This is a genomic window from Parashewanella sp. 2304DJ23-3 (assembly GCF_056591695.1).
Genome location: NZ_JBWQOH010000001.1, coordinates 1 through 57,671 on the forward strand (window position 1 = coordinate 1; position 57,671 = coordinate 57,671).

The 57,671-nt window shown below is 38.6% G+C and carries 55 protein-coding genes (1 of these 55 running past the window's edge); 29 read left to right on the forward strand and 26 right to left on the reverse strand.

Annotated features, from left to right (window positions below; translation table 11 throughout):
• Positions 1-83 precede the first annotated feature (83 nt).
• The 5 genes from AC1EU2_RS00005 to AC1EU2_RS00025 all read right to left on the reverse strand — a co-directional run bounded on the left by AC1EU2_RS00005 (position 84) and on the right by AC1EU2_RS00025 (position 4,551).
• Positions 84-704: a hypothetical protein gene (locus AC1EU2_RS00005; RefSeq protein ID WP_480295944.1), complete on the reverse strand. Its 621-nt coding sequence runs from the start codon at positions 702-704 to the stop codon at positions 84-86.
• A 269-nt stretch (positions 705-973) separates the two neighbouring features.
• Positions 974-1,369 carry a GFA family protein gene (locus AC1EU2_RS00010; RefSeq protein WP_480295945.1) on the reverse strand — a complete coding sequence of 132 codons (396 nt, stop codon included), beginning with the start codon at positions 1,367-1,369 and terminating at the stop codon, positions 974-976.
• A gap of 16 nt (positions 1,370-1,385) precedes the next feature.
• Positions 1,386-2,633, reverse strand: a complete 1,248-nt coding sequence (lolE, locus tag AC1EU2_RS00015; RefSeq protein ID WP_480295946.1) for a lipoprotein-releasing ABC transporter permease subunit LolE — start codon at positions 2,631-2,633, stop codon at positions 1,386-1,388.
• The gene (lolD, locus tag AC1EU2_RS00020) at positions 2,630-3,325 is read right to left on the reverse strand and encodes a lipoprotein-releasing ABC transporter ATP-binding protein LolD (RefSeq protein WP_480295947.1); all 696 of its coding nucleotides are present in this window, start codon (positions 3,323-3,325) and stop codon (positions 2,630-2,632) included. The genes lolE and lolD overlap by 4 nt, the downstream gene beginning before the upstream one ends.
• The gene (locus AC1EU2_RS00025; RefSeq protein WP_480295948.1) at positions 3,325-4,551 is read right to left on the reverse strand and encodes a lipoprotein-releasing ABC transporter permease subunit; all 1,227 of its coding nucleotides are present in this window, start codon (positions 4,549-4,551) and stop codon (positions 3,325-3,327) included. The genes lolD and AC1EU2_RS00025 overlap by 1 nt, the downstream gene beginning before the upstream one ends.
• A 131-nt stretch (positions 4,552-4,682) precedes the next feature.
• On the opposite strand from AC1EU2_RS00025, the gene AC1EU2_RS00030 reads away from it, so the two are divergent.
• A complete protein-coding gene (locus AC1EU2_RS00030; RefSeq protein ID WP_480295949.1) occupies positions 4,683-5,249 on the forward strand; it encodes a hypothetical protein in 567 nt (188 codons plus the stop codon).
• On the opposite strand, the gene AC1EU2_RS00035 is transcribed toward AC1EU2_RS00030, so the two are convergent.
• The gene (locus AC1EU2_RS00035; RefSeq protein WP_480295950.1) at positions 5,246-6,661 is read right to left on the reverse strand and encodes an aminotransferase-like domain-containing protein; all 1,416 of its coding nucleotides are present in this window, start codon (positions 6,659-6,661) and stop codon (positions 5,246-5,248) included. The two genes, AC1EU2_RS00030 and AC1EU2_RS00035, sit on opposite strands and share 4 nt — an antisense overlap.
• 96 nt (positions 6,662-6,757) lie before the next feature.
• Here AC1EU2_RS00035 and AC1EU2_RS00040 point away from each other — a divergent pair, with 96 nt between their 5' ends.
• From AC1EU2_RS00040 to AC1EU2_RS00070, 7 genes are all read left to right on the forward strand, one after another.
• On the forward strand, positions 6,758-7,291 hold the full coding sequence (locus AC1EU2_RS00040) for a GNAT family N-acetyltransferase (RefSeq protein WP_480295951.1): 534 nt from the start codon (positions 6,758-6,760) through the stop codon (positions 7,289-7,291).
• Between the two features lies 1 nt (position 7,292).
• Entirely contained in the window at positions 7,293-7,889 is a 597-nt protein-coding gene (locus AC1EU2_RS00045; RefSeq protein ID WP_480295952.1) for a GNAT family N-acetyltransferase, read from the forward strand.
• Positions 7,871-8,260, forward strand: coding sequence for a VOC family protein (locus AC1EU2_RS00050; protein WP_480295953.1), 390 nt, complete (start codon positions 7,871-7,873; stop codon positions 8,258-8,260). The genes AC1EU2_RS00045 and AC1EU2_RS00050 overlap by 19 nt, the downstream gene beginning before the upstream one ends.
• Before the next feature lie 116 nt (positions 8,261-8,376).
• Positions 8,377-8,670 carry an amino acid permease gene (locus AC1EU2_RS00055; protein ID WP_480295954.1) on the forward strand — a complete coding sequence of 98 codons (294 nt, stop codon included), beginning with the start codon at positions 8,377-8,379 and terminating at the stop codon, positions 8,668-8,670.
• Positions 8,580-9,059 (forward strand): amino acid permease, encoded by a 480-nt coding sequence (locus AC1EU2_RS00060; protein ID WP_480295955.1) that lies wholly within the window; start codon positions 8,580-8,582, stop codon positions 9,057-9,059. Before AC1EU2_RS00055 ends, AC1EU2_RS00060 begins: the two co-directional genes overlap by 91 nt.
• Positions 9,060-9,156: 97 nt before the next feature.
• Positions 9,157-10,167, forward strand: a complete 1,011-nt coding sequence (locus AC1EU2_RS00065; protein WP_480295956.1) for a fatty acid desaturase — start codon at positions 9,157-9,159, stop codon at positions 10,165-10,167.
• A gap of 290 nt (positions 10,168-10,457) precedes the next feature.
• A complete protein-coding gene (locus AC1EU2_RS00070; RefSeq protein WP_480295957.1) occupies positions 10,458-11,633 on the forward strand; it encodes a hypothetical protein in 1,176 nt (391 codons plus the stop codon).
• A gap of 66 nt (positions 11,634-11,699) precedes the next feature.
• Here AC1EU2_RS00070 and AC1EU2_RS00075 read toward each other — a convergent pair whose 3' ends face one another.
• The 4 genes from AC1EU2_RS00075 to astE form a co-directional block, all read right to left on the reverse strand.
• Positions 11,700-13,235, reverse strand: a complete 1,536-nt coding sequence (locus AC1EU2_RS00075) for a dihydrolipoyllysine-residue acetyltransferase (RefSeq protein ID WP_480295958.1) — start codon at positions 13,233-13,235, stop codon at positions 11,700-11,702.
• Between the two features lie 9 nt (positions 13,236-13,244).
• On the reverse strand, positions 13,245-14,222 hold the full coding sequence (locus AC1EU2_RS00080) for an alpha-ketoacid dehydrogenase subunit beta (protein WP_480295959.1): 978 nt from the start codon (positions 14,220-14,222) through the stop codon (positions 13,245-13,247).
• A complete protein-coding gene (locus AC1EU2_RS00085; protein WP_480295960.1) occupies positions 14,222-15,403 on the reverse strand; it encodes a thiamine pyrophosphate-dependent dehydrogenase E1 component subunit alpha in 1,182 nt (393 codons plus the stop codon). Before AC1EU2_RS00085 ends, AC1EU2_RS00080 begins: the two co-directional genes overlap by 1 nt.
• A 171-nt stretch (positions 15,404-15,574) precedes the next feature.
• On the reverse strand, positions 15,575-16,609 hold the full coding sequence (gene astE, locus AC1EU2_RS00090) for a succinylglutamate desuccinylase (protein ID WP_480295961.1): 1,035 nt from the start codon (positions 16,607-16,609) through the stop codon (positions 15,575-15,577).
• Positions 16,610-16,839: 230 nt separating this feature from the next.
• Here astE and msrA point away from each other — a divergent pair, with 230 nt between their 5' ends.
• Positions 16,840-17,319 (forward strand): peptide-methionine (S)-S-oxide reductase MsrA, encoded by a 480-nt coding sequence (msrA, locus tag AC1EU2_RS00095; protein ID WP_480295962.1) that lies wholly within the window; start codon positions 16,840-16,842, stop codon positions 17,317-17,319.
• 31 nt (positions 17,320-17,350) lie between these two features.
• Here msrA and AC1EU2_RS00100 read toward each other — a convergent pair whose 3' ends face one another.
• The 3 genes from AC1EU2_RS00100 to seqA form a co-directional block, all read right to left on the reverse strand.
• Complete coding sequence (locus AC1EU2_RS00100) at positions 17,351-19,003, reverse strand: hypothetical protein (RefSeq protein ID WP_480295963.1); 1,653 nt, start codon at positions 19,001-19,003, stop codon at positions 17,351-17,353.
• A 579-nt stretch (positions 19,004-19,582) separates the two neighbouring features.
• Positions 19,583-21,220: a phosphoglucomutase (alpha-D-glucose-1,6-bisphosphate-dependent) gene (pgm, locus tag AC1EU2_RS00105; protein WP_480295964.1), complete on the reverse strand. Its 1,638-nt coding sequence runs from the start codon at positions 21,218-21,220 to the stop codon at positions 19,583-19,585.
• 15 nt (positions 21,221-21,235) lie between these two features.
• Complete coding sequence (gene seqA, locus AC1EU2_RS00110) at positions 21,236-21,790, reverse strand: replication initiation negative regulator SeqA (RefSeq protein ID WP_480295965.1); 555 nt, start codon at positions 21,788-21,790, stop codon at positions 21,236-21,238.
• A 232-nt stretch (positions 21,791-22,022) separates the two neighbouring features.
• Between seqA and AC1EU2_RS00115 the strand changes: the two genes are divergently transcribed.
• From AC1EU2_RS00115 to efp, 6 genes are all read left to right on the forward strand, one after another.
• A complete protein-coding gene (locus AC1EU2_RS00115; RefSeq protein ID WP_480295966.1) occupies positions 22,023-22,796 on the forward strand; it encodes an alpha/beta fold hydrolase in 774 nt (257 codons plus the stop codon).
• A 151-nt stretch (positions 22,797-22,947) separates the two neighbouring features.
• Positions 22,948-23,169: a DUF2788 domain-containing protein gene (locus AC1EU2_RS00120; protein ID WP_480295967.1), complete on the forward strand. Its 222-nt coding sequence runs from the start codon at positions 22,948-22,950 to the stop codon at positions 23,167-23,169.
• 2 nt (positions 23,170-23,171) lie between these two features.
• Positions 23,172-23,444, forward strand: coding sequence for a LexA regulated protein (gene ybfE / locus AC1EU2_RS00125; protein WP_480295968.1), 273 nt, complete (start codon positions 23,172-23,174; stop codon positions 23,442-23,444).
• A gap of 66 nt (positions 23,445-23,510) precedes the next feature.
• On the forward strand, positions 23,511-24,035 hold the full coding sequence (gene fldA, locus AC1EU2_RS00130; RefSeq protein ID WP_129946938.1) for a flavodoxin FldA: 525 nt from the start codon (positions 23,511-23,513) through the stop codon (positions 24,033-24,035).
• 219 nt (positions 24,036-24,254) lie between these two features.
• Positions 24,255-25,424: an elongation factor P maturation arginine rhamnosyltransferase EarP gene (gene earP, locus AC1EU2_RS00135; protein WP_480295969.1), complete on the forward strand. Its 1,170-nt coding sequence runs from the start codon at positions 24,255-24,257 to the stop codon at positions 25,422-25,424.
• Between the two features lie 265 nt (positions 25,425-25,689).
• Complete coding sequence (efp, locus tag AC1EU2_RS00140; protein ID WP_129946940.1) at positions 25,690-26,250, forward strand: elongation factor P; 561 nt, start codon at positions 25,690-25,692, stop codon at positions 26,248-26,250.
• Between the two features lie 70 nt (positions 26,251-26,320).
• Here the strand turns inward: efp and cysB are convergent, their stop codons facing one another.
• Positions 26,321-27,295 (reverse strand): HTH-type transcriptional regulator CysB, encoded by a 975-nt coding sequence (gene cysB / locus AC1EU2_RS00145; RefSeq protein WP_480295970.1) that lies wholly within the window; start codon positions 27,293-27,295, stop codon positions 26,321-26,323.
• 373 nt (positions 27,296-27,668) lie between these two features.
• Here cysB and AC1EU2_RS00150 point away from each other — a divergent pair, with 373 nt between their 5' ends.
• On the forward strand, positions 27,669-28,448 hold the full coding sequence (locus AC1EU2_RS00150) for a hypothetical protein (protein ID WP_480295971.1): 780 nt from the start codon (positions 27,669-27,671) through the stop codon (positions 28,446-28,448).
• 139 nt (positions 28,449-28,587) lie between these two features.
• The gene (locus AC1EU2_RS00155) at positions 28,588-30,066 is read left to right on the forward strand and encodes a PhoPQ-activated protein PqaA family protein (protein WP_480295972.1); all 1,479 of its coding nucleotides are present in this window, start codon (positions 28,588-28,590) and stop codon (positions 30,064-30,066) included.
• Between the two features lie 56 nt (positions 30,067-30,122).
• On the opposite strand, the gene yejK is transcribed toward AC1EU2_RS00155, so the two are convergent.
• Entirely contained in the window at positions 30,123-31,151 is a 1,029-nt protein-coding gene (gene yejK / locus AC1EU2_RS00160; RefSeq protein ID WP_480295973.1) for a nucleoid-associated protein YejK, read from the reverse strand.
• Positions 31,152-31,225: 74 nt separating this feature from the next.
• On the opposite strand from yejK, the gene AC1EU2_RS00165 reads away from it, so the two are divergent.
• The 8 genes from AC1EU2_RS00165 (at position 31,226) to AC1EU2_RS00200 (ending at position 41,009) form a co-directional block, all read left to right on the forward strand.
• The gene (locus tag AC1EU2_RS00165) at positions 31,226-31,447 is read left to right on the forward strand and encodes a YejL family protein (RefSeq protein WP_480295974.1); all 222 of its coding nucleotides are present in this window, start codon (positions 31,226-31,228) and stop codon (positions 31,445-31,447) included.
• A gap of 111 nt (positions 31,448-31,558) precedes the next feature.
• Positions 31,559-33,343 (forward strand): DUF3413 domain-containing protein, encoded by a 1,785-nt coding sequence (locus AC1EU2_RS00170; RefSeq protein ID WP_480297048.1) that lies wholly within the window; start codon positions 31,559-31,561, stop codon positions 33,341-33,343.
• Positions 33,344-33,362: 19 nt separating this feature from the next.
• The gene (locus AC1EU2_RS00175) at positions 33,363-33,782 is read left to right on the forward strand and encodes a secondary thiamine-phosphate synthase enzyme YjbQ (RefSeq protein ID WP_480295975.1); all 420 of its coding nucleotides are present in this window, start codon (positions 33,363-33,365) and stop codon (positions 33,780-33,782) included.
• Positions 33,783-33,869: 87 nt separating this feature from the next.
• Entirely contained in the window at positions 33,870-34,037 is a 168-nt protein-coding gene (locus tag AC1EU2_RS00180; protein WP_480295976.1) for a hypothetical protein, read from the forward strand.
• A gap of 48 nt (positions 34,038-34,085) precedes the next feature.
• Positions 34,086-34,712, forward strand: coding sequence for a hypothetical protein (locus tag AC1EU2_RS00185; RefSeq protein ID WP_480295977.1), 627 nt, complete (start codon positions 34,086-34,088; stop codon positions 34,710-34,712).
• A gap of 158 nt (positions 34,713-34,870) precedes the next feature.
• On the forward strand, positions 34,871-35,752 hold the full coding sequence (locus AC1EU2_RS00190; protein WP_480295978.1) for an ABC transporter ATP-binding protein: 882 nt from the start codon (positions 34,871-34,873) through the stop codon (positions 35,750-35,752).
• A gap of 11 nt (positions 35,753-35,763) precedes the next feature.
• A complete protein-coding gene (locus AC1EU2_RS00195; RefSeq protein WP_480295979.1) occupies positions 35,764-39,327 on the forward strand; it encodes an ABC transporter permease/M1 family aminopeptidase in 3,564 nt (1,187 codons plus the stop codon).
• A gap of 122 nt (positions 39,328-39,449) precedes the next feature.
• Positions 39,450-41,009 carry a SulP family inorganic anion transporter gene (locus AC1EU2_RS00200; RefSeq protein ID WP_480295980.1) on the forward strand — a complete coding sequence of 520 codons (1,560 nt, stop codon included), beginning with the start codon at positions 39,450-39,452 and terminating at the stop codon, positions 41,007-41,009.
• 109 nt (positions 41,010-41,118) lie between these two features.
• Here the strand turns inward: AC1EU2_RS00200 and AC1EU2_RS00205 are convergent, their stop codons facing one another.
• Positions 41,119-41,589 carry a DTW domain-containing protein gene (locus AC1EU2_RS00205; protein ID WP_480295981.1) on the reverse strand — a complete coding sequence of 157 codons (471 nt, stop codon included), beginning with the start codon at positions 41,587-41,589 and terminating at the stop codon, positions 41,119-41,121.
• Positions 41,590-41,814: 225 nt separating this feature from the next.
• Positions 41,815-42,714, reverse strand: coding sequence for a bifunctional methionine sulfoxide reductase B/A protein (locus tag AC1EU2_RS00210; protein WP_480295982.1), 900 nt, complete (start codon positions 42,712-42,714; stop codon positions 41,815-41,817).
• Positions 42,715-43,181: 467 nt separating this feature from the next.
• Between AC1EU2_RS00210 and AC1EU2_RS00215 the strand changes: the two genes are divergently transcribed.
• Positions 43,182-44,021, forward strand: a complete 840-nt coding sequence (locus tag AC1EU2_RS00215) for an isopenicillin N synthase family dioxygenase (RefSeq protein ID WP_480295983.1) — start codon at positions 43,182-43,184, stop codon at positions 44,019-44,021.
• Positions 44,022-44,643: 622 nt separating this feature from the next.
• Positions 44,644-44,817 (forward strand): hypothetical protein, encoded by a 174-nt coding sequence (locus AC1EU2_RS00220; RefSeq protein ID WP_480295984.1) that lies wholly within the window; start codon positions 44,644-44,646, stop codon positions 44,815-44,817.
• A gap of 5 nt (positions 44,818-44,822) precedes the next feature.
• On the opposite strand, the gene AC1EU2_RS00225 is transcribed toward AC1EU2_RS00220, so the two are convergent.
• Positions 44,823-45,737, reverse strand: coding sequence for a 1-aminocyclopropane-1-carboxylate deaminase/D-cysteine desulfhydrase (locus AC1EU2_RS00225; RefSeq protein WP_480295985.1), 915 nt, complete (start codon positions 45,735-45,737; stop codon positions 44,823-44,825).
• A gap of 176 nt (positions 45,738-45,913) precedes the next feature.
• Between AC1EU2_RS00225 and AC1EU2_RS00230 the strand changes: the two genes are divergently transcribed.
• Positions 45,914-46,324, forward strand: coding sequence for a YccF domain-containing protein (locus tag AC1EU2_RS00230; RefSeq protein WP_480295986.1), 411 nt, complete (start codon positions 45,914-45,916; stop codon positions 46,322-46,324).
• A 19-nt stretch (positions 46,325-46,343) separates the two neighbouring features.
• Here the strand turns inward: AC1EU2_RS00230 and AC1EU2_RS00235 are convergent, their stop codons facing one another.
• Both AC1EU2_RS00235 and AC1EU2_RS00240 read right to left on the reverse strand, forming a co-directional pair.
• Positions 46,344-47,174, reverse strand: a complete 831-nt coding sequence (locus tag AC1EU2_RS00235; protein WP_480295987.1) for a M23 family metallopeptidase — start codon at positions 47,172-47,174, stop codon at positions 46,344-46,346.
• A 79-nt stretch (positions 47,175-47,253) separates the two neighbouring features.
• Entirely contained in the window at positions 47,254-48,123 is an 870-nt protein-coding gene (locus tag AC1EU2_RS00240; RefSeq protein WP_480295988.1) for a 6-carboxytetrahydropterin synthase, read from the reverse strand.
• A gap of 258 nt (positions 48,124-48,381) precedes the next feature.
• On the opposite strand from AC1EU2_RS00240, the gene AC1EU2_RS00245 reads away from it, so the two are divergent.
• The gene (locus AC1EU2_RS00245; protein WP_480295989.1) at positions 48,382-49,728 is read left to right on the forward strand and encodes a dihydroorotase; all 1,347 of its coding nucleotides are present in this window, start codon (positions 48,382-48,384) and stop codon (positions 49,726-49,728) included.
• Between the two features lie 39 nt (positions 49,729-49,767).
• On the opposite strand, the gene AC1EU2_RS00250 is transcribed toward AC1EU2_RS00245, so the two are convergent.
• The 6 genes from AC1EU2_RS00250 to tesB form a co-directional block, all read right to left on the reverse strand.
• The gene (locus AC1EU2_RS00250; RefSeq protein WP_480295990.1) at positions 49,768-51,327 is read right to left on the reverse strand and encodes a hypothetical protein; all 1,560 of its coding nucleotides are present in this window, start codon (positions 51,325-51,327) and stop codon (positions 49,768-49,770) included.
• A gap of 233 nt (positions 51,328-51,560) precedes the next feature.
• Positions 51,561-52,217, reverse strand: a complete 657-nt coding sequence (gene ompW / locus AC1EU2_RS00255; RefSeq protein WP_480295991.1) for an outer membrane protein OmpW — start codon at positions 52,215-52,217, stop codon at positions 51,561-51,563.
• Positions 52,218-52,443: 226 nt separating this feature from the next.
• Entirely contained in the window at positions 52,444-52,941 is a 498-nt protein-coding gene (locus AC1EU2_RS00260; RefSeq protein WP_480295992.1) for a nucleotidyltransferase family protein, read from the reverse strand.
• 53 nt (positions 52,942-52,994) lie between these two features.
• Positions 52,995-56,474 (reverse strand): EAL domain-containing protein, encoded by a 3,480-nt coding sequence (locus AC1EU2_RS00265; RefSeq protein ID WP_480295993.1) that lies wholly within the window; start codon positions 56,472-56,474, stop codon positions 52,995-52,997.
• 310 nt (positions 56,475-56,784) lie between these two features.
• Positions 56,785-57,165, reverse strand: a complete 381-nt coding sequence (locus AC1EU2_RS00270; protein WP_480295994.1) for a YbaY family lipoprotein — start codon at positions 57,163-57,165, stop codon at positions 56,785-56,787.
• Between the two features lie 4 nt (positions 57,166-57,169).
• Positions 57,170-57,671 carry the 3' portion of an acyl-CoA thioesterase II gene (gene tesB, locus AC1EU2_RS00275; RefSeq protein WP_480295995.1) on the reverse strand. Its footprint extends 365 nt past the window's final position, so the window shows 502 of its 867 coding nt (coding positions 366-867); its start codon lies off the right edge, out of view; it ends in the stop codon at positions 57,170-57,172.

Here is a 57,671-nt window from a genome sequence, read left to right on the forward strand (position 1 = left end):
CAATTAACAGGCTGCAAATGTTTGGCTATAATTTGCGACGCAGGAGCAAAGCCAAACAGTTTGCAGTCCTGTTGAATTGCTTGTTAAGCTGCTTCCTCTTTAATAGATACAAGCAGCTTATTTTGTTTCTTTTCTATGTTTTCAATTAAACTTTTGACTAGAACAATAACATTCTGAGTTAATTTTGAATCGCTAAAAGTTGCCTTTCTTTGTACTGGAAGAGTGAAAGGTTCAAACCTACTTTTACCTTCAAGATCATTTACTAGTAGTAGATAACCACTTTCAAAAGGATCATCTCCACTGTGAGCAGCAAAATTATGCCTAACTTTCCTTAACATATCATGAATAGGTCTATGCTCACTAGAAACTAGCTTTCTATTTAATTGAACACCATTTCGTCCTTTAGTGTCAGCGAAGCATTTCCAATAAGTCGTTACAATAGAAATAAAGAGGCTGCTTAAAATAAGTTCTTTTTCATTATCATTTCGCTCATTGTCTATTTTAGTTAAAAGCACCGCCCAATCATTAATTTTTTTCAGATCAGCTTTAATTAGTTCGTAACCCATATAATTTCTCGCAAGCTTACAATCCAAAACTTTTGTTGGAAGTTGCTTGCGACGAAAAGTGATCTTATTTACAAGTTCATTTCTGTCTTGATCAAAAAAAGCTTTAATTTCTAGACCATTAATCTTCTTATAAAACAAAAATGATTCCCCATACTTCGGCTGCAGCTTAACAGCTTATTAGAAGGAAAAAGTCTCGCTTTTACACATCAGACCTTTCCATAATGTTAAAGTAACTATAAAACAGTCTTTCGTACTATTTCAATATGTTATAACAATATTTTTACAATAAAAAATGCTGAAATCGTGAAAAAATCCTGCTTTACGTCTGAAACCGGGAATATTTCTATAACTGTAAATTTATACAGCGGAAAAAAATCCAATATAAAAATATTTTTTATTGTCAGAGACTAATTCTGATTTTGTGGCAGCCCGTCTGTGATGTCGTAATATTCGCCTTTTTCAGACACGAAAATATGATGTGAAAGCTTTACTTCATTTGGGCTGTCAAATAATCCCATGCAGATGCCTGTCCAACTGTGTTTATTTTTATCTAATGGATCAAAAAACAATGCACTGCCACAGTTTTCACAAAACCCTCGCCTTGCTCTTTCAGATGACTCGAACCATTTTACGTGCTCTTCGCCATCTATAATTACCTCATTCCGCTCAGCTTCGGTACTTACTAAAAAGTGACCAGACCATTTACGACATTGATCGCAATGGCAGGCGTCTGCATCTGATATCGCTCCATTTACAATGATACCTACTTTGCCACACAAACAACTTCCTTTATGCTGTTCCATATTTAAACCTCTTAGTTTATGCCCCTGACAAAGCTCTTGATGGCTCGACTTTTGTAGCTTGCCAAGCAGGATAAATTGTTGAAATAAAACTGAGTACCAATGCTATCACTAAGGATAAATACACATCGTTCCACTGTAATTTTGACGGTAAAAAATCAATAAAATACACATCACCTGACAAAATTTTAAAGTGAAAAAGTTGTTCAAAAAACTGTGCGATATCACTGAGGTTAAGTGCAACTGCTACGCCAATCGCCACGCCAAGAAAGCAGCCAACAACACCATTTAACATTCCTTGAAATATAAATGTTTGCATCATTGCTTTTCGTTTAATGCCCATTGTCATTAATATTGCAATCTCCGACTGTTTATCTCTGACAGACATCACGAGCGTTGAGACCACATTAAAGCATGCAACGGCTATAACGAGCGCTAAAGCTAAATACATTACCATTCTTACAAGTTGAATATCTTGATAAATGTGACCTTGGGTTCTTGTCCAATCAGTCATATAAACAATTTGATTCAGTGTATAGCCGAACTCTCGCACTAGATAGCGAGCAGCAAACACATCATTCATTTTCAAACGTACACCCGTAACGCCATCACCGGTATTTAGCAATTTTTGGGCATAACTGAGTGGAATGTATGCAGTCGTCGCTTCGAGTTCACCCCCTAATTTATAAGTTCCGCTGATGATAAATCGCTGGCTCTTGGCTTTATTTAAGCTTGCAGACTGCTTCGAGTCATTCAGCATGTACATTGAAATAGTATCGCCAATTTTCAAATCGAGCTTTTTGAGAAGGTTGTGACCTACAATAATATGGTTCCCCTCTCCTTTGGCGATGGTTTGCCAATCGTGTTGGCTAACAAATTGAGGCAACTTAGAAACTTTAGGCTCTAATTTAGTATCAATGCCTACGATATTGATCCCTTGAAAGCCTTTGTTCTTTTGTATTAAGCCTTCAAACTTCATAAATGGAGCGGCAGCTTCAATACCATTGATTTTTTGTGCTGAATCAGCAATTGTTTTCCAGTTTTCAATTGGAGCTTCTGCACCGATGACTTCGGCATGTGGGATCACACCTAACAATCGATTTTCAAGCTCATATTGAAAACCGTTCATGGCTGACAGCAAGATAATTAAAACCGCAACACCTAGTGCTATGCCTGCGGTTGATGCAAAAGAGATAAAACCAATAAAGCCATTGGATTGTCGAGCTCGATAAAATCGCCACCCCAGTTTGAGTGCTAAACGACTCATGCCGTTTCACCATTCATAGCTTCAAGGTTTCCAGCTTTCATTACCAACTGTCTGTCCATCTTAGCCGCCAATTCATTGTCATGTGTAACTACAACAAAAGCTGTACCAATTTGTTGCGATAACTCTTTTAGAAGTGCATAAACTGATTCACCACTTGCTGCATCCAAATTACCTGTAGGTTCATCCGCCAATACAACTTTAGGCTTGTTTATTAATGCGCGAGCAATCGCAACTCGCTGACGTTCACCACCCGATAATTCAGCAGGCGTATGTGTTAAACGATGCCCTAAACCTACCCTGTTCAATAACTCTTCAGCTCTGCTAAGTGCTTGTTTTTTATTTACGCCTTGAATAAAAGCAGGCATTGCGACATTTTCAACTGCTGAAAACTCGGGCAACAAATGATGAAACTGATAAATAAAGCCTAAATCTTGATTACGTATTTCGCTTTGTCTTGTTGATGAAGCGCTATAAACATCCTCGTCACCAAGGAACACATCGCCTTGTGAAGGTTTGTCTAAAGTTCCCATTACGTGTAATAACGTACTTTTCCCAGAGCCGGAACTTCCCACAATCGCTAATTGCTCACCTTCAAACACCGATAAATCAACGTCTTTTAACACTTCTGTCGTGTTATTACCGTCGGTGTAACTCTTAGATACGCCTTTTACTTTTAAAATTGTTTTTTTCATCATTCATACCTAAGTGCGTGTGCGGGTTCTACTTTCGAAGCTTTTAATGCTGGATAAATGGTCGCAAGTAAGCTCACAACGACAGTACCGATTGCAATATACAAGATTCTTTGCCATTCAAGTTCAACAGGCAGACTCATGCCAGGCCCTAGAATTGAGACGCCTAATATTTTGAGAATTGGGTTAAGGTTGAATGTTAAAGCCACGCCAACGATCATACCGCCAATCATACCGATAATGGTATTTAGCAAACCTTGAAATACAAATATGCCCATGATGCTTTGAGTGGTCATGCCTTGAGTTTTTAACATCGCCACATCCGCAGTTTTATCGACGACCATCATCACTAAAGCTGACACGATATTGAATGCTGCAACCAAAACAATAAGACTGAGCATAAGCGACATCATCTTATTTTCCATTTGAACAGCACCAAAAAATGTTCCATAAATTTTACGCCAATCTTTTAGCTCAATTTGTTGCTCAGTAAAGAGTGACTTAATTTTTGTCTCAACACTTGAGAACTCAAAAGCATCAGCTAGAAATACACGTAAATCGCTCACTTGGCTTGGCGATTTTCTGACTAAACGTCTTGCGTCTTTGTAATGGGTGTAAGCTATGGTTGCATCGACTTGTGACCCAGTTTCAAACACACCAACAACAGTAAACTTTCTTTGGCTTGGCACTGGCCCAATAGGCGAATAAATTACGCCATCGCCACTATAGATCCTGATTTTTTGCCCTACTGTAACGCCTAAGCGGCGAGCCAGTTCATTACCGAGAATAACTTGATATTTACTTGGCTTTAAATCATCAAACGAACCTGGATAAATATGACCATCAATGGATGAAACTAAATGACCATCTTTTGGGTTAATACCATAAAGTTCCATGGCAGCAATGCCATTACTGGATTGCACCATAGCTTGAGTGCTAACACTTGGCGTAACACCAATGACACCTTTTATATCCGAAATCTGCTTTGCTCGTTGTTGCCAGTCAGCAAGTGGTTGCTCACTTTGCACGGTCAATTGAGAGACAGCCCCTAACAGCTTTCCTTTTAATTGTCCTTCCAATCCATTCATGACCGAAGTGACAATAATCAACGCCGCCACACCCAAGAAAATGCCAGAAACTGCAAAAAAGGTAATAAATGACGAGAAGCTATTGGCTTTTTTTGTCTTCCAATATCGAAAACCAATCAGAAGTGAAACGTTTAAATTCATAAAATGAGGTATTTACCTACTCAATTGCAGTCAAGCCTTAAATTAAGTGCCTATTTAAGTCTTGTACTTGCTAAATCATAAAGATAGGCACGATAATAGAGACATTAAAAGTATAAATAAAGAGGCAAACTATGATTGATGAGTCTTCTTCTTATTTTAGTGTGCCTCATAAATTTAAAGCATATCTAAAACCTTGGCCAACAAGCACTGAGTTACCAAGTTTAAATGAACTGCAGAACTTACAGTCTGTTGGCTTACAACTGCTTAGTGAAGTTAAAGCTGTTGAGTCTAGCTCGTTGATACAGCTTAGAGCTTTAGAAAACGACGCTAAAACCGTTGTTGATTATTTAAAGCTACAATCTAAAAAAATCGACCTTATTCTGCAATATGTGCTTGAAGCTGAGCATCAAGAAGGTACAAGTTCTCTTGGTACAAAATTTGGCGGTGGTGGTATCGAGATCATTACTGACGTTCAGCCTAACATTGACCAACATTTTGAAGTGACAATATTTATCCGGGATGAATTAGTCGCCGTGTTAGCCATTGCCACCGTGACGTCAGTAACACAAACTGAAGATGAGCACTGGAAAGCAGAACTAAGTTTTAGTCGAATTCTAGAAACAGATGTCGAAATACTGGTAAAAGCAAGCTTAGGTGTTCAACAAAAAATGCTGAAAGCTCGTACCCAAAATCGTTAATACTCAGCTAGCAGTTCTGACAGGCTCAGTAACCCCTCTTCCATTTCTTGATTAAATGGAAGAGCAAAAGTTATCCGCAAAAATTCATCGTAACCATTTTCAAACGTAAATATTTTTCCCGGTGCGATTGCTATTTTTCTATCCATCGCCTTGTGCCATAAAGTCTCGCTTGATTCTCCTTTGGGAAGTTTTAACCATAAACAAGGCCCCCCTGAAACTTGAGATACTGACAGTTTTGATGCATTCGAAATATTCAATATATCAATGCATTTTTGATAATTAAGCCTCATCTCTTTTCTAATTTGATTCAAGTGCTTAATGTATTTACCACTTTCTAACAGTGAGATCAGCATACGTTGAAATAAAATATCAGCTGGCTCAGAGGTAACTTGCTTTGCCAGTGATATGGGTTCACTGCAACCAATACAAACCATATATCCTAAGCTAAAAGTCATGGATATAGTGTCAAAGTAATCGCCAATACTCACAATTTTAATATCACTAAAATGCTTAATTGTCGCCAATTCACAAAGACTCAGCGGTTTATTACCAAAAAAGTGCAGCGGACTTCTGTCGTACTCAATGAGGATCACATTTCGCTTTTTTGCCCATGTTAGAAGCGCTAGCTTGTCTTTTTCAGAAAGTATTCTCCCTGTCGGGTCATTAAAACTTGGGTTAACAAGAAAACATTTAAAGGGTGTTTGAAGATATGTATTGTCTAATAACTCAAGTTCCTTTTGATAATCCTGCTGCTGAGGAACCTCAATAACATCTAAATTTAAAGGAGCGAGTCCTGAACGAAAGTAAAAACTCACTGGAGACTCAATAGCAATTCTCTCTCCTCTTAAACCTAACCCTGTAATCGCAGTTTGTAGCGCTTGAATTCGACCAGATACAATCACAAGCTGCTCTGGTGTAATTTTACCAAAACGACCAAACCAGTATTTACACAGTACGACTTTTAATTCAGGTAGCCCTGTCACTGGGTCTTCTTTATCCAGCTTAAAAACGTCAGCCGTTAAGCACTTCCTGGCTAATCGGGTTAATTGTTGGCTTGAATCAACGACGCTGCTTGGTGCTGTTGAAGATAAAGGCAACAACGAGGGATCATTCAGTGAATACTGGACTTCTTGATAAATATCTTTACCTAATGAAACTGAAACAGAATGAGAACCATAATTATACGTTTGTGAAGGATGAATTTGTGGTTGTTGAATAAAATAACCACGCTTAGGTTCAGCAACAACTTTCCCTTGTGTCTCCAATTCAGCATAGGCCTGCAACACAGTAGAAATACTTACGTCATTTTCTATGGCAAATTGCCTTACTGAAGGCAACTTTTCCACAAGCACACCAGCGTCAATTTGCTTATTGAGCAATTCAAATAATTGTTTGTACTTATAATCACTCATAATCTGTACCGCTAAAAATAGACATAAACTGTATCTGTACCGTTAAAATAAATTCTGTAAGATGAGCGCTAACAAGTCAATAACAAGGAAATAATAATGACGAAACTTATTACGGAAACCCCTCGATTTATCATCAGAGAATTTAATCTAGATGATGCGGCTGATGTTCTTGCCTTTAATAGGAATAAACAAGTAATCCGATACACTGGCGACCCAGATACTGTTAAAACCATTGATGATGCTAACCAAATAATCACCGATTATTGGCTCAAAGGTTATCAAGAAAACGGTTATGCGCGTTGGGCGGTTGAAGATAAAACTACAGGTAAAGTTATAGGCTTTTGTGGTTTTAAATATGAAGTTCATGAAGCGGTTCAAGCTGATGATGTCGGTTATCGCTTTTTACCTGAATACTGGGGACAAGGTGTTGCGACTGAAACTCTGAGAGCTTGCTTAAGTTATGCGAAACATAATTTAGACTTCGAAGAAATCATTGGTGATGTAATGGTAGAAAATCCTGCGTCCAGTCGAGTGCTAGAAAAAGCAGGGTTTGAATTTAAAAAACAAGTAAATTACGATGGTGAAACGCTAAACCGTTATGTTTTAGATCTCTCATCTTGGACTGAATAATATGGATATTAATAAGTTTGGTGCCTTCCCTACCCTCAACTCAGAAAGACTGACTTTTGCTGAGCAGACGCTTGATTTTAAACAGCAGGTTTATCACCTTCTTTCTGATGTAGACGTTACTGAGTTCTACGATTTACATCTTAAAAGTGAAATGGAAGCTGCTGAACTTATTGATAGCGATAAACAAAAGTTTTTAGAAGATAAATCCATTCGCTGGGTGGTTGTCTCAAAAGTTGATAGTCAGTTTATTGGTAGTTGTGGTATCAATCGTTACGATGAGCATAGCCGCTCAGCCGTTATTAGTTATGAACTATGTAAAAACAGTTGGGGATTGGGTTACGCTACGGAAATCGTTGGTACAATCACTGACTTTATTTTTTCTGAACAGCTCCCTTTACCTGTAAATAAAATTGAAGCCTATGTAATGCAAGGTAACTTAGCCTCAGAAAAAGTGCTCAACAAAGTTGGCTTTCATAAAGATGGAACTTTACGAGAACACGGCTTTTGGAAGGGGCAGTTCCATGATCTCAGCCTTTTTTCGCTTTTGAGGTCAGAGCATCAGAAGAATAAGGATAGCTTATGCACAAAAGTCGCTTAGCCGCATTTGTTTTGGATTCACAAGTTAATGATATTGAGCAAGCGAACAAGTTCTGGGAGCAAGCACTTGGGATGTCTTGTGTTCGCTCTGGTGAAGATTGGAAAGACAAATATTCCAGCCTTGAAACACCAGAACCTCAACCGAATCTGTTAATTCAAAAAGTAGAACACCAAAGTCATATTCATCTGGATATCGAAACAGACAACATTGAAGCGGAAGTAAAACGCTTACAAAAACTCGGAGCGATGATTCATAAATCAATGGAACGTTGGGTAGTCATGGAAGCGCCTACTGGCCATCGTTTTTGTGTCGTTCAACCACAACGCAGTGACTTCGAATCCGCTATTGATGTAAATGAGTGGGATGACTAGCTGATAATAAACTGACAAACACGATTAAATACGTCTCACTCATTTTAGTCATTAACTAAGCTACTTTATACTGAATTCAATCAGTTTTTTGCGGTAACAAACGACCGGATAAAAGTATGCCAACAAAAAAGCTCACTGTATTCCCACTCATTTTTATCACAGCAGCTTTATTCATGACGCTCAGAAATATGCCCGCAATGGCAGAAACTGGGATGCAAATGTTTTTCTTCAATATTGTTACGGTGTTTGTATTTTTAATTCCCATCGCGCTTGTATCAGCGGAACTCGCAACGGGGTGGCCTGAAAATGGTGTTTTTCATTGGGTAGAAGCGGCCTATGGAAAAAAACTTGGATTTATCGCAGTCTGTGGGCAGCCGGTAAAAGCGGAATACTTCCGAAACAACTACTAAAGATGAATAAACACCAAGTCCCGACTCAATTGTTAATTACTCAAGCATGCTTAATCACCATTATTGGGTTAACTTTTTTGTTTTTTGATAACGTCAATAATGTTTTTTTACTGCTTACATCAATTGCGGTTATTTTGTATAGCATTATGTATCTAATCATGTTCATTGCCGCAATAAAACTCAGATACACTCATCCTTCAACGCCTAGAGCTTATAAAGTCCCTAGCGGCAATCTAGGAATGTGGATAATCAGCGGAATGGGCTCAGTCTGTGCATTCTCTTGTATTTTATTGGTTTTATTCCTCCTCAACACCTCCCATTTTCAGACTTACATTACCAAGCTATCTTGTTCACGCTTTGTTTGTTCTCAATTTCTATTGCACTACTGATTTTTAAGCGGCATACAAAACCGCTTTAAAGCTTGTAAAATTACAGTTCACTGCTATATCTAATGAATAAGATATTGGATAGCCGATGGTCAGCAGTATGAACCGAGAAGATGTAAAGGCACTGAATATTACTCGCAGTAAAATTAAGAATGCCGAGGATGAGTTAAAACAAAAGCACCCATTTCTTGCTTATCAGTCAGCGATTTCTATATTAATTGCAGCAGGATCAATCTTCTTAGTTATTCTCACTAGTGCCTTGTATTTCTTTGATCAAATTCCTGCTATTGCAGCTGTTCTGTTCATCGCTTTTTTTACTTCTTTTTTGCATGAACTAGAGCATGACATTTTTCATCAACAATATTTTGTTAATTCGAAGCCAGCTCAAAACGTATTACTGGCGATATTATGGCTGTTTAAACCAAATACAATTAATCCATGGATCAGAAAACGTATCCATTTGCACCATCATAAATACTCAGGAAAGAAAGAAGACATTGAAGAACGAATGATAGGTAATGGCTTACCTTACGGAGTGTTACGTTTTTTAATTATGGCAGAGCCTATGTTCGCTCTTAGCCAATTTAGAAAAGTAAATCGGGAATCAAAAGCATTTAGACCAATAATAATGATGAGCTCTTTGTTTCCAATTCACACCATTTATACCGCAATATGGGTATCTTGGTTAGCATTCCATCTTGTTATGTTTGTCGATAGCACTTTCGGATTAGATTACATGGTTGCAGATGTCATTGCTAACCACATTCAAGCCATCAACTTTTTGATGGTAGTCTACGTTGCACCAGCTATATGGAGAGTGTTCTGCCTACAGTTTATCTCTTCTACCCTGCACTATTACGGTGGTGTGGATTCCGTGCTCAAGCAGACTCAAATATTCGATCATTGGGCCACCTTCCCTTTACAACTGTTCTGCTGTTTCTTTGGTAAAACTCATGCTGTCCATCATGTGTATGTCAATCAGCCGTTTTATTTAAGACATATACTCGGAAGTAAATGTAAACAAATACTCGTTGAAGCTGGTACTTTAAATAATGATTTAGGGACGTTTGAACGAAAAAATCATTATCCTGTAGAGCGCAATCTTAAGTAATTAATTAATTTTTACAGGTTAATTAACCCCCAAATTAATAAGGTGTTAATTATAATTAACACCTTATTAAATCCAATAGTTTCTCAATTATCTTTCTGAATATGAGTATTACAAAAAAGTATATTAACAAACTGATTTACTTTAAATAAATAATTCCTCGATAAAGTAATCGTCAAAAACGCTGAGTAGTCGACGTTTTAGTTAAAACAAAATTAAGGTACCGTTTAACCACTTCTTCTTCTCAATAATATAAAGTGATAACTAAACCTAATCCCAGAGTGAGAATGACTATGGGCGCAAAATTAATACCTACAGCAATTGCATTACAGACTCTTGATTACAAGGTTAATATCAGTAAAGAACTTGAAGGCAATACACCCAAACTTAAAAGCAATTACTCTGGGCGATTAGGATGGATAAAGAAAATTATCGATATCTATTTTCTTGGGATAGATAAAGATAAAACATGTGCAGCTTTCGATAGATTAACAGATCCTGAACAGCTAGAGTGTGAAAATATCACTGACATTACAGATCGATTAAATGACTTTCATCACATTAAAAGTCAAATTCAGCCAAGATATAAAAATGATCTAGAACTTCAAATTACAAATTCAACAGACGAAAGCAAAGTTATTGTAAAGATGATAATAAATCGAGATTCTAATTTACATAAACATATATTAGATAGCCTTGAAGGAGATCCACTACCTCAAGAAACAGTCCTTGCTGAGCATAGGGTGAGAGAAGTAAGAACTAATAAGGTAAAGCGAGAAGGGGGACAAGTTAAAGCTGAGCTTAGTGCGGTTACTGAGCGGTTAAGAAATATGGAGACACGGCTACAAGAACTTAACTTACTTTCTCGGAATACGAATACTATGCAAGAAAATGAAGAAGATCACACTGGGGCAACAAAAGAGCAAAAAAAAGAACAAAAGAGGAACGAAGATGCGAAAGTGTGGCTGGAAAAACATATCCCACTACAAAAGAAATATAAAACATCATTAGAAAGTATGTCTGAAGACTTAGACAATGCTTACATTAGTCAAAGAAGAGGCTCTGATGGGATGTTTTTAGCAACAGGTGAATACTCTGAGTTCCCTGCACCCGCTTTGAATAAATTAAAATGTACATTGAAAGTAAAAAATGAAACTGAAATAACAGACAGTAATCATCTAAACTATTACATAAAAAAAGCTGCTGATCTAAAAAGTCTGAAATTTTCTAGTCCATCTCATTCAACGGGTGAACCCACTCCTGCCGAAAAGGAGGTAGATGATTTCATTGATGAGTTATTTATACAACTTATGACAAGAGCAATAACTAAGGACCGTGAAACTTACAAAAATAAAACACTTTTCAGTTCTCGTTCTCAGGAACAAAACAAGACTATATTCAGAAATTTAGTTACTAAAGAATTAGATAGGCGAGCAAGAGTTCAAAGAGGTATTCCTTTAAGATTTTAATAACTATATAAATAAAAAATCCCAAGCTTTTGGCTCAGGATTTTCAACACAATTAATACTTTTCTGCTAACGCATTGCCAACAACATATCTTGTGGCTGCTCTAAATATTGTTTCCATAAATTACAGAAACGAGCAATGGTGCCACCATCAATCACACGGTGATCACCAGACCAGCTCACTTGCATAATATTACGCGCTTCAACCTCACCTTTCGAATTAAAACGTGGCAGTTTTTGCACTCGGCCTAAAGCCACAATCGCCACTTCTGGTTTATTGATGATAGGCGTAGCAACCGTTCCACCTAACGCACCAATATTTGAAATCGAAATTGTACCTTGTTTCAAATCGCTTGGAGAAACACGACCATCGCGCGCCGCTTTCGTTAGGCGAGTAATATCAGCCGCCACTTCAAGAATACTCTTGTTCTGAACACCTTTCACATTAGGCACCAATAGACCCACTTTTGAATCTACCGCCATACCAATGTTGTGATTAGCTAGGTAAGTCAATTCGGTGCAATCGCCACTCACACGACTGTTTACAATTGGGTATTCGTTGATGGCCAATGACAGTGCTTTCATAAAGAACGGCATCATCGTCAGTTTTAGCTCATCGCTCGAATACTTTTCTTTCATATCCTTACGCATCGCCATCAAATCAGTAACGTCGATTTCTTCACAGTAAGTAAAGTGAGGAATCGTCGACACCGACTCTTGCATCATCTTCGCCATTACCGCTTTTACACCACGAATTGGCTCAACACGATCGCCTGCTTCAACCGCAGTATTCTCGACCACAACAGGCATGGATGGTTCAGGCGTGGTCGTCACTAACGACTTAGAGCTGCTGCCTTGCATGTAGGCATCAATGTCGTGTTTGTACACACGGCCATTTTTACCACTGCCAGGTACTTTGCTGATATCAATATCATGTATTCTCGCCATACGACGAACGGCAGGGCTTGCAATCGCCTTACCTTGGCGGACAGGCTCATTGTTTTGCTCAACGACTGGCTCAGCATCAATCACAACCGCTTGTGTTGGCGCACTGCCCGCTTCGCTTTCTACTTCAATCGCAAACAAAGGCTTATGAACAATCGCTATCTCGCCTTTAGCGTAATAAAGCTTGGCAATTTTACCGTGCTTCATTGCAGGAATTTGTACTAACGCTTTATCCGTCATGACATCAGCGATAGGTTGATCTTCAACGACCTCATCGCCTTCGGCAACTAACCAATCAACCAGTTCACACTCAACGATACCTTCGCCGATGTCCGGTAATAGAAAGTCTTCAATTTGTGTGCCTGAAGCAGCTGTTTGACTTTCTACTACTACTTTTTCAGTAACAGCAGGCTCACCTTCACCCTCGACTTCAACGGCGTAAAGCGGTTGATGCACGATAGCAATTTCGCCTTTTGCGTAATACAGTTTGGTAATTTTTCCCGCATTAGGTGCTGGAATTTGCACTAACGCTTTGTCTGTCATTACGTCTGCAATTGGTTGATCTTCTGCAACGATGTCACCTTCAGCAACCAACCACTCGACTAATTCACATTCAACTACGCCTTCACCAATGTCCGGCAAAATAAAATCTTTAATCATTGCGGACTCCTAGAAGTTCATTGAAGCTTTAATTGCTTCGTAGTTTTTAAGTGCATCAGGCATGTATTCTTTTTCATGGATCAACGGATAAGGCGTATCCAAACCACACACACGAGCGATTGGCGATTCTAGATACAAGAAGCACTCTTGTTGAATTGTCGCAGCAATTTCACCCGCAAAGCCGCCTGTTAACGGCGCTTCATGACTGATCAACAAACGGCCGGTTTTCTTAACTGACTCTGCAACCGTATCTGCATCCCAAGGGGATAAAGTACGTAAATCAATGATCTCGCAAGAAATACCGTCTTTCTCGGCCATTTCAGCGGCTTGCTCGATGATTTCCATCTGAGCGCCCCAAGCAAGAAGCGTAATGTCAGAACCTTGTTTTACCACCTCAGCTTTACCTAACTCGTGCTCAAAGTCACCTTCAGGCACGTCACCCACTGAAGCACGGTACAAGCGCTTAGGTTCAAAGAAGATTACTGGGTTTTTGTCACGAATTGACGCTAATAACAAACCTTTCGCTTGCTCTGGGTTTCTAGGTACAACTACCTTCAGACCCGGAGTTTGTGTGAAATACGCTTCAGGAGACTGCGAGTGGTAATGCCCACCAGCAATACCGCCACCATAAGGTGTGCGATAGGTTAAGCCACCCACGTTAAATTCATTACCACTACGATAACGGAATTTCGCTGACTCATTCACGATTTGGTCGAATGCTGGGAAGATATAATCCGCAAATTGAATTTCAGCTACTGGCGTGTGGCCATTTGCAGCAAGACCATTGGCAAAACCTGCGATACCTTGTTCAACAAGTGGCGTGTTAAAACAACGATCTGGGCCAAATTTCTCTTTTAAGCCAGAAGTCGCACGGAAAACACCACCAAAATGGCCAACGTCTTCACCGAAAACCAACATCTTATCGTCCGTTTCCATCGCAATAGACAGAGCATCATTGATGGCTTGTAGCATATTCATCGTTGCCATTATTTGATTCTCCCTGCTGTTTTCGGATACGACTCTGGATACTTCTTGATGTGTGCTTTAAGGTCAGCCATTTGCTTTTTAAGAATTGGCGTTGGCTCGTCATAAACGTCGTTAAACAGTTCTTCAAGTGCAGGAGCTGCCACTTTTTCAGACACTTTTACTTGTGCTAAAACTTCTTCACGATATTTAGTGTAAAGCGCTTGGTCTTCTTCTTCAGTTAACCAACCTTGAGCGAGCATCCACGTTTTGAAACGCGCTACAGGATCTTGTTCACGCCATTCATTTTCTTCTTCTTTTGAACGATAGCCTGAAGGATCATCTGATGAAGAATGCGCACCAACACGGTAAGTCATTGCTTCAAGTAATACTGGAACACTGTTTTCAATCGCAAATTCACGTGCTGCTTGAGTAGCCAAAAGCACTGCAAGCATGTCATTGCCGTCAAAACGAATGGTGTGCATACCATAACCAACACCACGACTTGCAATACCATTACCTTTAAACTGCTCTTCTGCAGGTGTAGAAATCGCATAACCATTGTTTCGACAGAAGAAAAGTGTTGGAGACTTCAAGGTCGCAGCCATGTTAAGGCCAGCATGGAAATCACCTTCTGAAGCAGCACCTTCACCGAAATAACAAATCGCCACGTTTTTCTGGCCATTCATCTTCATGCTATAGCCAACACCAGTTGCTTGAGGAATTTGCGTCCCAAGTGGTGAAGAAACCGTGTGATAGTTCAACTCAGAGCTACCATAGTGGATTGGCATTTGACGACCTTTACCTAGGTCATTTTCATTACTGAACATTTGGTCCATAAACTGTTCAGTGGTAAAACCACGAAAACGTAAGGCCGCATGCTCACGGTATTGAGCAAGGATGACATCTTCGTCATCCAAAGCTGCTGCGCTTCCGATAATTGCAGCTTCTTCGCCAATACAAGTCATATAAAAACTAATACGGCCTTGACGTTGGGCGCCTAACATACGCTCATCAAGGACTTGAGTGAATACGCATGTATCATACATACGCTTAGCCAAAGTTTCGTCAATCTTCGGTAAGGTTGCACCTTCAATCACAGTGCCGTCAGCATTGGTAACTCTCAGTTTAGGGATTGTTAATGAATCTCTATCTAGAAAGCTTACGCTGTGCACAATCTGTTCATTTTGTGTTGCGTTGCTCATAGTGTGCTCTTGTTATGTAGAGAACTTGACGAGAAACCCATCAAGTTCAAAATGTTCTAATACGCAGAATGAAATTTACGTTAACGTAAAAATACAGGCAACTTTTCAGCCCCTTCACCCGCTAAGTAATGGTTTAAGCTGATGTATTGTTTGGTTTACAAACCCATTTTATTACTTAACGTTAAGGCTTTCTGGTTTAATCAACATAAGTACGGCTCGGTTACCGACTGGGATATTTGTAATTGGGAAAACAATGGCTTCTTCATCATGTTCAATCTTAATTTCGTCACCGTTTTCTTTTGCTAGCACATAGCCTTTAGGGAAAGAGCGAAAGTTTTCCACATCATTTGCAAAGGTAAACTCGAAGTCTTCATAGTTCTTATTAATCACACGGCAAACTTGATATAAATTCAATTTATCTTCATTAAAGTTATCAAGCTCAAGTTCACGACCAGTAATTAAACGTGAAAGCATTTCATGGGTTGCAATGAAACGAGTCATATCGTTTTGACCAAACGGTCTCACTTTACCTAGCTCAACGGTAAATGCATCCGCTTCATAATTGCTTGATGAAAAGTAACTGAACGTCGTAGTCGGTTCATGGTGGAATAGCATAGTATCGACACCACATGCCGCTAAGAACATGATTTGCTCGGCGCTGTAAGCTTTATCGCCTCGATAAGGATAAATGGCAAACTTTTCATGCTTAGAGGCACGAATTGCTGTGTGTAAATCGTAATGAATACGATGACGACCATCAGCTTGTGACGTATAAAAGCGATCAACATACTCTTCTAATCGCTTAGCACGAATTCGCTCTTGATTAACTAAACCTTTACCGCTTGAGTGGGCGCCATTGAATAAACGGTTCATATTCTCTTCAACAAAACGAGTACCGTTGTGAATAGCATCGGGGTTACCAATCAAGAACATAGTGCGGTGTTTAACTTCAATACTTTCTTCTAAAAGCTCTTTGATTAAACGGTTACAAATTTCAATTGGCGCTGTTTCATTACCATGCACTGCTGAAGATAAAACAATATCTTTTTCGCTTGCTTGTTCAGGCTCAAACACAATAACACCGGTATCCCATACATGGACAAAGGTTTTATTTTTTAAAGCAAAAGTGAAAGGTTCAGAAATCGATTTTGGGTTGGCAAGAGTCAAAGCAAGAAAGTCTTTGGATTCCATTAACGTATGTAGCACGTAGGGCTCCTTTATTTTTTAGATACATTTAACACATCTAAAAATATTGATGTGATTCAGTTCTCATTTTTGAATATCACGAATTCTATCATATTTCAGTTGTAGTAGCTTACTAACAACTCGTCTTAGTAAACACTCAAAGAAATTAACAAAAAATGCTTGCGTTAAAAAAGCTCATATAGCAATATAGACGTCCAGATGGTTTTACGTTTAGATAGTTTGAGGTTTATATGGCTGTAGCGACTTTTGGAGCCGGGTGCTTTTGGGGTGTAGAGTATTTTTTTAGGCAAGTTGAAGGTGTAATAAACGCTACTAGTGGTTATATGGGTGGAAGCTCAAATCAAACAACCTATGAAGAAGTTAAACTCGGTGAAACAGGTCACGCTGAAGTTGTTCAAGTAGAGTATGATGAGTCTATCGTTTCATACGATGATTTACTCGCTATCTTTTGGAGCAATCACAATCCCACGACGCTAAATCAACAAGGCGATGATTTTGGTCATCAGTATCGAAGTGTGATTTTTTTCTACGATCAGTTCCAAAAAGAATCAGCTGCCGCATCTCTTCATGAACTAGCTAAGAGTGCTAAATGGGGAAATCGTCAAATCGTTACTGAAATTGTTCCAGTCCAAGAGTTTTTCCCTGCTGAAGAATATCATCAAGATTATATTCAGAAGAACGATTTACCAAGCTGCCATATTAGTTTTTGATAAGTTCATAAGTTGCTCGGATTTTCTCTGCTTAGCTAGAGAAAGCGGGCAACTTTTTTATTCTTTTATAGTTAGATTCTATTTCTCCATAGAATTCTGAACTTTCTAAAAGAGTAAGATATTTTTCAGCGTATTCATCGTTCATATTCATCAAACAATCAACAATTTGGATTGGGTTAATAGAGCATAGCGCTTCGTTCCACTCCGAGCTCTCACAATCTATGACCATACAGAACAAACTAGCTTGCTCAGCTAAACTAAATTGTTTCTCACTTGAGTTCAAAATTGACTTCAAAAATTTTGCTTTAGCTGATTGTGTAGCATCTTTAGCATAGCCAAGAATCAATTCCCCTTTATAGCCTAACGTCACTAAAACCTGCGTCTTATCATCATTTAAAGAAGCCACAACCTCAGCTTTTCTATTAACTTTTTCAAAAACACTAATCACACTTGGTTTTAGTTCTTCATCACAAAGCACTTTCTTAATTCCATCCATATATCGTTCAATTGACAATTTACGAAGAATTGCAAGAGCACAAGTTGATGACTCATTTTTTTCCGATAGTGCCATTTCACATAACCGATTGAAAAACCTTACGTAACCCGATCCATAGAAGTCATTCAATAATTTTTCAAGGTGCTCTTTGGAGTCTTGAATTACATCAATAGCAGTTTGAATGAAACAATCCGAACCAGTGTTCATCAATAAACGAATAAACTCGTAATATTTTTTACCCAGTAATGAAAAAACAAATTTTGCTTGCTCTTCTTTTGTTTGACTTTCAAATAGCTCAATGATTAACTCAGAATCAATGTTAACAGTAGACTTCGAGTCAAATAATGATTCTGTAGATGATGAGAGCTCAATCCATAGAGCATCTTGTAACGGTTTTACATCTTGACTCTTTAACTTAAATAATAACTTTAAGAAGTTGACTATCTCGATTTTTTTCTCAATGCTTCTTGACTTAAAAAAGTTACTCTCCAAAACTTCAGTCTTTAAATCTAAAACTGAAGATTCAGCTAATGAATTCATTAAATTAAGAGCTAATTCTCCTTTTTCAAAGCAGTGTTGAAGCGCTTTTCGTTTACACTGCTCGTTAATTAACCCTTCCTTAGATAAATTAATTAAGTCTTCATGAGACAAACTTGATAAAAGTGGTGACTTTTTACTTTCTTCGAGATTTTTAAAAAGATATAAATTTGATGTACGGTCAAGACGCGAACAGAGAATTCTTAAGACTTCTTCATTAAAATCATTAAACGCTGGGTTGTGTCTAGAGTTTATATAACTCGTAAACAACTCTTGAATTAACTGATAATTTTGATGAGTACCAGATTTCATTGATAGATTGCCTAAGGTAGCTACCATTATTTGAAACTTAATTGATTCCCCCTCAACAATTCTATTAAAAACAACTTTCAATGATGGTTGTAATGACATTTCAAGTAGAAAATAACTCAAAACGCTTTCTGTTGTATCGCTCACAACCTGACCATCAGATAGGCTAATTACAAAATCTAGAGACTTTTGAACCTCTGCTTTTTGTTGCACTCTCCCCACTAATTTATTTTCTTTATGTAATTCTTCAAGTTGACAAAATGCCTCTTGGATCCATTTATCTACTTCAACTTCACTGTTGTATATCTCAGACAGCAGCAATTGGAATTTTTCATCAGGCATAAAACCTTTTAACTCTGATAAAACCTGAATTACACAATAGCTATTGGTCGATTTGAGAAAGTCAACTACCACGCGAGGCTCTGCGGCAGAGAAACAGTAAGCTAATGATGAAAGTGGCAATTTAGGATTAATGATTATAGTGCAGAGTAAATTAGCAACGTCATTATGTGTATATTTATTCTGAGAAGGAAAGATCTCTGTTAATGAAGTTGACTTTCCATAGTGAAAATGTCCTAACGTTATCGGGGTAACAAACAAAACTTTATCTATTACAGAAATATTGAATTGGGTCTCCCCTATTGTCAAAGTTTGATCTTCATCTCTTTCAATTGCATCCCAAAACCGAGCATCAGCAGCTCTCTCAAACTCTGCAAGCTGAGTACCTTTTAGAATAGGGAGCTCATCAGAAACACTCAAGACAAATCATTTCCAAATTGAAATTTGTTTCTTCTATATTTGTCTAAAGCTAAACTCGTTTCAATGAAACTTAAAATAAGATTAATTGAATAAAATTAACTTTTATTAAGAAGATAGTTTGATTGCTACAGGCTGTAGCAATCAAAGGAAGGAGTACTTGCTTTAGCTTAAAGCGTCTGAAATGATTTGTTTTGCATCATTTAAAACACAGCTTAAGTGTTCAGCAGACTTAAAGCTTTCTGCATAGATTTTAAATAATGCTTCAGTGCCTGAAGGTCTTGCTGCAAACCATGCATTCTCAGTAACGATTTTAACACCGCCTATCGCAGCACCATTACCTGGGGCATGAGTCAATACATCAACAATTTTCTCACCGGCTAATTCATCAACATTGAATGATTCTTTAGTAAGCTTTGCGAACTTTTGTTTTTTCTTCAAGCTGATTGGACTGTCGATGCGCTGGTAATAGCTATTACCAAACTCCTGTTCAAGCTCTGCGTATCTTTCAGCTGGAGATTGCCCAGTAACGGCATAGATTTCTGCAGCTAATAAACCCAGAATAAAACCGTCCTTATCAGTGCACCAAGTAGACCCGTCGGTTCTCAAAAACGCAGCACCCGCACTTTCTTCACCGCCAAAGGCAATAGTAGACTCTGCAAGCCCCTCAACAAACCATTTAAAGCCAACTGGTACTTCAATAAGTTTACGGCTGTGCTTTTGGCAAATTCTGTCTATGATTGCGCTTGAAACCAGTGTTTTGCCAATGGCTAAATCAGCATTCCAATCTGGACGATATTGAAGCAAGTAATCAATGGCCACAGCAAGATAATGATTTGGATTCATCAATCCAAAGTTTGGACACACAATACCGTGCCGATCATAATCAGGATCGTTACCTATACAAATATCAAAGTTTTCTTGGTGCTTCAATAAGCCAGCCATCGCTGATGGTGACGAACAATCCATTCGGATTTTGCCATCTTTATCTAGCGTCATAAAACCAAAACTTGGATCGACATTATCGTTAACCAAAGTTATATCTAGACCGTATTTGTCAGCAATCGGTTGCCAAAAGTGAATACCAGAACCGCCTAAAGGATCTACGCCAATTTTCATTTTTGCTTTTTTAATCGCTTCTAAATCAACCACATTATGCAGATCGTTTACGTATGGCGAGATTAGGTCTTGCCAATCTACTTTGTTCAATTTAGTTGCGATGTCGTAATTAACTTTGGCTATACCTTCAAGCTGCTTCGCTAAATAATCATTTGCACGATTTTGAATCCAGCTGGTAATTTCCCCTTCAGCTGGCCCACCATGAGGAGGATTGTATTTAATGCCACCATCTTGAGGAGGGTTATGCGAAGGTGTAATGATCAAACCATCAGCACATGCATTATTCACTCTATTATAAGAAACAATCGCATGTGAAATCACTGGCGTAGGAGTATAACCCTCATCCTGCTGAGCAATAATATGCACATTATTGGCTGCTAATACTTCAACAGAGGTTACAAATGCTGCATGTGATAACGCATGGGTATCCATACCTAAATACAGTGGACCTGAGATACCGGCTTGATTACGATAATCTGCAACCGCCTGTACAATCGCCAAGATATGGTTTTGATTAAAGCTGGATTTTAAAGAGGTTCCTCGATGACCAGAAGTACCAAAACTCACTTGTTGCTCAATATTACTTACGTCAGGAATACTACGATAATAATGAGTCATTAACTTCGGTAAGTTAATCAAATCCTTTTGTTGTGCAGGCTGCCCTGCTCTTTCATGTAACGCCACAACTAACCTCTGCGTTTAAATCTTTGCTGACAATTCAGCGGCTAACTCTGCTTCACAACCAAGTAGCTGAAGCACCTCATTAAGAATGGTCTGTTTCTTAGCTGTATTATTGTTTGTTGTCACCCAATAACCGCTTGTACCAATTTCTTTTGGATTCGCCGACTTACTGGCTTCAAGCAGTGCTTCTTTTGAGGTTGCAAAATACAGACGCCCACGGCCCTGAACTTGTAAAACCTGAGCAAAACTTTCGGCTGTAGATTCATATAAACAACCAAGCACAAACAAAAAGCGGCCCACTGCACCTTTTTGTGATTGTAGGGCTTCATCATTAAATAAATGAGTAAATTCAATAGAATCTGATTTTATTTTTTTCTTTGTTTCTTTTGGTTTTTCATCAGTTCGTTGAGCTTCAAGGCTTGGCTCATGAATAGACTCAGGCTTGCTATTTTCTTTATCTTCAACGGCTAACCCCAGTAGACGGCGTAAAATATCGGAAGCACTTTCACCAATTCGTTCTGTTTTACCTGCAATAAAACGGTACAGTTCCTCGTCTACTTCAATATATTTCATGAATCTAAATTCCTTTCGATGATTTCAATCTTATCAATATAAGATACCGATTTTATTGTGAGTCGTCATCAGTACGATCTCAGTTTGATCATATTTATCACAATTTTTAGTGACGCACTACATTAGAACTTTCTAATTCATTGATTTAAATCACAGCTATTTTCGAGTAAAACTTGTAATAATGAGTCTTCATGAAGCACAATTGTAAAAAAGAATCATTTTCACAAAAATTATGAATTATGTTGTTTCAGGACAGGGAACACCTGTCGTATTGCTTCATGGGCTATTTGGTAATCTCGATAACCTTAAATCGCTGGGTAACGAATTAGAACAAGAGCACCAGGTGATCAGAGTTGATTTACCAAATCATGGACAAAGCTTACACATTAATGATCTGACTTTTGACGTTATCATTGAGCAACTTATTAAAGTGCTGGATGAATGCAATATAGAGCAGGCAAACATTGTTGGTCATTCTATGGGCGGAAAAGTTGCTTTAGCTTTTTCATTGAAGCATCCAGAAAAATGTTTAAGTATCGTTGCAGCGGATATTGCACCTGCCAAGTATACGAGAAGGCATGATACTGTATTTAATGCTTTACAAAGTCTACCTTTAAAAGGCAACTCTGATAGACGAGCAGCATTACAACATTTAGTTAATTCAAATATTGATAATGCGACGTCACAATTTTTATTGAAGAACTTACAGCGCACTGAAACCGGGTTCAGCTGGAAAATGAATTTAGACGGTTTATTTAATAGTTACAATAATTTAATTGATTGGCCTTATAGCCAACTACAGTACCAAGGACCTTGTCTCTTTTTACGTGGTGGTGATTCTGATTATGTAACCTCAGAACACAGAAATATTATTATTTCTCAATTTCCAAATGCCTCTGCAAAAACAATACAAGGCACAGGACATTGGTTGCATGCACAAAAGCCAACAGTATTTAACAGAATTGTAAAAGAGTTTATTGAACAGAGTGTCAGTAGCGATTCATAATCTTGAGCTTATATGGTATATTCCCGCCTCATTTATTTATGAGGCTCAGTTTAACAACTCAAGTTACTGGGAAATGCATTTAGGTAGGGTGAAAACAGCTTATTAAAGCAATTTCACTTGTGACCAGTGAGACAACAAGAGTTCGAGATTTATGTTGAATCAGTACATGGAACAAATTGAGACCTTGGGGCTAAACCTCTTTTTTGCAGCGATATTCTTTTTTATCGGCATGGCGATACATGATGTATTAAAAGAAGGCAAAGTACCTAAATTTGGTCGTTATACTGTCTGGCTGGTGCTATTTCTTGGCTGTGCCGGGTTTATTTCAAAAGGGTTAATCCAATTTTTCTGGGAGTCCTCAGGGATTGGTTAACCATGGCAAAAGAACAAGCAGACAGAACAACATTTGACCTCTTTGCAGATGAAAAGCGTCGCGGTAGACCACGAAGCAACCCTCTACCCCGCTCGCAGCAATTAAAGGTAAATAAGAGGAATCAAATCCTCAGAGACAAAGCAAAAGGCCTTAAAAGAATTGAGCTCAAAGTATCGCAAGAATTGTACGATATTTTGAATGAAAAGGCGTTAGAAGAAAATTTAAGCAGAGCACAGCTGATAGAATCAATGTTAATTGCTCAACTTGAAGATTGAAACAATTTAGGTTGTTCGAAGGTCTAACGTAGGCATAGTTAAAACGTTTTATACAAAGGAAAGAAAATGGCAACAGTAGGTTTATTTTTCGGCAGTGATACAGGTAACACTGAAGCAGTAGCCAAAATGATCCAAAAGAGATTAGGCAAGCAAATGGTCGATGTAAAAGACATCGCTAAAAGCACCAAAGAAGAAATTGCCGATTTTGATCTTCTGCTATTTGGTATTCCAACTTGGTACTATGGTGAAGCGCAATGTGATTGGGATGATTTCTTCCCTGAACTTGAGCAAATCAATTTCGAAGATAAACTTGTCGCTATTTTTGGTTGTGGTGACCAAGAAGATTATGCAGAGTACTTCCTTGATGCTATGGGAATGGTCGGCGATATCGTTTCTGAACGTGGCGGAATCATTGTTGGTCACTGGCCAACTGATGGCTACGATTTTGAAGCATCAAAAGGTATGGCGGATGATAACCACTTTATCGGATTAGGCATTGATGAAGACCGTCAACCTGAACTTACTGAAGAACGCGTTGATAAGTGGGTTAAACAAATTCACGAAGAAATGTGTTTAGCTGAATTAGCATAATATTATTTTCAAATAGCACGAAGCGGCCTTGAGCCGCTTTTTTATTAAGTACCTGAAGATAAGTTCTTTGATAATTATCGTGTTCAGATATGGTGTAATTCAAGGCGCAATGACGAGTCATAGCCGTAGCGATGGCAAGGAGTTGCAACGCTGTAGGGTGCTGAATATGGGCACGACAAAACCTTAAGAAATTTATGGTCAGGTACTTAAATACTCTTTATGACGATAAAACACAAACATTGGGATATATTCTGTACCGTCATCGATAATTATGGCGATATTGGAGTTACATGGCGTCTAGCAAAACAGTTAGCTTCCGAGCATCAACAACCCATTAAGCTTTGGGTTGACGACCTAAATAGTTTCCATCATATTCTTCCAAACTTAGATCCCACTGCTGAACGCCAGACATTCAATAATATTGAAGTTATACACTGGAATAATAAAACGCCAACATCATGGTTAGCTGGCGAAGCCATTATTGAAGCTTTTGCTTGTGAACTTCCTGATGCAGTTAAAGACAAACTAGAGAAATGTGGCAAGCAAGCTCCTGTGTGGCTCAACTTAGAGTATTTGTCAGCTGAGTCTTGGATTGATGAAGTTCATGGCCTACCATCACTCCAAAACAATGGCATCAACAAATCTTTCTTTTTCCCTGGCTTCAGTGACAAAAGCGGCGGATTAATTTGTGAGACTGATTTGTTTAAGCTTCAAGATACTTTTCGTTCAGCAGTGGATGTTAAAGAAAAATTTTTGGCTCCATTTGGTATCCAGTATCATGATCAACAAATCATCAGTGTTTTTAGCTATGAAACCCCAGCCTTAGAGACATTAGTGCAATCATTGGTTACATCAAAAAAGTCGACTATTTTACTCGTTCCAAACGGACGCAGTATGAATTCAACTTCTGCGGCTTTAGCTTTAGATAAAGAATCACTTATTGTTGGAAAAAGTTACCAGTTTGGTAGCTTAACCTTGGTTATCACTCCTTTTACTGATCAAGAAGGATTTGATGAATTATTATGGTTATCAGACATTAATATCATTCGTGGCGAGGACTCTTTCCTTCGAGCCCAGTGGGCTAGAAAGCCTTTTATTTGGCATATATATCCGCAGGACGATCAAGCTCATATCGATAAACTGAATGCCTTTTTGAAAAGATATTGTGAGCATTTACCCCTAGAGTTAGCTGAAATTCAAAAGCAGGTGAACCTAGATTTTAACCTAGACAAATCTAAAAGCATTATTGAATCATGGGCCACTTTCATCGCAAACCATAATGCGCTTTTAGAGCATGCTCACCAATGGCCGAAAACAGCATTAAATGGCTCAGACTTAGCAACTCGATTGGTTGAGTTTGTCGAAAGCCGAACGACTAGGCCAACATAAAACTCTTAGTTCAGCAGGAATACGAACAGGTAAAGGCAAGATTAATTGATGAAATCATTGCCTTAGAATAAATCTATTTTAAACCAGACGATTAGGCGTTTCTGTATAGACAAACTTTTTTGTTGCATCGATTTGAAAGGTTTAAACATTTCATCATCGATGTGCATCAAACTCTGCCTATACAGGTAGCTCTGAGACTGTCATTTTATGCTGGTTTAGCTATAATGTCCGCCAAGAAATAAGAACTTAATAGGAACAAAGATAAATGAAAACCGCTCAGGAAATTCGTATTGGTAATGTCATCATGGTAGACAACCACCCGATGGTTGTTCTTAAAACTGAAACTCACCGTTCAGGTCGTGGTGCTGCTGTAGTTAAAATGAAACTAAAGAACTTACTGCAAGGTACTGGTACTGAAACTGCGTTTAAAGCTGAAGATAAGGTTGAGGACATCATCCTAGATCGTCTTGATTGCACATATTCTTATTTCGCTGATCCAATGTACGTTTTTATGGATGAAGAATATAACCAATACGACGTAGAAGCTGAGAATTTAGGTGAAGCTACACCTTATATTGTTGATGGTATGGAAGAAGTTTGCCAAGTTACTTTCTATGAAGGTAAAGCAATTTCTGTTGAACTGCCAAACACAGTAGTTCGTGAAGTGACCTACACTGAGCCAGCTGCTCGTGGCGATACTTCAGGTAAAGTGATGAAACCTGCTACGATTACTGGTGGTGCTACCATCACTGTTGCTGAATTCGTTAAGAATGGTGATTTTATTGAAATCGACCCGCGTACAGGCGAATTCAAGAAACGCGTATAATTGCTGATGCGTTGTATAAAAAAGGAAGCTAATTAGCTTCCTTTTTAGTTTGTATATCGATGTACTAAGGTTATCGAACAGGTAAATCTTTACCCGCAAACATATTATCAATCAGTTGTTGATCACGAAGGGCTACGGCTTTTTCAACCACATCTCTTGTTAAATGTGGCGCAAAGTACTCAATAAAGTCATACATATAAGTACGCAAGAAATTACCTCTTCTGAAACCAATCTTGGTCGTGCTACTCTCAAAGAGATGGCTTGCATCGATAGCAACTAAATCTTGATCTAATTCAGGATCCATTGCCATAGAGGCGATAACTCCTACCCCTAAACCTAAACGGACATATGTTTTCAAAACTTCAGCGCTCGTTGCAGTAAATACAACTCTAGGCTCTAATTCGGCTTTATTAAATGCTTTCTCAATAGCACTTGAACGATCAAAACCGAAAACATAAGTGACGAGTGGGTGTTTTGCTAAATCTTCTATCGTTACCCTAGAAAGACTTGCTAATGGGTGATCTTTAGGTACAACGATAGAACGATTCCAATAATAACAAGGCAGCATGACTAAATCTGAATACAAATGCATTGCCTCAGTAGCAATGGCAAAATCAGCATTACCGTGAGCCGCTAACTCGCTAATTTGAGTCGGCGTACCTTGGTGCATATGCAAATTGACTTTAGGATAACGTTTAATAAAGCCTTTAATAATACCAGGCAAAGCATATCGAGCTTGTGTATCAGTGGTTGCAATATTGAGTTCACCTTGATCAGGTAAAGTATATTCCTCTGCAACTTTTTTGATGCCTTCGACTTTACTTAAAATGTCATTTGCAATGTTGATCACTTGTTGACCAGCAGGTGTTACATGCGTTAAATGTTTGCCGCTTCGGCCGAAAATTTGTATGCCTAGCTCATCCTCGAGCATTCTAACTTGCTTGCTTATCCCTGGCTGCGATGTATACAGATTCTCTGCTGTGGCAGATACATTCAGATTGTGGTTTACCACTTCTGCAATAAATCGTAGTTGCTGCAGCTTCATTTGTACCCCTCTATGTTCAACCGCAAAGAGTTAAATCTTATAAAATGGATATTAACTATAATCAATGGTTATAGTTAATCCAATAATTTATTTCTAAAAGTAATAAAGCAGTAAGTTTTCAGTCAACTTTGTTAAAAGTTGCTTGGTTTCAATAAATTCTTACTAAAACAATAAAGCGACACTAGCACTGCAAGGTTAAATTGACGTAAAATCAGAAACGCATAATTTCAGATCATCGTTTTTGAGTCGCTTGCATATAAGAAAGTAGAATAGTTATTTTTATTTCACGGACTTAGAAAGATTTTGTAAAATTAAATAATAACGGCCGATAGTATAGCTATATGGTCTGTTGTTTAAAAATAATGGAAAAATTATGGTTTTCACGATTGCGCTCATCGTTATTAGTGCTTTGTTACTTTTAATTATCGGCATTAACATTTATCAACAACATAAAGAAAGAATTGACTCTGAACGCAGATTACAGCTTCAAAAACAACGCTCGTTAATTGACGAGACTGAAAGCGTTTTAGATAACGTTGCGCTTTTCCCATGCTCAAAAGATGTTGTGTTGGTGTTGTACAAAAGACTCGCTGAAGCACTCGAAGTCGCAGTTAGCTTCAGTAGTGCTCAACAACAACAGGATTACCAAAGAAGACTGGTTGATTTAGGCAGTCAAATCGAGCAATTACAAAACTCGTCCAGCAAAGCACCAAGCATTGATACAGTTCAAATTCCTGATAATGACAAGCAATTGATCATGCTTGTACAGTTATTAAAAAAGCTAAAAGCGATTTTACGAGCTGAACACACTAAAGGAAAAATTGATCCTACGATTTTTACTAATGAAGAGAATCGAATCAACAATATGCAATTACGCATCAATGTTGATGCCATGCTGACTCGTGCGAAGTCGGCTAAGAATATGAAACAATATGGCTCAGCAAAACAGTTACTTCATAAAGCATTATCAACCTTGAATGCCATTAAAATAAAGAACCCAGAAGATCGCTTTGTTTCTAAAAAGCTTGAAGAATCAAAAATATTGCTGGATGAAATTAATGGCCAAAGCGAACAAGAAGAAATAAAAGCACCATCCAAGAAAAAAGATAATGACGACTTAGATATGTTATTTCAACCAAAGAAAAAGTGGTAGTATTTCACCTCACTCGAATTGCCCAATAAACGTCATTGGGCAATCTTTTAATTTCTATCTAAATCACCTTTGTGAGTCAGTTTAGATTCAGATAAATTGAGTACTCTCGATAAGTAGTTTTCTTTTCGAAGGTATCTTCATGAGCCTAAAACATTTTTTCACTCAAAAAGCACCATCAATTTTTTTTATCTTTCTATTAGGTTTCAGCATTAGCAGTTTTGCTGAAACAGCACCACAAAATTGCAGTGATTTATTTCTAAGCAAACATCCACATGAAGTGTTGGCTTGTTATATAAATACCAATAACATCCAACATTGGAATCTCGTTAAAACCATAAAAAAATCAAATTATAAGATTTTACATTACGATCTCACTAGCCAATTTTGGCCCCCAAAAAACATCAGTAACGCTGGTCAGTATTGGCATCACCAACTCGAACTCATCGTTCCTTCTCAAGTAAAAAACTCTCAGAGCTTCCTATATATAACTGGAGGAAGTAATTACGATAACAATGGGAATCCAATCGATAATAGTCAGCAACCTTTGTCGTATGAAACACAAATGCTGAGTAATATTGCCACTCGATTTGGTTCTGTTGTTGCTGTTTTACATGAGGTACCTAACCAATATATTTCATTTGATGACGGTGTCCCTAGAAAAGAAGACGGCGTAATAGCTTATACATGGAATAGATTTATGGATGACCCAATTCATGGTAAATACTGGCCAGCACATATCGCCATGGCAAAAGCTGCTGTCAGCGCCATGAACCTTATCCAAACCGAGTCAAAAAACCACAAATACGTTAAACCAACACACTTTGTGGTTTCAGGTGCCAGCAAGCGAGGCTGGACGACTTGGTTAACCGCATTGGCGGACAAAAGAGTCAACGCCATTATTCCTATGGTCATTGACATATTTAACTCCCAACATAATTTACAGCACATCTATAAAGCTTATAATGCTTGGCCTGACGCATTTAATGATTATGTACAACAAGGTGTAGCCGATCGATTGAGCAGCCCTGAAGCAACCCAACTCTTCAAAATTGAAGATCCAGCATCTTATATGGCGATTTCAAAGTTTAGGGAACGATTGTCTATTCCTAAATTAATTATCAATGCTTCATCAGATGAGTTCTTTCCACCTGATTCTTTACAGCAATACATCAGGTTTATCCCAGGACATAACTTGTACAGAACAGAGCCAAATCAAACTCATTCAATTAGTAAGTCACCTGATTTAAGCTCGCTCGTGGGCAATTTCTATCAAATACTTTTAGATAAGGCAAAATTACCAAATCTTAGCTGGCAGCCTAACTATGCAAACCACACGAAAGTCATCACGACAGACTTCATACCCGACGGCACTGTAAATCTGTGGCACGCCTACAACCCAACCAAACGAGATTTCAGATTCGAAACCACAGATGTGAAATATCAAAAATCAGATTTTCAGGGCGGAAAATGTAATCAGCAAACGCATCAATGCACGTTTATTTTGAAGGAATCGGGATTAGAGAAAGGGTTTACAGCAAGGTTTTTAGAGTTTAACTATCATGACTCACATGGTCATTCTTTAAGCCTTACCTCCCCGGTATTTATTGACCAACAATAACCTTTAGAGGGCGTCTATACATTCGTGCAAACGCCCTTTTAATTCAATGTGATTATTTACTCACCTTTTAAGCGTCTATCCAACTGCTCTTTAAGGTTAGCAGGCACACCTTTAATTATAATTGTGTCGGAAATTGGGTCATAAATCACACGCTCGCCCAAATGCTTACCGTCAAAACTTAAACTTACACCACCACCCGTACCAGAAAACTTCTTTAATTGACGTAGCGTCGCTTTATCGGCAGGAAAAGACTCATCAAGTTCATATTCGCCAGTATTCGCAAAGTCATAAAACGAGTCCATACCGTCTTCTTCAAGCTCTGAAGCTAACGACTTCAGATCAATATCATCTCCAATATCAGACTGTTCAGTGCAATAGTTGAAAACTTTTTCACGTACGTCTTGTTTCTCATCTTTTGTGAGTTCACTAGAGGATACAAAATCTTCTACCGCTACCATTAAGTTTTTATTTTGAACTTTAGTATTAACACCTTCGACACAGCCCATGAAGTCTAAGAAAAAATCAGCCACTTTACGCCCTGCTCTACCGCGTACAAATGAAATGTATTTTTTAGACTCAGGATCAGCTTGCAACTCTGTTAAATCTATTCTGGCAGCCAACTGCAGATTATTTAAATCTAAATGATTATTCTGTGAAAGTTCCATGTCATCGAGTACTGTCATTGATTGTTTAGCGTTTAACAATGCAACGAACAAAAACTCACTCGTTAAACTGGTATAACTTGCCATCAACAAAAAACCGCCCTGGCTAAAGTCATACTTGGCTAACTCTTGTTGCAACAACTGGCTTGCCTTGCTTGTAAATTCAACAAAACCTAATTCGCCTTGACGATATTGAGTCAATTGGTCTGAAAACACAGTACTGGCTTCACCATCTTCTTCTGGCACACCAAAATAGCCAAAACCTTTGCCTGCTTTACTAGTATAAGTTTGATGAAGTTCTTCAAGCATTACTTCAACTGCGGAGCCATTAAGTAAAGGCTGTGGACGGAGCCGGCATGTTAATTTACCTTCTGCGGCTTGCGTGATCTCGTGAATAATGGCTTGGTCAATTGAAATAGTCATAAGGCGTTAGTGATAGTCATTTAAATTTTCGGTATTATATGCCGCTAATTCTATTCTTTGTGAATCATTTTTTTATGGCTGTACAATCTAAATACAAAAACGAGCAAATCGAATCAATCATTAATGAAGTTCTTGCTGTGCTAGACAAGCACCAAGCGCCGATAGACTTAAGCTTAATGGTGCTAGGAAACAGCATCACGCATATTATTGAAAGTAAAATTGCAGAAGAGTCTAGAGAAGCCATTGTTGAACAATTTGCAACTGCCCTTAAACAATCGACTAAAGTTAAGAAATAATTGATACCTGTGATGGCGCAAGTTGCATCTTGAAGTATCACAGGTATAAGATAGTCACACTTAATCTTTTTTCTTAAAAAGCAGAAACTTGAGCTAATAATGCAAGATAATATCTTTGAAGCAAAAAAACGACTTGGAAGAGATAAAGTATCAAACTTAATCAACTGGGGACATTGGTTTGCTTTTTATAATGGCTTACTCGCTATTCTTATTGGCTCAAAATACATTTTAGCGCTAGGTTTACCAGAATCCATTGCGGGTTGGGGGTATTTGACTCTATACACCGTCGGCCAGTTTTGCTTTTTATCTTTTATTGTTTACTTAGTCTGTTTATTTCCGACAACCCTACTGCTTCCCTACTCTAGGATATTAAGAGGTTTTGCCGCTGTTGTGGCAACAATAGGTTTGACAACCCTGTTGTATGACACCAAGATTTTTGAAGTTTACGGAATCCACCTTAGCCCTTTTGCCGTTGACCTTGCATGGACAGACCTCAATGCACTATTCCACGGTTACTCGTATTTTATTACCCCGATTATCATCCTTGTTATTGAGCTCACACTCGCCAATTACCTGTGGAAGCGAATTAATAAAATCCAAAAACGCAACAATGGTCCAAAAGTGTTGGCGGTTTTAGGTACGTGCTTTATCGGAAGTCACTTAATTCATATTTGGGCTGACGCTGCCAATGTCATTGATATTACTCGATTTGATGAGGCGTATCCGCTGTCTTATCCTGCGACGGCTAAAAGCTTTATGGAAAGACATGGGATAGAGAGAAGGCAAAGCTCACTGTCAAAAGTCGGAAGCGAAACAACCCTTGAATACCCACAAGCTGCTATGCAGTGCACTGCTGAGACGAAACCAAATGTGCTTTTCATCTCAGTGACCAGTTTGCGTAAAGATATGCTTAATATAGAGACCATGCCATTTTTGTCTCAATATGCGCAAAATAACTTAGATTTCAAACATCACTTTTCTGGTGGCAACGGTTATAACAGCAGTATGTTTTCAGTTTTATACTCGCTTCAAACCTCATACATGGACTCTGACTTATTTGCTTTTAAAACGCCTGTGCTAACGCAAGAATTTAAACATCAGGGTTACAAGTTAGGACTGTTTGACTCAGAAAGCTTTAGTCGTGATGTTGAGCCACTCGCCATGTTTAAAGATTTCGATAAATATTTGGTTAAGCCACATCATAACAATGCCATCGCAGATGCCAGTATTATTGAGAACTTTAAAGCGTGGAAAACAAAGCAACCTCAACCTTGGTTTGCTTTAGTCAATTTAAATGCAACGGAAACTTATGACACACCTGTAGGCTATCTTGGTATAAAAACCGTAAAGACGCCTACTAACTACAAACCCGCACAACGGGTGTTGTTTAATCAGTACCGTCAATCAGCAAGCTACGTTGATAAACAGCTTAAAAACCTCATCTATAGTATTTCCCAAAATACGATCGTAGTTATTACAGGTGCAAACGGTGCTGTTTTTGATCTTAATAACGATTACAAAGATTCTTTGTCACCTCAAAATGTAGAAGTGCCACTCGTGATACATTGGCCAGGTAAAGGCAAACAAGAATTTAACTACCGTACTACGCATTACAATATTGCCCCAACTCTATTGAAGGGTGTGTTAGGTTGCTCAAATCCAGACACTGATTATAGTTCTGGTCATAATTTGCTTAAACCTAACCCTAATGATTGGGTTTATGTTGGCGATCAACGTGTATTTGCCATCTATCAACAAAATGAAATTACTGTGATTGATAGACATGGCAAGTATCGTATTTATGATATTAATTTCGAAAACCGTCTTCATAAAAAGCTACGCGCTCCTGAGCTTATCCAAGTCATGCGTGAAGGTCGCCGTCTTTATAACAATTAGTGGTTAAATCTAGATTAATATGTGGTATCAAACTGAAATTCGATTATCAGCTAAAACTCGAGGCTTTCATTTAATTACTGATGAGGTCGTTAATCACCTGTCAGAAATTCAAAACCTGAAAGTGGGCATGCTGCACTTATTTATCAAACATACTTCAGCTTCGCTCACGCTTAACGAAAATGCAGACCCAACTGTTCGCCAAGATTTTGAAAGTTACTTTAACCGCACAGTGAAAGAAAACGAACCTTACTATAAACACACCTATGAAGGTAGTGACGACATGCCTGCCCACTTAAAAGCAAGTTTATTGGGTAATAGTGTTACTGTCCCAATAACTAATGGCTGTTTGAACACGGGAATATGGCAAGGTATTTACCTCGGCGAGCATAGAGATTACGGTGGTTCAAGAACCTTAATTGCAACGATTCAAGGCGAATAAATATTTATTGGTACGCCACACCCAACCCACCCAACCCACCCAACTGCTGCAACAGTTGCATGGCCTTCTGAAACCTATATCGAGTTTATGGAAACAGCATTTACGGCAAGTACTGTAGCGCATGTGCACCGCCTAATTATCCATGAGAAAGCGCACTTTTTATGGGCGAATCATTTTGTTCAAGAATTAAAAGATCAATGGATTGAACTTGGTGGTTGGTATTTTGAAAATGGTGAGTGGTTCACCACAAAGTAAACTGAATTTGTTTCAGCATATGCTCACTCAGAAAACCCAAACGAAGATATGGCTGAGACCATTGCTTACTTTGTCATAAATCCAGACAAATTGCGCAGTCGTTCAACTGAAACTTGTTCAATTCAGTTTATCATGCCGCATTACATGCCTTCTTCGACATATTCAATGAATTTCATAAAAATGAAAGATAAAGCATTGAACACTAAAGGTGTGTATTTTACCAATCCGGGGCATGGTCTGAGAGACGAAGATGTTATTATTGATGAGCAACCTCAGTCAGTTGCATTAACGACGAATAATCCCGACCTTGAATCACCAGAGCTTGATCTTAATGATATTCAAGTGACAGCAACGCCAGTAAATCCTGATGCACCTAATGGTGAAACAGAAGTAAGCATCACCTTTAAAGTGCGTGATAACATTTCAGGTTACAACGTTGCTTCATTGCAATTAAGAGATCCACAAGGCGTTGAGCATCATGATTGGGCTTATAATGAAGGCACATGGGCTCTATTCCCAACGTCTGAGAAAACATATACCCGTACAATTATACTTCCTGCGGGTTCTGCTCCGGGAACCTGGGGTGTGAGTGAAATGACAATTTATGATCGTGCAGGTAATTTCCAGCGAAATGATTTTACAGAAATTGTACATTTCGATGTTCTTGACGATTAATTCTTTGCAAGCCCCCTAAAATAAACATCCGAGTTCACTTATAACTCGGATGTTTTATCTATTACAAAAAATTCACAAATAATTACATATTGAAAAATGATTAAATAGGCTGTTACTGATAGCATTTAACACTTTTACAACAATATGGATTTATTAAGATGCTTAAAATCACAGGGCTAACTAAAACCTACGACAATGGGGTTAAGGCGCTTGATGGCGTAAACCTTAATATCGACAAAGGCATGTTTGGTTTACTTGGACCAAACGGCGCCGGGAAGTCATCATTAATGAGAACGATAGCAGGACTGCAAGATGCGGATGCTGGCTCAATCAACTTTTCCGGTATTGATGTTCTCTCAGACCCACAATCTCTGCGTAAAACGTTAGGCTATTTACCGCAAGATTTTAATGTCTACCCAAGAATAAGCGCATTCGATTTATTAGATCACTTAGCTATCCTTAAAGGCTTAAATAACAAAAAAGAGCGTAAGGAAGTCGTTGAAAACTTACTGGCTCACACCAACCTTTTCCAGCATAAAAACAAAGCTGTCAGTGGATTTTCTGGAGGAATGCGTCAACGCTTTGGTATTGCCCAGGCTTTATTAGGTGATCCACAATTATTAATTGTCGATGAACCAACTGCTGGACTCGATCCTGAAGAGCGCAATCGTTTCCATAACTTACTTGTTAGCTTAGGCGAAGAAAAAGTGATTATTCTTTCTACGCATATCGTAGAAGATGTCTCTGAGCTCTGCTCAAACATGGCAGTGCTTGCCTCAGGCAAAATTTTACTTGAAGGTCATCCGCAACAACTTGTTCATTCATTAAATGATCAAATCTGGACTAAAACGTGTAGCCAACAAGAGGCACAAGAACTAGAGTCTCAACTTTCGGTCATTTCAAAACGCTTATTCGCAGGGAAAACCATCATTAATGTATTGGCCTCACAGTGCCCTGATGGCTTCACTCCTGCACAAGCTGATTTAGAAGATTTGTATTTCTCTACCTTACACAACCACCGCAATCCATCTGCGGCATAAGGGGGAACGACATGTTTCTATCAAGTTTAAAATTTGAATGGCGGTACTATATCCGTCAACCTTCTTTCTATGTCGTTGCTACACTTTTTTTCCTGCTGAGCTTCTTGTCCGTCGCATCTAATAATGTTGTTATTGGCGGTGGTGGCGAAGTTATGAAAAACAGTGCTTACAATGTCGCTTTAGCCGTCACTGTAATGACTTTCATTGCTATGTTTGCTGTGGTTAACTTCGTTGGTAGCACTGCAATTCGTAACCATCAGCACCAAATGGAAGAGTTAGTCTACAGTAAACCTTTAAATCCCCTTTCATACCAACTGGGGCGATTACTCGGCAGTTATGCTGTGGTGCTAACGACGTTTGCGTTTATTCCACTAGGCTTACTACTTGGCACGCTCATGCCTTGGCTTGACCAAACTCGTTTAGGGCCAGTTGAGCTGTATTATTACATACAGCCTTTCTTTGTTATTGCCGTGCCAAGTCTATTCCTGATCTCAATAATGTTCTATGCAATGGCGAACCGTTTTCGTTCATTAATGGCTTTATATCTTACGGCCGTCGCCATGTTGGTACTCTACAACATCGCAGGTGAGTTTTTTAGCCAACCTCAATACCGTGAAATGGCAGCCATGCTCGACCCATTTGGTCGCTTTACTTTTGCTGAAATTACTCGTTATTGGACAATTGCTGAAAAGAACACTCAAGTGTTACCTATTGAAGGTTTACTGCTTCAAAATCGCTTAATTTGGTTAGCATTAGCTCTCGTCATTCTTTTTGTATCAGGTATTGCAAAACAACCAACCCTGAGCAAAAAGAAAGATAAAAAAGCAGGCAAAGTTGAAAAAACACCTGAGTTAAAGCCACTGACTGAACTTGCACGTTCGACGTCGCCGAACAACATGGCGCAGTTTTTAACTCGAGTTAAGTTTGAAGTTCGACAAGTCATTTTTAGTGCACCTTTCCTTGTGCTTGGTTTGCTTACAGTCTTCAACCTTGTTGGGCCAATGTTCGACGACTTTGGTTGGTATGGTACTTCAAATTGGCCGCTTACTGCTGCAATGGTCAATGACATTACGGGTGCAACAAGTTTACTGATGGTCATTATCTTGATCTATTACAGTGGCGAAATTGTATGGCGTGAGCGTACTTCTGGTATGGGCGACATCATTGACAGCTTACCGGTAAAAAACATCAGTTTTTGGACTTCAAAGTTACTTGCTGTTGCTATGGTCATGGCATCACTTTATGTCATTTCAATGGTCACGACCATTTTGTTCCAGTTGCTTAAAGGTCAAGGACATTTGGAGCTATCGCAATATGCGATTCGTTTGAGTTATTTCTATTTGTTACCGCTGATCATGAGCGCAGTAATGGCGTTCTTCCTTCAAGTCTTATCGCCAAATAAATACATGGGAATGGCACTCTTTGTCGCCTACTTCTTAACGACATTTATTATGGCAAGTTGGGGCTTAGGCCATAGCTTATATAACTTTGCTGCATCGCCTACCACTTCGTATTCAGATCTTAACCAATACGGGATCAGTCTGGCATCACACAGTTGGTATATGTTGTATTGGGGCGCATTCAGTACCATCCTATTCGTTATCGGTTTTGGTTTATACCATCGTGGTCCTAAACAACCGTTGAAAGCTCGTTTTAAATCACTTGGATATCAAATAGGTTTTACGGGTAAAGCAACCATTGCGGCAAGTTTACTTGTGTTTATCTCGACCGGTAGCTTTTTGTATTATCAAACCAAAGTGGTTAACAATTATCAAACCAGTGATGAACGCCTTGATTTGCAAGCTGACTACGAAAAAGATTTTAAAAAATACCAATCATTGCCGCTACTGACCACAGCTAAGGTTAATGCAAAGGTTAATATCTTCCCTGAAGAGAGAATGATAAAAGCAGACTTTGATATCACGTGGCAGAATCGATCAGATCGAGCGATTGATAAAATCCTTGTCAGCCTTCCTTCTCATACACAAGTTGAAGATTTAGCGATTTCGATTCCAAATGCATCTTTAGGTGAATTTGAGTCAAAATACGACACAGCATGGTTGACTTTTAGTCAGCCTGTTAAACCCGCTGAAACGATACAAGGAAATATTCAACTGACTCGTAAAACAGTCGGTATTGAAGAATCCGGTATTGATTATGCTGTGCTTCAAAATGGTACCTTCATTAATAACGCCAGTTTACTGCCGAGTTTTGGTTATAACGAAAATGCCGAGCTTTTCGACCGCCATGAACGTACCAAACGTGGTCTAGATGAAAAGGCTCGCAGTAACAAACTTGAAGATGAAAACTTCCATCACCAAAACTTCTTTGGCGTTGATGGTAACTTCATTGAGTTTGAAACTACGGTTTCGACTTCGGGTAACCAAATTGCGCTCGCACCTGGATATTTGCAAAGAGAATGGCAACAAGAAGGTCGTAACTATTTCCATTACAAAATGGATAAGCCAATGGTTAACTTCTACGCCTTTATTTCTGCAAAATATGATGTAAAAAAAGAGCAATACAAAGGCATCAATATTGAGGTGTACCATCACCCTATCCATACGTGGAATGTTGATCGCATGATTGAGTCTGTTAAAGATTCAATTGACTATTTCTCTGAAAACTTTGGGCCTTATCAACATAAGCAAATGCGTATTATGGAGTTCCCAGCCTACCGCTCATTTGCTCAAAGTTTTGCTAATACGGTGCCATACTCAGAAAGCATTGGTTTCATCACCGACTTACGTGATCCTGACAATATCGACCCTGTATATTACGTCACAGCACATGAAGTCGCTCACCAATGGTGGGGACATCAAGTAGGCGCCGCTAACGTTCAAGGGAGTGCTGTGATTTCTGAGTCACTTTCTCAATATGCGGCGTTAATGGTACTTGAGAAAAAGTATGGTAAGAACATGCTGCGTAAATTTATAAAGCATGAACTGGATAGATACTTGCGTGGTCGCTCTAACGAGCGCATTAAAGAAATGCCACTGCTGCGTAGTGAAAACCAAAGCTACATTCACTATCAAAAAGGTTCTGTCATTATGATGGCGCTGAAAGACGCATTAGGTGAAGCACGCTTAAATGCGAACTTAAAAGCCTTCTTAGAGCGTTATAAATACCGTAATGATCCGTATCCGACGACGCTCGACTTAGTCAGCTATATCAAAACTGGGTTAAACGAAGAGCAAGCACGTTTGGTGGACAATTCATTTAATGAAATCTCCATTTACGATTTACGAGTACAAGATGCTCAGATTGCTAAGTTAGACAATGGCAATTATCAAGTGGACATGACGGTGTTTGCATCTCGTAAATCAGCATCAGGAAAAGGTGAAGAAACCGAAGAACAATTAAATAATCTCATTGATATTGGTATCTTCAGCCACGACCCAGAAAAGTTGACTGATGATGCTCAAGTTTTACTTTTAGAGAAACATCACATTAAGTCTGGTGAAAATAAACTGAGCTTTGAGGTGAAAGCGGATTCTGAGCCTAAATTCTTAGGTGTCGATCCATTCGTTAAGCTGGTTGACAGAGATTCTAAAGATAATATCTATAAGCTTTAAGCATTTCTTAAAACTTTAATAAAAAGCAGCCTAAATTGGCTGCTTTTTTATCGCTTTTTCTGCTAAGATCCCCCGCTTTGAATTTTTCATCCTAATCACATTTAACTTTAATTAGAGGTCAGATGTTCGACTTAATTCGTCACAAAACTGCTAGCTCTAAAGCCGATATTTTATCGGGGCTTACCGTTGCCTTAGCTTTAGTGCCTGAAGCCGTTGCTTTTGCATTCGTTGCGGGTGTAGAGCCAATGGTTGGCTTATATGCGGCTTTCATCATGGGTTTAGTTACCGCTGTTATTGGTGGCCGCCCGGGTATGATTTCAGGTGCAACAGGCGCGATGGCTGTTGTAATGGTTGCTCTCGTAGCGCAGCATGGTGTTCAATACTTGTTTGCCGCCGTTGTGCTTGCAGGTATTATTCAAGTTCTGGCCGGTGTATTTAAACTCGGTAAATTCATTCGTATTGTTCCCTATCCTGTAATGATAGGTTTTGTGAACGGTCTTGCGATTGTGATTTTCCTTGCTCAGCTTGGTCAATTCCAAGTCCCTGACGCAGCAGGCATTATGCAATGGCTACCGGCAAATCAACTTATGGTCATGCTTGGACTGGTTGCATTAACCATGTTTATCATTCACTTTTTACCGAAAGTGACTACTGCAATTCCATCTTCACTTGCTGCCATCTTAACGGTAACGGCTATTGTGGTTGGTATGGACTTAGATACACGTAATGTATTGGACTTCCTTCGCTCAATGAGTGGTGATGTGAATGCAACCATTGCGGGGACGTTACCAACATTCTCTATTCCATCTGTTCCATTTAATATGGAAACACTAATGGTTATCCTGCCTTACTCTGCAATTTTAGCAGCGGTTGGTTTGATTGAGTCATTACTGACATTGACTGTTGTTGATGAAATGACCCAAACCCGTGGTAAAGGTAACAAAGAATGTGTTGGCCAAGGTATTGGCAACATCACCAGTGGTTTCTTCGGTGCTATGGGTGGTTGTGCGATGATTGGTCAGTCAATGATCAACATTAACTCTGGCGGTCGTGGTCGATTATCAGGTATCACTGCAGCATTAGCCTTATTAGCATTCATCCTATTCGGTGCAGCCTTTATTGAAATGATCCCATTAGCCGCATTGGTTGGTGTGATGTTCATGGTTGTACTTGGCACTTTCGAATGGGCTAGCTTTAAGGTAATGCGTAAAGTACCGATGCACGATGCTTTCGTCATCATCTTAGTAACAGTAGTTACGGTATTTACTGACTTAGCCTTTGCTGTATTTGTTGGTGTGATTGTTTCTGCACTGGTTTTCGCTTGGGAACACGCCAAACACATCAATGTACAAACAGACACTGATGCTAACGGTTGGAAGGTTTATCGTCTTAATGGTCCATTATTCTTCGGTTCAATATCTAACTTTTTAGAGTTATTTGATGCAAAGAATGATCCCGATGATGTGATTGTTGACTTTCAAAACTCTCGCGTAGCTGACCATTCAGCTCTTGATGCTATTGATACATTGGCAGAAAGATATATGAATGAAGGTAAGCGTTTGCACTTACGTCACCTAAGTGGCGATTGTAAGCAATTGCTGAGTAAAGCAGGTGATTTGGTTGAAGTGAACTTAATTGAAGATCCGCATTACCACATTGCAGATGATAAATTAGATTCATAACAATTATGCTCTCATGGTTATGGGAGCTAATGACTAAGATAAAAAAGCCGAGTTAGTTATATACTGACTCGGCTTTTTTGTGCCTTTTAGTAGCTAGGTTATCGCGAAGCTAATTCGCTTTTTCGGCTACAAATGCTTCAAAGCTCATCTGTAATTTCTCAGCTTTTGTCGCTATCCCTTTCGCCTTAAGAAGTTCTATCACACACTCAGCAGTACATAAACCCTTAGGCTTTTGATTGCGTCTTAATTGATAAATCGATTCGGTTGAAGTTTCAATTTTTACTTTAGGCAGTTCTTTTAGATAAGGACTTTTATTGTAAATTTTCTGTGCCTCTTGCCATGTACCATCCAGCACAATATAACTTTCAAAATCAGATTCCGCAGAGACTACGTCACTGTCTTCAGTAGGATAAAGCAACGCAACTTTACCCAGCACAATTTGCGCCATTAACTCAGGTTCAGGATTCTTCCTTTCCCAAACAACAACACGAGCGTTTTCACCCAGCACGTCAGAAACTAAAATACCTGTATTGGTCTTTTTTAAAGTTTCACGTTGGTGAGTTAAGAGGATTATGTTCATGTTTAAAATTAATTAGAGTTCTATCTAAATTCAGCAGGTTTAATTATCTGTTAATTCCTGAGTTTTTTAAATCATGTAATTTCGGAAAAATGAAAGAAATTAAACCAGAATAAAAAAGGAAGCACTTGAGGCTTCCCCTTTTGGCGGTGTGGAGTGCAACTTAACGGCTTTAAAAACTTCGAAGAGGTTTAGTTTCATAAATGGCTTAACGAAGCCAACAACCAATCACTTCACCTTATCAGCAAACACCCGCTTAAACTTCTCGACCTTGGGTCGTACAACCATCTGACAATACGGTTGCTCACCATTCAACTCGTAATAATCTTGATGAACATTCTCCGCAGGATAAAATCGATCAAACATCGTCAACTCAGTCACAATCGGTTTAGGGTAAACCAGCGCTTGATCTAACTCTCGAATCACCTCAGTAGCCTCTGCCGCCTGCTCTGCATTATGCGCAAAAATCACACTTCGATATTGAGGGCCAATATCATTACCTTGTTGGTTATAACTGGTTGGGTCATGTGATTGGAAGAAGACCTGCAATAAGGTCTTAAAATCCACTTCGTTAGGGTCATACTCAATTTGCACGACCTCAGCATGACCAGTACTACCACTGCATACCGCACGGTAATTTGCTTCACTAGCCGTACCGCCAGAGTAGCCAGAAGTAACACTGATCACACCTTTCATTACGTTATAAACAGCTTCCGTACACCAAAAACAGCCACCACCAAAAGTTGCAAGATTAGGCTGGGATTGCAAAGTTCGATCAATTGGCTCAAACTTCATCGAAACCGAGTTAACACAATGACGGATATTGTTATCGGTTAACCTCTCACCTTCAAACACATGGCCTAAGTGACCATCACAGTTACTGCATATGATCTCTATGCGCATTCCGTCTGCATCAGGCACTCGAGTTACCGCACCAGTAATTTCATCATCAAACGAAGGCCAACCGCAATGTGAATGAAACTTGTGTTCGCTGCGATACAAGGGCGCATCACATTTTTTACATAAATAAACACCTTCAGCTTCAAGGTCAGTATACTCACCTGTAAAAGGTGGCTCTGTCCCTTTGCCTTCAATAACATAACGTTCAAAGTCAGTCAGTTTGTTCATGGTTCAATTCCAAAAATATATCTTTAGTTAATAGATAGGCCAGGGTCTGTTGATCTTTCAGGATTAAATTTTGTGCTATTTTTGCGTTTAACTGTTCAAGGCGTTAGCAGTGAAGCTTAGTCATCTAAGTGAGCTGATCACAACACAGAACAGTGAACGCTAAAAAGCATCGAAAAAAGAGAAAGCGAAAATTGGTCGCTCTTTCAAAATAAAAGTACTGCGTTATCGCTTGTTTATTTGGAAACGAAGTAACGACAGTTTTATATGTCGGTAATAACCAAACCGTACAAGCTCTGCCTTGCATAAAATAACCAATTTATCGCTGCAAAAATAATCACGAAAGATCAACAGACCCTAAAACTAAAGTAGCTTTCAATATCACGTTTTTGCAGTTAATTGTGCTACAGAGTACAATACGCCTGGGTCAAATAGGGGCAACGCTCCACATATAATATAAGAATATACCAATGAAATTAGAAGCAATTGATTATCTTGCAAAGGACGCAGCTCAGCAATTCGTTGAGTCTCTTCATCAAATCGGGTTTGGCGTGTTAAAAAACCACCCTATCGATCAAAATTTGGTTGAAGCTATTTATAAAGAGTGGCACGACTTCTTCAATTCAGAAGAAAAGCACAACTTTAAGTTCAACGCTGAAACTCAAGACGGTTTTTTTCCTGCTGAAATTTCTGAAACAGCGAAAGGCCACACGGTTAAAGACATTAAAGAATACTTTCATGTATACCCTTGGGGACAAATTCCTGAATCTCTTCGTGAGAATATTTTGAAGTATTATGAATCTGCCAATAAGTTTGCTGCTGAGCTTTTAGCCTGGATTGAAGAGCACTCACCGAAAGAAGTTGCCGAGTTATACACCGAAGCGCTATCTAACATGGTAAAAGAGAGCACTCAAAGTTTATTGCGTGTGCTGCATTACCCACCGATGACGGGTGACGAAGAAGCCGGTGCAATTCGTGCCGCAGCTCATGAAGATATCAACTTACTGACTGTTTTACCTGCTGCTAATGAGCCAGGTCTACAAGTTCAAGATAAAGATGGGTCATGGGTAGATGTACCGAGTGATTTCGGTAATATCATCATTAACATCGGAGATATGCTTCAAGAAGCTTCTGGTGGTTATTTCCCATCAACGTCACATCGTGTGATTAATCCTGAAGGTATGGATAAAACGAAGTCACGAATTTCACTGCCTTTGTTCCAACACCCTCGTCCTGAAGTCGTGTTATCAGACAAATATACTGCCCATGAATATTTAATGGAGCGCTTAAAAGAATTAGGTGTTATTTAATACACTTTTTTTAATGAGAAATCGCTCAATATTGAGCGATTTTTTTTTATGTAATTTAATTAGAATTGATTAGAATCTGTTTTAAAAAATAAATCAGACTATTATTCTGTAAAATGCAATGACTATAGTGTTTTCAGACTCTAGTTTTGAGATCTTCGTCGAAATAATACACAGTACTTAATGTTCAGATCTTTACAATTTTGAAACATTTCTGTTTGTCTATAGTCACTTTAACACTGACAGTTATCGCATTGATTTTATTAAACTTTTAATAAATCGCTGTTTCAAGTTCATTTTAAGTACAATGCAGTCCCAATGCGGGTTACAGAGCGTTTTAACGCACTGTTCCACAAGCTTATCCACAGGTTTAGTGGATAACTGCTTGCAGCTCAATGTCCACGGGATTTGAGGATAACAAACGCTTCTTCGTAGCCGTAAAACAAGTCGTAATAAAATTACAAAAGTGACGAAATATAGAATATGAAAGCAAGTAATTTTATCTTATTAAGACTTGATTTTTGAAAATTGTTATCTACCTATTATGAACACTACTTGAAATTTCTTAGTTCTATTCTAGAGTTTAGATGTTTAAATAACTACAAACAAAAGCATGGAGAGCTGTATGCCATATAAAATAGAGGATCGTCAGATAAATGTGTCATTCCCTGTTAAATCAATTTCTGTTCATAAAAATGCCATTGTCTACACTGACAAGTTAGGAAAAAACAAAGAAATATTCACTCAAAAAAGTGATGCATTGAATTTCATGAGGTGGTTGCTTAACAGCCACGTCTAGATCTGCTATTCAATATTATATTTTCTTTTATACCTCAACTGCATCGTCTCATTAGCTAATATCCCGCCTTGGTGTATATATAAAATCGAGGTGTTTGTTAATTTATGAAGATGATGCTTTAGAGTTATTAATCCAACTGGGTCATATAAGAGTTCAAACTCAACCCCGCACATGTTAGCTTCACACCAAGTATCAAATAACTTCTTATTAAGTTTGCCGAAATGGAACCTTTGAGGCGTACTTAAAATCTCAGGGTGTAGACGGCTATCATCAATAAGCAAATTAAACTGATGTTTTAGGTATGCATCATCGCCCACAACAGCGCAAGTCAGTACTTTAATGTCGTAACCTTTGGATGTAAAAAACTCTTGTAAGAATAAAGCCGTTGTTCCTGTTCCTGATGGTAGAAAGACTTTTATCGGCATTTGATTTGTTTCTAGTGCCCATTGTGCAATTTCTTCTGCTAACTGATGAACGCCGTACCTTGCTAGATCTGAACGTCCGCCTTCTGGTACCACTAAAACTTCAGCATTGTCAGCATATTCTTGCAATAACCATGCTTCTTTTTCTACGTCACCTTTAAGCTCAACAGGGAATACTTTAACATCAGCTCCTTGCCCTAACGCTGCTTTATAGTTGCCTATTGGGTTTATTTTTAAATGCTCAGGGATCCGGTCGACGTAGAAACGAAATGACCAACCTTTTAACTTTGCTAAAGAAGATAAGGAATATAAAGAATTCGCTTGGCATGAACCAAAACCAACGAGTTGCTTTACTGCAGGAAACTGATTGTCGAGCAATGACCTGAACTTTCTTGCTTTGTTGCCACTGAATTCAGGATGCAATAAATCATCTCTTTTAATGAAAAGGGAGCGTCCAAATAAATTGATTTTATCGACTGGGCTATTGGTCAGCTTCATTATATTTTAGCTAAAAAGACGATTCGAATATTGAGTGATTTTACCAGAGAACTCATTCAATTACTGAGTTAACTAATAAAATCACTGAGTTAAAAATTTTGGCATGTATTTCGCTATATTCTATATCAGTAGAGTATTACAAAAAACACAATTCATTGAAGACATTGGGAGATGAAATGGCTATATTTCGCATCATTTTTAATATTGCTTGGTTTATTATGGGTGGCTTTTTAATGGGACTGGCCTGGTGGTTAGTCGGCATCCTTTGCTTCATCAGTATTATCGGTATTCCTTTCGGTCGAGCGTGTTTTGTTATTGGCGAACTGTCTTTCTGGCCATTTGGTCAAGAACAAATGAATAGACGAGTTGCTCGTGGACGTGAAGATATTGGAACGGGTGCATTTGGTACGATTGGTAATATTATTTGGTTCTTATTATTTGGTATTTGGATGGCCATTGGCCACTTGGTTCATGCTGTAGCGTGTTTTATAACCATCATCGGCATTCCGTTTGGTATTGCTCACTTAAAGTTAGCGTTACTCAGCTTAGCGCCAATAGGCCAAACTATTGTTGCTAAGCCAGATTAATCGTATTTTTAATTAAAAATTATTTCTTTTGCATCACCGACTTCATATCAGGGACGATAGAAGTTGGATCTAATCTCATTTGGTACCAATTTAAACGCCAATCTAAGTGGGGGCCAGTAACTCGACCAGTCGCACCTATTTCAGCAATTGGCTCACCTTGTTTCACTTTCTGTCCTTGTTTCACATAAAGCTTGCTTAAGTGCAGCATACTTGAGCTAACACCAAATCCGTGATCAATAATTACGGTGCCCCCTGAATAAAACATATCGGGTACGGCCAAGGTAATTACGCCGTCAGCAGGAGAAACAATAGGTGTCCCTGTGATCCTTGCAACATCAACCCCATAATGTGGTCGACCAGGTTTACCGTTGTAGACTCTCTGACTGCCGTAAACACCTGAGATTCGACCAGTAACAGGCCAAATGAAATCAGCAAAAATGGCCATCTGTCGCGACTCAGTATTACGAGCCGCTCTTACTTGCTTACCATCTTTTTTCGCTCTTGCTACCGCTTTAGGGTCAGGCTTCATGATTTTCTTACTGATGCCATTTACCCGATCAATTTTATATTTTTTGGCGGTAACGTTTAAAGGCTTTATCTCCGTTAGACCATTGGGATAAATCACTTTTAACTCGTGTTCTGGCTTTGCTTCGCGCTCAAATCCAAAAACAAAGTCTCCTGACTTGGCTACCTGTAAAGGGTTACCATTTAACAACACTTGAGATTGAGGAGGAACATTACCTTTAATAAGACTGCCCTGCTCAAATTTACCCTGTAAATGAATTGAGTTGGCTAATGCAGAAAAGGAAAGGAAAAATGAAGCGAGAAAAAATGAAATGTATCGAGTCATGATTTGGCTTATTTATTTATAATAAACCAAATCATAACAGTGTTTTTACTGTTTACTCAACGAAAGTTAAGATTCAATATTAATTCCTAAACGCAATAGCACCTTTGCCTACGCCTTCAAATGCGACAACTTTATAACTTTTTTCAGGGCTCATGGTGTGCAGTGTTTCAGCCATAAAGTCAGCCAATAACTCAACAGTTGTATCATGAGGAATCATGTCAGTTACCGCTTTAGGTATGGCTAATTGAAATTCACCTTGGGGCGCAATATATCTGAAACCATAATGGCTTTCATCATTAACACCTTCAGCATCAATATCTAATCCAGAAATATCGACTTGATCCTCTTCACTACCAAGATAAATATCTTGCCAACGCTCTGCCCAATATTGGTTCCAGCGAAGTGATTCCTCACCATCTTCATAAATAGTAACTGGACTGCGGTGACCATGAGCAATACGCTGGCAATTACCATCATGTTTTTTAAGGCCATGACTGTAATGATAAAAAGGTGTGTCGAGCTTTTCGGTTCTTAACGTTAATTCAATTGCGTTCACGTTATCAGGTAAAACGATGCTCAATTTTTGTTTTAAAAAATCAATCACATTATCAAAAGCGATTTCAGTAGCTTCAATGAAAGTAAACGCTTCTTTAGGACAAATTAAATGCATGCTGCCTACTTCACTTTTGAAATCGACAATGGTCGTTTCATCAGTAAATTCAAAACGACTGGCAGCTGATAAACTCGGTACCAGCAAACGATGATCGACGATTTCGTCGATGGTATGTTTAATTGCTTTTTTTACTTTAGCGAAATCAAGAACCATACTTTGTTCGTCCAAACCACCGTCTAGAACAACATCAACAATCCAACTTTCACCTACCATTCCACGTTTTTCACACAAATAGGAAAAGTCGATCACAGTTAGATCTTTTACAAAAAGCAGCATTAAATCTCCTCGGCAGAAAAACAGTCCGCCAAAACTCATACCAAATCACGATATTTGGTATGGCTCCATCGGCTATGGCCAACGAGCTTTACAACAAATAGCCAACCATTATACTCAAACTTTAGCGAGCTGGCGAGGTTCACTCTTACATCCCTGACAAAATCTTTATTTGGCGCTTAAAACGTGACAAAGCGCACACTTGGGGCGGTTTTGAGGTATTATATGCATGATAAACATCAATAATTAATTAGGTATCCTATGAAGACTTTGATATGCAATGCCCAACTGGTCAATGAAGGACGCATTTCGACTCAAGATTTACTGATTGAAAACGGTCGTATTAGTAAAATCGACCGCCAAATTTCAGCACCAGCTGATGCAAAGGTTGTTGATGCTCAAGGAAACCATTTGATTCCGGGAATGATTGATGATCAAGTTCATTTCAGAGAGCCTGGTTTCCCAAATAAAGGCACCATTGCAAGTGAATCAAGAGCGGCAGTGGCAGGCGGTATTACTAGCTTTATGGAAATGCCAAATGTAAATCCACAAACGACAAACTTAGATGCACTTGAAGACAAATACACTCGTGCTTCACAAAGCTCTTTAGCTAACTTTAGCTTCTATTTAGGTGCAACCAACGACAACGTTGAAGAAATCAAGCGTTTAGATCCTAATCAAGCATGTGGCATCAAAATTTTCATGGGTGCATCAACCGGAAACATGCTGGTCGACAATGAATCTACTCTAAATGATATTTTTGCTAATGCCCCTACTCTTATTGCAACCCATTGCGAAAATACGCCAATGATCACCGCAATAGAAGAAGAGTATCGTGCTAAGTATGGTGACAATATCCCGATGAATCTGCATGGTGAAATTCGATCTCGTGAAGCATGTCTTGCGTCATCTCAATTAGCTACTTCTTTAGCCATCAAGCACAAAGCTCGCTTGCACGTATTGCACTTAACTACCGCTGATGAGTTGTACTTATTCCAAAAAAATAAACAACTTGCAGACTTAAAGGGTGCAAATATCACAGCTGAAGTTTGTGTTCACCACTTATTTTTCAATGATAAAGACTATGACAAGCTAGGCAGCTTAATTAAGTGTAATCCTGCTGTTAAGCGCGAGTCGGATCAATTGGCTCTGATTAAGGCAGTTCAAGACGATGTTATTGACATTATTGCGACTGACCATGCACCACACACTTGGGATGAGAAGCAAAACGAAAGTTATTTTAAAGCGCCGTCTGGCTTACCATTAGTTCAACATGCGCTTCCATCTGTGCTTGAACATTATCACAACGGTAACTTCTCACTTGAAAAGATTGTTCAAAAGACATCTCACGCCGTTGCAGAGCGTTATCAAGTTAAAGATCGTGGTTACTTACGCGAAGGTTATCATGCGGATTTGACATTAATTGACTTAAACAAGCCATTTGAAGTGACTAAAGAAAATATTCGCTATCATTGCGGTTGGTCAGCATTTACTGGCTACAACTTCCAATCGAGCATTATCGGCACTTGGGTAAACGGTAATCACATGTTCGATGGCGAACGCTTTATTAATAAGCAATTTGGTCAAAGACTTCAGTTTACACGTTAATATCTTATGAGCCCAAGTCATCCTTGGGCTCATATTTATCTAACCAAAGGTACAACTGAAAGCACTAAACAAAAGCCTTTGATTCACAAGTAGAATGTGTTGATACCCTCTATCTAACATGTCTCGTTTAGCCTGCTTTATGGCTTCGCTCTCTGCTCTCTCTCTGGTCTTTTTGGCATTAGAAACTAAAGAACGCTCAATCTTTGAACTTCTTTTAGGGTGAACGGAGCTCTCTCTAATATCTTCACTTATAACTTGTAACTCAACCTCAACTTCAGGTGAAGTATTTGACGTTGAAGAATTCAAAGCATTAAATTCAGTTGTATGTTCAGGCTTAAGCCTTTCGCTCTGAGTAGATTCAACAGTCGAATCTTCGGCCAAAAAATTTGAGCTATCTCCAAGGGTTTTACCTACATCTTGTAACTCTATCTCAGCTCTAGATGAAGTACTTGGCGTCGAAGCGGCGAGAAGATTAAGCTCTGCACCACGCCCTAACTTAGGCTGTTCGCTCTGAGCTAGTTCAATCACTGAACCGCCTCTCGAACGACTTTCGATCTCGGTATGATTTTCAGCTACAGTTTTTAATTCTACCTTAGTACTAGATGAAGCACTTGACGTTGAATCATTAAAACGAGAAAGTTCAATCTCTGATTCTGGCTCAGAACTTATACTGTCAACAAGCTCAACTTGTGAATCTTTATTTGAAAGATTTGGACGCTCTTCAGTAACTTCATCTTCGAATTCAAACTCTACTGCAGTTCCTTGTGAAGTGCTTCGTGTTGGAGAATTTAAATTATAGAATTTAACGCTAGATCTTGACTCTGGCTTTTCATTCTTTGCAAGCTCGTCAGCAATAGCGTCCATTGACATTTCTAGAAACGTCATTGCATCTTTTTTTGCTGTAGGTGATAAGTGACTGTTAGCCTCAAGAGCTTGAACTTCTGCTTTTAATTCGTAATATTTAGCAAAAAAATCTCTTCTTGACCCTTTGCAACATTCAGAGACATCGTAACTTTCATTATAGACTCGGTTATTTGCAATGTTTTTATCAAAGAAAGTTCTCTGCTCTTCCTGCATAGCTAACAAAGCCCTATTTGACACTTTTGAGACTGGCTCCTTAAAAATTTTATCTTCAGGTTCTACACTTTCCATACTTTTTGCAAGTTCAGAGTTTGGATCAATCCACACGATAAATTGTAACTGATCATTTTCACTAACAATCTTGTAATTTAATCCATTCTGAGCTTCAGCTGGAAGCGAAGCTTTAAGTGCATGGAAATCTGCAATTTTACTCGTGACATCACGAGCTAACGGACAATGAGGAGTGAGTACATTAACCGCTCTTTCTAAAGTTTTTTGACGTAAGCCACCAGTAAAAAGATTTATTAAGCGCTCAATAAAGGACATTGAGCCCCTCGCCTTTTTTAAATCTCCAGCTTTAACGAATTTCCATGTTCGAGGGCTCATCTTGCATTTTTCAAGCATGGAATCGATTCCATCTTGTTTTTTTAGGCCAAATTGTTCTCGTCCACATGGGTCGCCTGTCCCTGTAATATATTCACATGGTCTGTTTGATTGTAGTTTATGACTCGCTTCCATAAGTTCCCCTGAAATAAATACTTTCGGGCAATGGCTAACAGATTTCTAAAGTCTTTGAAGATTAAGAAAGGTGTAAGTCTAGTTTGAGTAGTTATATATTAGAGTCAAATGAGGGAGATTAAGTTCCATGAATTTTGGGTTAACAAATATTTAGAGTCTCAAATTACATATATTGGAGATATAAAAAAAGCGCTACATTAAAGTAGCGCTCATTGATGATATTTAAAACTAACTTAGAACGTATAACCAACCGATACCATATATACCCATGGGTTGATGTCTGTTTTGATTTTCACATCAGCATTCAAAGCTGTTGAATTAAACTTAACATCGGTGCCAATATCTGCATACCAAACAGAAGCATTAACCAACCACTTCTTATTTACTTGATAGTCTGCACCAACTTGAGCTGCAAAACCCCAAGAATTCTCGATACTTAGGTTATTCAGTCCTAACGGTGCTGCCGTATCATTCTTTGTGAAGTGATTATCAAAGAAGTTTGTAAAGTTCACACCAGCGCCAATGTATGGGCGAAATTTAGAATTCGAATTACCAAAGTAATACTGCGCAACTAAGGTTGGTGGTAAATGCTTAGTTTCAGCAATTTTACCAACGCCTTTTAGCGAAACGTCGTGAGAGAATGGAGTGGCAGCAAGTAGTTCAACACCAAAATTGTCCGTTACCATGTAACCAAAGTTCAAACCAAGCTGAGTATTGTTACTCACACTGAACTCACCTAGGCCAGCTACATCTTGACTTGATTCATTTGGTGCAACAGTTGCAATACCAGCTCGTACAATAATGTCACCTGCTTGATGTGCCTGAGCTGCAAAACCTGCAGATAGAAGTGCTGCTGCAACTAGACCTTTAGCGAAACGTTTGTTCATCATTTAACTCCATATTCATTAAAATGAATTAGTATATTTTTAACTTCCATCACATTTAGGCGCTAATTTGCCAGACTCATCGGCATGTAATATTGATCCAAGTCAAATGCTTGATTTAGCATTATTAAGAACCATCATTTACATGATTTAGATCATGTTTTTAGAGTCAAAAAGACAAATATAGGATTGAATTGACAACAAAAAGGTTGGATTGAACGGGTTAAATGGTTTAATTCAAAATGTTCAATTTGGGGTATATACTCAGCCATCCTTTTTGCTCACATCTTTCATTAAATAATGTGCGAGGACGTTTAGGGTTATGAGTAAGGCTAAGTGAAAATAAACTTGCCAGTCCAAAAGGCGAATTGACTTGTAGTTCACCATTCAACAATCTTACCGCTATGGCCGTTTCAAGTTCGGGCCAAAAAGTCATTGAATGAGAACTGGATGTATAAGGAGCATCACCATTTCGAATATGCATTAAAGATTGATTTTTTACTGACCAAGGTAAGTTTGGTTGTAAATATGTTAATTTAGATTGTAGAGCCAGGTCAAAACTGGTGTCTTCACCTTCTGAAAAGTGAATTACATCAATATCATTTAGCGCATTTGAGTCATAACCGTGTAATTTATCCCAAATTAAGTTTCTTACAAAGCCAGCCGCAACCCAGAAATCATCAAGTTTAAATTCATCAGCAACAGTCTCTACTATTTTGAGTACTTGCATTCTTTTTCTATCTTCTAAGAGCCAAGAGAATAATTGCTGCCGATGGTTTTCAATCAAACTAAGCTGCCTTCTTCCTTTTTCACACTTTCAATGATATTGACTACTTGCTGCTGTTTTTGGCTACAAAACGATATGATATCTTGTTTGCTCAAAGGCTTAGAAATGTAATAACCTTGAATGGCGTCACATCCTAGTTCTTGTAAGAAGCTGAGTTGTTCTCTATTTTCAACACCTTCCGCAACAATTTTCATTCCCATGCTGGTCGCCATTGAGTGGATAGCCTGAACGAGTTCAATCGCATCTTTTTTATCTGGAATATCACCAATAAAAGAACGATCAATTTTAAGTGTATCAAATGAAAAACGTCTCAGGTAATTTAGCGATGAATAACCTGTTCCAAAGTCATCTACCGCTAACCGTACGCCCATTTGATGAAGCGTATCAAAAATTCGCTCGTTCTCTTCTGTATGCTCAATAAGGGCGGATTCAGTAAGTTCTAGCTCTAACACTGATGCAGGTAACTGATGTAATGTCAGTGCGAGTTTCACATCTTCAATAATGACATCATTACGAAGCTGACGGCTTGATACATTTACCGAAACGTATTCAGGGCCATTTTCAATTTTTTGCCATTTTTTTACTTGATGGCAAGCCTGATCTAACAACCATTCACCAAACGTACTTATCAATCCTAAGGATTCTGCCAAGGGAATAAACTGTTCTGGCGAAACATTACCTAGGCGATCGTTTTGCCATCTCATTAATGCCTCTGCTGCGATAACGCGTCCAGTATCACCATCAATGATAGGTTGATAAACAATATAAAGTTCATCACGTTTAAGCGCTTGTCGAAGTTCGTTTTCCATAACTAGGCGCTGCTGAATGTCATGACTCATTTTGTTTGAGTAGAAACATAATGCGTTACGGCCATTAACTTTACTCTCATACATAGCAGCATCTGCATTTTTCGTTAGCGTTTCGTAATCATTACCGTCTTGTGGGAAACAAGCCAAACCAATACTGCAACCAACCACAACTTCGTAGTGTTGTATGAGAACAGGGCGAGAGCAAAGATCAATTACTTCGTGAGCGATTTGTTCTGCATTTTTTACTGAATCTGGAGCAGTGAGAATGATGACAAATTCATCACCACCGAGTCGTCCAATAGTATCGTACTCAGAAATAACACCACGAATACGTTTTGCAATTTGCTTAAGTAATTTATCACCTGCATTATGCCCAAAGCTGTCATTCACTTTTTTGAAATCATCTAAATCCAGCAGCATTAATACCACTTCGCCTTGATTTTGCTTGGCGATATTAATTGCACTCGTTAATCGCTCGAATGCCATTCCGCGATTAGGCAGACCAGTAAGTTCATCAAAGTTAGCTTTCTTATAGAGTTGATCTTGATACGTTCTTTGTTGAGTTAAGTCCGTTACCGAAGTAATTAATGCTTTTCCTTCGGCATAATCCACCATTTTAGAGGACAGAGAGCCCCACACAAACCTACCACTGTCTGTTTTAATTTTCAGTTCGAAGCCATCTACTCTTTGCTTGTGAAGCATAAGATCAATAAAGAGCTTTCTATCATCTGGATTTGCATAAAAGTCGCGAATATTTTTCCCCACGACAGCCTCACCCAAAGAGGATAAGAGTTCTTCCGCCCTAAGGTTTGCATAGAGTATCTTTCCAGATTCTGGCTGGGTAATAACTACGGCAATAGGCGCTGAGTGAGCAATTGAATGAAAATGCTGTTGTGATTCAAGAAGAGATTTTCCCGTCTGCCACACACGTGCACTTTCTTTAAACTGCAACCAAAAACTGAATACAATTCCACTGATGAATAATAGAATAACAAGCAAGATAAGCTGCATACCATTACTGAAATGAGATTGCTTTACAGAAAATTTAAGCCATAAGCTCTGATTAAGATAAGGGAAAGGCACACTGTGCGCCAAACGCATTGAATGCTCAATATCACTCAGCGTATAGATTGGTTTTCGTCTTTCATTTAAAAAGCTAATGTTATATCTGGAGCTTAGATTAGAAAGAATTATTTCTTCCGCTAAATTAGGAATCGAATAAACAGCTCCTAGAGTGCCTAAAAATTTATCATCTCGATAAACAGGTACATAAAATTCAAACGCTGGCTTACCTTGAATCACTACAAAAGGCTTAGTAAATACTGTCGTTTTAAGCTCTTTGGCTAAACGGGAAGCTCTTTCTGGCTCAGCTAATGACAACTTCAACCCAATAACTTGCTTATTTCGTTCATAGGGTGCCGTATTGCGAATAAAAAAAGATTCATCAGCAAACGTAATATTAATAAGCCCAGGATGATCTTTCACATATCGAGTGGCCTTTTGTTCAAATGAACTGATCGACAGTGTTCCTGAGCCAAGCTCTTCTGCTAAGATTTCTAGATAATCTCGATTTGCATTAATTTGGCTACCAATCTCATTTACAACAACTTCGAGATTTGATGTTAACTCTTGAGAGTCTTGCTGTTTATTTTGAGCCTGAATAAAGTAAAAAAATGCAATACAAGCCAACAAAATGGCAATTGTCGCGATTGCAGGCGTAATAAACGTAGGCCGAGTTTGTTTTAATTTACTACCAACAACACCACTGATTAACCCCTTAGAACCTGCTAATTCATTCTCTTGCTCTCGATAAGAACGTTCAGCAAGATAGACGTGTTGATAGAACGAATAAAGGGCACCTAAAATTAGTAAAATTAATGCTGCTAGAAAAATCCCAAACAGATTCGCTTGCCACTCAATTCCTCTTTCTGTATTTCTTGGTTGAGCAGCGATTTCCCAATATCCGGAAGGTAGCTTTATTTTTCGAATTAATGAACTCGTTTCGAAGATGGTCGGATCACCAAAAAAAACATGCCCATTGTCGCTTCTAAATGCAAAATCAAACTCTGAACTTGGTCCAATTACACCTGCATTTTCCAATGTCGAAACGATATCCAGAACAACGGAAACTACGCCCCACACTTTATCATCTTGAAATACTGGTAATCGAGCAACTAACCCCAAACCACCTTGAACCAACTCATAGGGCTGAGAGTGCGTTACGATATTTTCTGTAATCGCAAGATCAACGGCATCATAAATAAAAGGAGTACTCGGATCTTTTAAATTATGTCCTATTGCTGACTCATTGCTGGTAATAGGATAAACCTGATTAACAACAAAGTTAGGTGCTATAGTAAACGCCCTTAATCCTTCGTTTGCATGATAAAGTGCTGACATAAAACTATCGATATGCAGTCGGCTCGATTCACTATACGTAGGATCACTATGCAATTCACTTTCAACAAAGTGCGCAAGACTAGAAACTAACTTTAGACGTTGATTAATGACAGCACTGAGTTTTGCTTGATATTCATTAACAGAGTATTCGGTAGAATTGTAATAGCGCTCAAATAAATAATTTCGATACCACTGATCGGCATAAAACCAAACTAAACCAGCTACGAAAAGTACAAGAAAAATAACAAAGCGCTTAATAGATAACATAAAAGTTAATTTGCTCTCAGAATAATTTTTTATAACAACAAACTAACGTTCAACCTTTCCTTTATGCGCACTTTTCGTTTACGCAATATTTTTAGAATCCTTTCATAAATAAGGCAAATTCAGTCAGTAATTAAATGTTCAAACATGTATTGCTCGCAACGTACGGCATTATATATCACAAGCCTAAGAATTAAAGATAAGAATCCATCACATTATTCACAAAATGATAATAAATACTGATTATTTAGAGCAGGTGATTTACAAATATACAGATAAGAGATGGAGAGGAAGATTTTCCTCTCCTTGAGAGTTATTTTACCATCTTCATAATGACTTCTACGGTGTTTTTTCCGTTGTTAATCACTGGATATCTATCGTACGTCTGGAATAGCACTTTATTGCCATTTTTAATTAACGCAACAACACCGTAATTAACATCATCTTTTATACTTTCAGCCGGAAGAATAAACTTAAACGGTACGGGAGTTACTGCAACATTAAAGTTCTTTTGTGCGATGATCGCACCTGGTGTGTCAAGATCGATAACCGCTATAGTAATTGTACTTCCCATTGGCAGTGCTATTTTTTCTCGATAACCAGCAGCACCACTCACTTCTACAGGTTTTGGTGGTTCAACTGTTACACATGCAGTAAGAAATAAAGCACAACACATTAAAAAAAACTTTTTCATAATCTTATTTTTTAGTCGACATTCTAAATAACCCTTCTTGGGTTGCCGAAGCGACTAACTCTCCTTTGGTATTATAAAATTCACCTCTAACGAAACCACGTCCATTACCTGCGCTAGGGCTTTCGATACTAAATAGTAACCACTCATTTAAATCAAATGGTCTATGAAACCACATTGAATGGTCTATGGTTGCAAACTTTGTCCCTGGCGTTAGAAAAGAAACGCCATGAGGCTGAGCAGCGGTAAGCAAAAAATTAAAATCTGATGCATAAGCCAATAAATAACGATGTGCTTTAGGGTCACCAGGCATCTCGCCATTCGCTCTTAACCAAATATATCTTTTAGCATCAGTAGGTTCAGGCTTTAAAGGGTTTTGAGGATTAACATAACGCATTTCAATTGGAGATTCTGCCGTCCATTTTTTATACGTTGACTCAGGTAGTACATCTACAAGCGTTTTTGCTAACTCAGTTTGATTGAGTAACCCTTCAGGGCCTTCGACTTTT

Coding starts and splice junctions, on each gene's coding strand:
- AC1EU2_RS00010 (WP_480295945.1), bottom strand. CDS start 1,369: ATGGAACAGCATAAAGGAAGTTGTTTGTGTGGCAAAGTAGGTATCATT.
- lolE (WP_480295946.1), bottom strand. CDS start 2,633: ATGAGTCGTTTAGCACTCAAACTGGGGTGGCGATTTTATCGAGCTCGA.
- lolD (WP_480295947.1), bottom strand. CDS start 3,325: ATGAAAAAAACAATTTTAAAAGTAAAAGGCGTATCTAAGAGTTACACC.
- AC1EU2_RS00025 (WP_480295948.1), bottom strand. CDS start 4,551: ATGAATTTAAACGTTTCACTTCTGATTGGTTTTCGATATTGGAAGACA.
- AC1EU2_RS00030 (WP_480295949.1), top strand. CDS start 4,683: ATGATTGATGAGTCTTCTTCTTATTTTAGTGTGCCTCATAAATTTAAA.
- AC1EU2_RS00035 (WP_480295950.1), bottom strand. CDS start 6,661: ATGAGTGATTATAAGTACAAACAATTATTTGAATTGCTCAATAAGCAA.
- AC1EU2_RS00040 (WP_480295951.1), top strand. CDS start 6,758: ATGACGAAACTTATTACGGAAACCCCTCGATTTATCATCAGAGAATTT.
- AC1EU2_RS00045 (WP_480295952.1), top strand. CDS start 7,293: ATGGATATTAATAAGTTTGGTGCCTTCCCTACCCTCAACTCAGAAAGA.
- AC1EU2_RS00050 (WP_480295953.1), top strand. CDS start 7,871: ATGCACAAAAGTCGCTTAGCCGCATTTGTTTTGGATTCACAAGTTAAT.
- AC1EU2_RS00055 (WP_480295954.1), top strand. CDS start 8,377: ATGCCAACAAAAAAGCTCACTGTATTCCCACTCATTTTTATCACAGCA.
- AC1EU2_RS00065 (WP_480295956.1), top strand. CDS start 9,157: ATGAACCGAGAAGATGTAAAGGCACTGAATATTACTCGCAGTAAAATT.
- AC1EU2_RS00070 (WP_480295957.1), top strand. CDS start 10,458: ATGGGCGCAAAATTAATACCTACAGCAATTGCATTACAGACTCTTGAT.
- AC1EU2_RS00075 (WP_480295958.1), bottom strand. CDS start 13,235: ATGATTAAAGATTTTATTTTGCCGGACATTGGTGAAGGCGTAGTTGAA.
- AC1EU2_RS00080 (WP_480295959.1), bottom strand. CDS start 14,222: ATGGCAACGATGAATATGCTACAAGCCATCAATGATGCTCTGTCTATT.
- AC1EU2_RS00085 (WP_480295960.1), bottom strand. CDS start 15,403: ATGAGCAACGCAACACAAAATGAACAGATTGTGCACAGCGTAAGCTTT.
- msrA (WP_480295962.1), top strand. CDS start 16,840: ATGGCTGTAGCGACTTTTGGAGCCGGGTGCTTTTGGGGTGTAGAGTAT.
- AC1EU2_RS00100 (WP_480295963.1), bottom strand. CDS start 19,003: ATGCCTGATGAAAAATTCCAATTGCTGCTGTCTGAGATATACAACAGT.
- seqA (WP_480295965.1), bottom strand. CDS start 21,790: ATGAAATATATTGAAGTAGACGAGGAACTGTACCGTTTTATTGCAGGT.
- AC1EU2_RS00115 (WP_480295966.1), top strand. CDS start 22,023: ATGAATTATGTTGTTTCAGGACAGGGAACACCTGTCGTATTGCTTCAT.
- AC1EU2_RS00120 (WP_480295967.1), top strand. CDS start 22,948: ATGTTGAATCAGTACATGGAACAAATTGAGACCTTGGGGCTAAACCTC.
- ybfE (WP_480295968.1), top strand. CDS start 23,172: ATGGCAAAAGAACAAGCAGACAGAACAACATTTGACCTCTTTGCAGAT.
- fldA (WP_129946938.1), top strand. CDS start 23,511: ATGGCAACAGTAGGTTTATTTTTCGGCAGTGATACAGGTAACACTGAA.
- earP (WP_480295969.1), top strand. CDS start 24,255: ATGACGATAAAACACAAACATTGGGATATATTCTGTACCGTCATCGAT.
- efp (WP_129946940.1), top strand. CDS start 25,690: ATGAAAACCGCTCAGGAAATTCGTATTGGTAATGTCATCATGGTAGAC.
- cysB (WP_480295970.1), bottom strand. CDS start 27,295: ATGAAGCTGCAGCAACTACGATTTATTGCAGAAGTGGTAAACCACAAT.
- AC1EU2_RS00150 (WP_480295971.1), top strand. CDS start 27,669: ATGGTTTTCACGATTGCGCTCATCGTTATTAGTGCTTTGTTACTTTTA.
- AC1EU2_RS00155 (WP_480295972.1), top strand. CDS start 28,588: ATGAGCCTAAAACATTTTTTCACTCAAAAAGCACCATCAATTTTTTTT.
- yejK (WP_480295973.1), bottom strand. CDS start 31,151: ATGACTATTTCAATTGACCAAGCCATTATTCACGAGATCACGCAAGCC.
- AC1EU2_RS00165 (WP_480295974.1), top strand. CDS start 31,226: ATGGCTGTACAATCTAAATACAAAAACGAGCAAATCGAATCAATCATT.
- AC1EU2_RS00175 (WP_480295975.1), top strand. CDS start 33,363: ATGTGGTATCAAACTGAAATTCGATTATCAGCTAAAACTCGAGGCTTT.
- AC1EU2_RS00180 (WP_480295976.1), top strand. CDS start 33,870: ATGGAAACAGCATTTACGGCAAGTACTGTAGCGCATGTGCACCGCCTA.
- AC1EU2_RS00185 (WP_480295977.1), top strand. CDS start 34,086: ATGGCTGAGACCATTGCTTACTTTGTCATAAATCCAGACAAATTGCGC.
- AC1EU2_RS00190 (WP_480295978.1), top strand. CDS start 34,871: ATGCTTAAAATCACAGGGCTAACTAAAACCTACGACAATGGGGTTAAG.
- AC1EU2_RS00195 (WP_480295979.1), top strand. CDS start 35,764: ATGTTTCTATCAAGTTTAAAATTTGAATGGCGGTACTATATCCGTCAA.
- AC1EU2_RS00200 (WP_480295980.1), top strand. CDS start 39,450: ATGTTCGACTTAATTCGTCACAAAACTGCTAGCTCTAAAGCCGATATT.
- AC1EU2_RS00205 (WP_480295981.1), bottom strand. CDS start 41,589: ATGAACATAATCCTCTTAACTCACCAACGTGAAACTTTAAAAAAGACC.
- AC1EU2_RS00210 (WP_480295982.1), bottom strand. CDS start 42,714: ATGAACAAACTGACTGACTTTGAACGTTATGTTATTGAAGGCAAAGGG.
- AC1EU2_RS00215 (WP_480295983.1), top strand. CDS start 43,182: ATGAAATTAGAAGCAATTGATTATCTTGCAAAGGACGCAGCTCAGCAA.
- AC1EU2_RS00220 (WP_480295984.1), top strand. CDS start 44,644: ATGCCATATAAAATAGAGGATCGTCAGATAAATGTGTCATTCCCTGTT.
- AC1EU2_RS00225 (WP_480295985.1), bottom strand. CDS start 45,737: ATGAAGCTGACCAATAGCCCAGTCGATAAAATCAATTTATTTGGACGC.
- AC1EU2_RS00230 (WP_480295986.1), top strand. CDS start 45,914: ATGGCTATATTTCGCATCATTTTTAATATTGCTTGGTTTATTATGGGT.
- AC1EU2_RS00235 (WP_480295987.1), bottom strand. CDS start 47,174: ATGACTCGATACATTTCATTTTTTCTCGCTTCATTTTTCCTTTCCTTT.
- AC1EU2_RS00240 (WP_480295988.1), bottom strand. CDS start 48,123: ATGCTGCTTTTTGTAAAAGATCTAACTGTGATCGACTTTTCCTATTTG.
- AC1EU2_RS00245 (WP_480295989.1), top strand. CDS start 48,382: ATGAAGACTTTGATATGCAATGCCCAACTGGTCAATGAAGGACGCATT.
- AC1EU2_RS00250 (WP_480295990.1), bottom strand. CDS start 51,327: ATGGAAGCGAGTCATAAACTACAATCAAACAGACCATGTGAATATATT.
- ompW (WP_480295991.1), bottom strand. CDS start 52,217: ATGATGAACAAACGTTTCGCTAAAGGTCTAGTTGCAGCAGCACTTCTA.
- AC1EU2_RS00260 (WP_480295992.1), bottom strand. CDS start 52,941: ATGCAAGTACTCAAAATAGTAGAGACTGTTGCTGATGAATTTAAACTT.
- AC1EU2_RS00265 (WP_480295993.1), bottom strand. CDS start 56,474: ATGTTATCTATTAAGCGCTTTGTTATTTTTCTTGTACTTTTCGTAGCT.
- AC1EU2_RS00270 (WP_480295994.1), bottom strand. CDS start 57,165: ATGAAAAAGTTTTTTTTAATGTGTTGTGCTTTATTTCTTACTGCATGT.